Here is a 56,392-nt window from a genome sequence, read left to right on the forward strand (position 1 = left end):
CCTCGGCGAGAACGAACGCACCTATCTGGGACCTGACCTGGCGGATCACGGCCTTTAAGAAGGAGAAAAATCATGACAACAACAACCACGGGTTCGGTGCTGGTCGTCGGCGGCGGCATCGCCGGCATTCAGGCATCGCTGGATCTGGCCGACGCCGGCTACCGGGTCGTCCTGGCGGAACAGAATTCGGCCATCGGCGGCGTCATGTCCCAGCTGGACAAGACCTTTCCCACCAACGACTGTTCCATGTGCATCATCTCGCCCAAGCTGGTCGAGGCCGGCCGCCACCTGAACATCGACCTGTTCACCATGACCGACGTGCAGTCGATCGTCGGCCAAGCGGGCAATTTCACCGTCACCCTGCGCCAACGGCCCCGATTCATCGATATGGAAAAATGCACGGCCTGCGGGGAGTGCAGCAAGGTGTGCCCCGTTGAGATACCCAACGATTTCGACCAGGGTCTGGGCGCCCGCAAGGCGGCTTTCAAGCGCTACCCTCAGGCCATGCCCAGCGCCTATACCATCGAGAAAAAGGGCACGGCACCCTGCAAGGCCGCCTGCCCGGCCAATCCCAGTTTCCAAGGATGCGTGGCCCTGATGGCCCAGGGCAAATACAAAGAGGCCTTCGAACTGTTCCGCAGCGAGCATCCCTTTCCGGGCGTCTGCGGCCGGGTCTGTCATCACCCCTGCGAAACGGCCTGCACCCGGGCCAAGGTGGACGCACCCGTTTCCATCATGGCCCTGCACCGCTTTTTGGCCGACTGGGCCAGGGAGAATGGGATCACCTTCGTCCCCGCCAAAAAAGAGTCCCGCGAAACCAAAGTGGCCGTGGTGGGCAGCGGGCCGGCCGGTTTGGCCTGCGCCTATTTCCTGGCCATCGAGGGATTTGCGGTCACGGTCTTCGAAAAGCATACGCTGCTGGGCGGCATGCTGGCCCTGGGTATCCCGGCCTACCGTCTTCCCAGGGAGATAATCGACGAGGAGATTGCCGTCCTGCGACAGCTGGGGGTGGAATTCAAGGCCGGGGTTAACCTGGGAACGGACGTCACCGTGGGCCAGTTGCGCGATCAGGGCTTCAAGGCTTTTTTCATGGCCATCGGCTCCCAGGAGTGCAAACTGCTGGGCGTTGAAGGCGAAGATTACCAGGGCGTGTTCCCCGGGGTGGATTACCTGCTGCGGACCAATTTGGGTGCAAAGATCGACCTGGGAAACCGGGTGGCGGTCATCGGCGGCGGCAACGTGGCCATGGATTCGGTACGAACCGCCCTGCGCAACGGCGCCGGGGAACCTTTTATCATCTACCGCCGCAGCGAAGCGGAGATGCCGGCCAGCGTCGAAGAGATCGAGGAGTGCCGCCAAGAGGGCATCGAGATCATGACCCTGACCAACCCGGTGCAGATCATCGCCAAGGCGGGCCGGGTCACAGCAGTCGAATGTATCCGCATGCAGTTGGGGGCACCCGACGATTCCGGCCGGCGGCGCCCGGAACCCATTGTCGGATCCGAATTCACCATCGCAGTGGACGCGGTGGTCCCGGCCATCGGCCAGGAGTCGGATTGGGCCTGTCTCACCGATGAGTGCGCCTGTACGCTCAGTGACTGGGGTACCATGAATGTGGATCCGCTGACCCTGCAATCCGGTGATCCGGACATCTTTGCGGGCGGCGATGCCGTCAGCGGCCCCAAAACCGTGGTCGAGGCCATTGCCGCCGGCAAAACCGCCGCCGAGTCCATCCGGCGTTACCTGGGCAACGAAGATCTCAAGGCCGGCCGCAAAACGCCCCTGGTCCCGGTGGAAGATGTGGACCTCGGCGCGGCGGTTCCCCTGGCACGCCAGCAGATGCCCATGGCCGACCCGGATAAGAGAAAAACAACCTTCGACGAGGTCCAGCTGGGCCTTGACGAAGCGGCCGTACAAAAAGAGGTCCAGCGCTGCCTGGCCTGCGGTGTCTGCTCGGAGTGCTACCAGTGCGTATCGGCCTGCCTGGCCGGGGCGGTATGCCACGACATGGCCGACCAGCTCCATGAAATCAACGTGGGGGCCGTCATTCTGGCCCCGGGGTTCGCCCCCTTTGATCCTTCCGTTTACCAGGCCTACAGCTATGCCGCCCACCCCAACGTGGTCACCAGCCTGGAATTCGAGCGCATCCTCTCCGCCTCCGGCCCTTACGCCGGGCACCTGGTACGGCCCTCGGACGATCAGCCGCCCAAAAAGATCGCCTGGCTGCAGTGCGTGGGGTCGCGGGACCTGAATGCCTGCGACAACGGCTACTGCTCGTCAGTTTGCTGCATGTACGCCAACAAGCAAGCGGTGATCGCCAAAGAACACAGTGACGAGGAGCTGGATACAGCCATTTTCTTCATGGACATGCGCACCTTCGGCAAGGATTTCGACAAATATACCATCCGGGCCCGGGAAGAGCACGGGGTGCGCCATATCCGCTCACGCATCCACTCAGTCTTTCCGGCCAATGACGGCAATCTGCGAATCGTTTACGCCACCGAGTCGGGCAATTGTGTGGATGAGCATTTCGACATGGTAGTCCTATCCGTGGGCCTGGCACCCAACCCCAGCGCCATATCTTTGGCCCACCGGTTGGGCGTCGATCTTAACCATTACAATCACGCGCTGACCCGCTGCCTGGCACCGGTAAGCACCAACCGGGAGGGCATATTCGTTTGCGGCGCCTTCCAGGAGCCCAAGGACATACCCCATTCGGTCATGGAGGCTTCCGCCGCCGCCGCAACCGCCAGCGGTCTGCTGTCGGATTCCCGCTGGACATTGACCCGTAAACGTGAACTGCCCCCGGAGCTGGACGTATCCGACCAGGGTCCGCGCATCGGCGTTTTCGTCTGCAACTGCGGTATCAATATCGGCGGTATCGCCGATGTGCCGGCAATCCGCGATTATGCCGCCGGCCTGCCCCACGTGGCCCACGTGGAAGACAACCTGTTCACCTGCAGCCAGGATTCCCAGGATCACATGAAAGCGATCATTCGCGAAAAGGGCATCAACCGGGTCGTGGTGGCATCCTGCTCCCCCCGCACCCACGAACCCCTCTTCCAGGAGACCATCCGGGATGCTGGTCTGAACAAGTACCTGTTCGAAATGGCCAATATCCGTGACCAGAACACCTGGGTGCATATGAACGAACCGGCCAGGGCCACCGCCAAGGCCAAGGATCTGGTGCGCATGGCCGTAGCCAAGGCCGCTCACATCGAACCACTGCACCAGCTGAGTCTGGCCATCACCAAGACCGCCCTCGTGGTGGGAGGCGGCGTGGCGGGTATGGAAGCTGCCCTGGGTGTAGCCGACCAGGGCTCCGACGTGGTACTGGTTGAAAAGGGCGCGGAGTTAGGCGGGGTGGCCAACCTGCTCAACACCACCTGGCAGGGCGAACCCATCGCCGCCTACCTGTCCGACACCATCCAGCGCGTAAAAACCCACCCGCGCATCCAGCTGTTCACCCAGACGCGGGTAATACGCACCACCGGCAGCATCGGCAACTTTTACTCCACACTGGTCTCCCCTAACGCGACGGAAACGGTTATTTCCCACGGGGCGACCATCTTGGCCACAGGCGGCGGAGAATATAAACCCAATCTCTACCTATACGGCAACCACCCCGACGTGCTCACTCACCTGGATATGGACGCAGCGGTGGCCAACAAGGACAACCGGCTGCTCCGGTCCAAAAGTGTCGCCTTCATCCAGTGCGTCGGATCTCGCGACGAAAATCGTCCTTACTGCAGCAAGATCTGTTGCACCCACAGCCTGAAAAGCGCCCTGGCCATCAAGGAAACAAGCCCCAAAACAAGGGTCACGATCCTATACCGGGACATCCGTGCATACGGTTTCCGCGAAGATCTTTACAAAGCGGCAAGGGAAGCAGGCATCCTGTTCATCCGCTACGAGGCGGAAAACCCGCCCCAGGTGGCCGCCGACGCCGACAACCACCTGGTGCTCGACACAACCGATCCCATTTTGCGTCTGCCGGTGCGTCTAAGGCCCGACCTGCTAGTGCTGGCCACCGGTGTGGTGCCCAACGCCAACCGCGAACTGTTCGAGCTGTTCAAAGTGCCGGTCAACGCCGACGGTTTTTTGGTGGAGGCGCATGCCAAGCTGCGGCCGGTGGAATTCTCCTCAGAAGGGATCTACCTGGCCGGTCTGGCACACTATCCCAAGCCCCTGGAAGAGACCATCGCCCAGGCCAAGGCCGCCTCGGCCCGTGCCATGACCCTGCTCTCCCGGGATGCCATCATGGTCGGCGGTGTGGTTGCAACCATCGATTCGGGCAAATGCGCCGCCTGCCTCACCTGTGTGCGGGCCTGTCCCTACGACATCCCCCAGGTGGACGAACACAGCCACGCGGTCATCGATCCGGCCCAGTGCCACGGTTGCGGCACCTGCGTGGCCGAGTGTCCGGGCAAGGCCATTACCCTGGCCCATTTTACCGACGACCAGCTCATCGCCAAGATCGAGGCATTGTTCCTGGCGGCCTAGGACGGAGGGGAAAAGCGTGAGGACTGTGGTCGGAAAACCGATCGCAGAACCCGCATGGCCCACGCTGGGGCAGGCCTCGGTGCCTGCCCGGGTGAAACCACAAATAAGAAAATCAGGAGGGAGAAATGACCGCTACCAACGATCCCCAGATCCTGGCATTTTGCTGCAGATACTGCTCCTATGCGGCCGCCGACCTGGCCGGTTCCATGCGCCTGGCCTACCCGGCCAGCATCAAGGTGGTTCAGGTGCCCTGCACGGGCCGGGTGGATGTGATTCATCTGCTCAAGGGTTTTGAGGCCGGCGCCGACGGCATTTATGTGGCCGGGTGAATGGATGGAGAATGTCATTTCCTGGAAGGAAATCGGAGAACACGGAAAAAAGTTGCCGCGGTGAAAAAAACCCTGCAAGCGATCGGCATCGATGGCTCGCGGGTGCAGATGTTCAATCTCTCCTCGGCCATGGCCCCGGAATTTGCACGCATCGCCCGGGAGATGACGGCCACGGTGAAGGCGCTGGGACCGCTGGGCAGCGATGCGTCAACCACCAAGCCCGCACCTCGCGTGTGAAAATGAAGAGGCAACCATGGACGTAACCCAAGCCCACGGCCTGACCACTGTTCTGGATGCCATGGCCGACGGCATCTACATCGTCAACGACGATTATGTGGTCGAGTTCATGAACAAGGCCATGATCCGGGTATTCGGCGACGGCGTCGGCAAGAAATGCCATGAGGTGATCAACCACGCCAAGGCCCCCTGCCCCTGGTGCCGGGCCAGGGAGGTGTTTGACAACCGCCAGAGCACGCAGGAAGAGGTCTATGTGCCCATGGTGGAAAAGACATACGACTTGCTGGAGATACCCCTGCACAACACCGACGGCAGTATCTCCAAGCTGAGCATCTACCGCGACATCACTCAGCGCAAAGACCAGGAATACCGGCTCAAAGTCTCCCGGGAGAGCTTTCGCAGCCTATTCGAACACGTGGCCGCCGGCGTTTACATCAGCAGCAAGGAGGGCCGCTTCCTGGATGCCAACCCGGCCCTGCTGGATATGCTGGGCTATGCGGACAAAGACGAATTTCTTGGTCTCGACCTGGCCCGGGACATCTACCTCAAGGCCGAGGAGCGGGCCCGCTTCCAGCAGATGATCGAGAAGAACGGGCGGGTTATCGATTACGAAGTGGATTTCCGCAAAAAAGACGGCACGCCCATTACCGTTATGCTCACCGCCCATGTGCGCTACGACGCCCAGGGCGGCGTAAAGGGCTACGAGGGCATCTGTGTGGACCAGTCCCAGCGCAAAAAAATGGAACAGGAGTTGAAAAATGCCCACGATTTTCTCAACAACGTCATCCAGAGCTCCCCCAACGCAATCATCGGAACGGACATGCAGGGCGACATCATCATCTGGAACCAGGGTGCCGAAGAGACCCTCGGCTATGCGGCATCCGAGACGATCGACCGGATGAAGGTGCAAGAGATGTATCCTGGAGACATGGCCCGCAAAGTGATGCAGATGATGCGCAGCGCCGACTTTGGCGGCAAGGGCAAGCTGCGCTCTTATCCCATAACCTTTAGGGCCAAGGACGGACGTTCGGTGGAAGGCAGCCTCTCGGCCAACATCATTTACGACGAGACCGGCAAGGAGATGGCCTCGGTGGGGATTTTCGTCGACCTGGAAGAACGGCTGAGCATGGAGCGCAAGCTTCACAAAACCCAGGAGCAGCTCCTGCAATCGGAAAAATTGGCCGCCATGGGCCGGCTCACCTCCCAGATCGCCCACGAACTCAACAACCCGCTCTACGGAATTATGAACACCCTGGAATTGATGAAGACCGAAATTCCGACCGGCAACAAACGCCGCAAGCTGCTGGAGATGTCCCTGTCTGAAACCGTGCGGGTCACGGATATGCTGCGCAAGATGCTTTCCTTTTCCAAACCGGATCAGGAGCAACGGTCCCCCGTGGATATCAACACGATCCTGGACGAAATTCTGCTTTTATATGAAAAACAGCTCTGGGAGCACTCGATCAAGGTGGTGCACAGCTTCGCCGACAATCTCGGAAATGTGTTTGCCTCCAAAAACCAGCTTCGCCAGGTATTTTTAAACCTGATCTCCAACGCCCGCGATGCCATGCCCGAAGGCGGCCGCCTGACGGTGGTCACCGAAGGGGACAACTACTTCGTGCACATCACCATTACAGACAACGGTGTGGGCATTAAAAAAGAACACCTGGACCTGATATTCGAAACCTTCTTTACCACCAAGACCGACAGCGTCAAAGGCGTGGGTCTGGGTTTGTCGGTGTGCTACGGTTTCATCAAGGACCACGGCGGCGATATCAAGGTGGAAAGCCGCCTGGGAGAGGGCACCACATTCAGCATTTCGCTTCCGGTATACCGGAAGAACAATGGAAACGAATAGGTTCAACACCCGGCCCATCCACAATGGGGCCAGGAAGTTAAGGCGCAAAATTCACCGATCCTTGTTTGAATCAACCCCCATTCAAACCACCGCTTTTAATCCGTCGAGATCTATCCTGAGATCCAATGGACTTGTGGTGCCTGCCGTTTCCCACTGCCCGGCCATCAGGCCGCCTGTGCCAGCCCCCGGCCAATCTGCAACGCTGATGCAGGCTGGTCGCGTTCAGACCCCGAATTTGAAAAATTTCTCCAATCCGTTTATACTGTCGCTTCATCAACGGGACAATCAACCTGAGAAATAACCGGCGGGTATCAACGGAGGAATTAGATGGTCAGCAATGATTGGATCACTGCCCACGCCCCCAGGGCGTTGGCCCGGATTCTCTCTCGACTGAAACAAGACCTGGCGATTGAAGACGGTTCACATCCAAAGGAATGGGCTGTTTTCGAGGATCGTCTGAAACACCACTGGCAGCAACTGTTTACCTTGCTCCACCACTTGTATGGCTGGCAATACGATTTTTATTATCATCTGGAAAAAATAACCCATGCAGCTGCAAAATGTTGGCTTGAGCGGCCTGCATACCTGAAAGTGCTGGATGATGAACGCGAGCGTGATCCCGACTGGTTTCAGAACCAATCCATGGTCGGCGGGGTCTTGTACGTTGATTTGTTCAGCACCAGATTGTCCAAGCTGCACGAACACATGGCCTATTTTAAAAAGCTGGGCATAACCTATCTGCACCTCATGCCGCTGTTTGCCGTGCCCCATGGTGACAACGACGGCGGCTACGCCGTCAGCGATTATCGATCCATCAATCCGGATATCGGCACCATGGAAGAGCTTGCCCAGCTCGCCCGCATACTGCACCAGGAGGGGATCAGTCTGGTTCTCGATTTTGTATTCAACCACACGTCTGACGAGCATCGATGGGCCAGACGGGCTCAGGCAGGTGATCCTGATTTTCAGGCTTATTATCATCTTTTCGATGATCGCCGGCTGCCCGATCAGTATCAGCGCCACCTGCGTGACATCTTTCCCACGGTGAGGCGGGGCAGTTTTACCTGGCATGACCCGCTCAAAAAATGGGTTTGGACCACCTTTAACAGCTATCAGTGGGACCTGAATTACAGCAATCCGGATGTGTTTTGCGCCATGCTCAAGGAGATGCTGTTCTTATCCAACCAGGGTGTGACCATTTTTCGACTGGATGCCGTGGCCTTTATCTGGAAACGTTTGGGCACCGATTGCGAGAATCAACCCGAAGCACACATGGTCGTCCAAGCGTTTAACGCCCTGGCGCGCATCGCCGCACCGGCCCTGCTATTCAAATCCGAAGCCATCGTTCATCCCGATGAAGTGATCAAATATATTGGTCAAAACGAATGCCGACTTTCCTATAATCCGACATTGATGGCACTGCTGTGGGAGGCCCTGGCCACCCGAGAGGTCAAACTGCTGGCGCATGTCATGCGCCACCGCAGCCGCCTGCCCCAGGGCTGCGCGTGGGTCAATTACCTTCGCTGCCACGATGATATCGGCTGGACATTTGACGATAGCGATGCCCGCAGCGTCGGCATCGACCCGGTCGGTCATCGACAATTTCTAAACTCCTTTTATACCGGCCGGTATGAAAATTCATTTGCCCGAGGGATATCTTTTCAATTCAATCCGGATACCGGAGATTTGCGGATATCGGGGACATTGGCCTCTTTGGCCGGCCTGGAGCAGGCACTGGAACAGGCGGATCAACGGCTCATTGAATACGCCGTGCGACGGATCAATCTGTTGCGCAGCATCATGCTCAGCGCAGGAGGGATACCGCTGATCTATTTGGGCGACGAGTGGGGTGCGCTGAACGACTATACCTACCTGTCCGATCCGGCAAAGGCCGGTGACAGTCGCTGGGTGCACCGGTCCAAGCGCAGATGGGAGGCCCGCGATGATCTAACCGATGCGGACACCCTGGAATGGCGTTTCTACAATGAATTGGTAAAACTGATCGGAATTCGTAAAACGTTGGCTGCACTTTACAACGGCGGCATGCAGGTTGTTGACGCGGGCAATCCCCACCTGTTTGCCTATGCCCGCCAACATCACGCACGGCGGGTACTCATCGTGAACAATTTCTCAGACAACCCGCAGCTTATGCCCGTTGAGCTGTTAAAAGAAATCGGGTTCGGAAACGGGGCGGCCGATCTAGTTTCCGGACGTCGCCTGGCGCCGGGCGCCCCTCTGGACCTGGATGGTTATCGTTACGTCTGGCTGGATCCCCAAACCACCTTGTAACGCAGACATCCGGGTCGCGCGTATGGGTTCGGGTCAAACCGCACAAGACGGAATCATGTCAACCAAGCCCATGGAAATTCATGCGTCTTTTGTGGGTTCAAAGGTCCGCATGGCATTGAGAAAACCAGGCAGATGGGCCAACAGATACCCCAGGCTTCGGCGGTGCTGCCAGAGGCGCTTGACAAACGTCCTGCGCCATGCCTTGTCGGAATAGAACCGTTTGACATGGGTGTTATAAAGCTGATCCAGGGCCGCTTTCGATGCGATGCCCTTGGGGATAAAGACGAAGTTCAGGCAGTTCATCAATCGCCAATTCTCCTCAAGCGTACCTTCATCACATATGGTTTTCCATACCGGTGCGCCGTGAAAGGGCGTGAATTTCGACATGTTCATATCATCGAGGCCCAGCGACATCACAAAGTCGCTGGTTTTCTGAATGGAGGCCGGCGTCTCTCCCGGAAGCCCCATCATGAACAGCCCCTTGACTCTCAAACCGGCCGACTTGATCCGATGGACCGTATCCCGAACCCCATCCAGATAGACCCCCGGCTTGTGGACTTCCAGCAGATCCGGATCCCCCGATTCGATGCCCACAGAGACCATCAGGCACCCGGCCTGGTGGAGCATGCGCAGCAGGTCATCATCGGCGTGGCCCACCCGGACAGCACAATTAAACTGGATCCCCAGGGGTTTTCTCATCAAAAGCTCGCAGAGGCGGGCAATCCGCCTGCGGTTCAGGGTGAACAGGTCGTCATAGATGTTCAGATGGCGGATACCGAACCGCGATCTTAAATAGTGCATATGATCATAGATATATGCGGCCGAATTATACCGATACCCCTGGTTGAAGACCGAACGGTCGCAATAGGCGCACTGGAACGTGCAGCCCCGGCTGGTAACCATGGTGGCCCCGGGTGTCATGGTGTAACTGAACAGGGGCAGACGATACCCCTTTGGAAATCCCGCGAGCTTTTCATAGGCCGGAAAGGGAAGATCATCCAGGTTGCGGATATGATCCCGCCGCGGATTGGTGACCACCTGGTTGTCGTGCCGCCACACCAGACCGCTGATGTCCCTCAGGTTTTGGCCTGAGGCGAGCCGGCCCATGGTGATCTCGCCTTCACCCATGGCCAGATAATCGACATCCTCAAACTGCTCGAGCAACACGCCGCCCAGTGCTGAAATATGAACCCCCCCGAAAATGGTGCCGATTTGCGGCCGAACCGCCTTGATGCCGGCAGCCAGGTCATAGGCATCCAGGAAACCGGAGGTTGTAGCCGAAAAACCCACCAGGTCCGGGTCATGGCTCAGGATCTGGTTGACAGTGGCCTGGGTGCCGGACACGGCCTGGGGGCCCAGGCAGTCGATGACGGCCACATCGTGCCCTTCCTTTTCAAGGAAGGCGGCAATGGAAAGCAGGCCAAGGGGCGCCATTCGATTGGCCACGGCGGCAAAATCTTTTTTGCCGGGCAGCCAGTTGGATCCGGCGGGGTGCACCAGAACGATTCTCACACGCGACACCTTGTTCGACTCTTGAGGTTGGCGTTCTCTTCAATGGCTGGTTAAAGGCCTGCGGACGGCGCCATCACCTTGACCAGGCGTTTGCGCATGGCTGAACGACCCCGTCAAATCAGGTTGAATTTTTTGATGCCGCCATGTACACAAAGAGTTCCGCTGATGACCGGCCCGGCACTTTTTTCCATATATGTGCTTAGGAATGATAATGCAAGCGACCTGGAATGGCGTTGATAAAATATACTGCATTTCACTGATCAACAGGACCGATCGGCAAGCGCAAGCCCGGGCCCAGTTCGCCAGGGTGGGCCTGGCCGAACGGGTTGAGTTCCTCCTTGTGGACAAGCATCCCGCAAACTGTGAGCAGGGGATCTATGAATCCCACCTTCTGTGCTTGAAAAGGGGTCTGGCAGCGGGAGCCGAGCGGATTCTCATATTTGAAGACGACGTCGTCTTTGACCGCGTCACGCCTGAAATTCTGACCCGCTGTATGGACTTTATCCACACCCACGACCGCTGGCACATGCTGCTTCTGGGCTGCATGGTCCTATACAGCAGATGCACCGCCTATTCGTCGATCCTGCAGGTCGGCTTTCGGAGTTTGACCCACGCCTGTCTGATTCACCGACGCTTTGCTGAGTTCCTCGTTCGGCATCCCTGGCAGTCGGTGGCCTACGACGATTTCCTCAAGGATCTCAAGGACAGGCAAACCTATGCCCTTTACCCTTCCATAGCCTTCCAAAGCAGTTCACGATCGGACAACGACCGCTATCTGGCCCTCGATCGCTTGCGCCGGTTCTGCGGCGGCCTGCGCGCCATACAGAAAAGAAATGAATTTTATCACCGCAACAAAATTGTGGTCATCAGCGCCCATGTGCTTGCCGCGGCATTGCTCTTTCTGGGCGCAATCCGATGATACCACGCCGGCTGATCCCTGGGATGCACCGTCTGAGAAGCCTTTCTCCAGCCGCACGCATCGGCCTCAGCGCCATATGCCTGGCCCTTTTGACGGCCATCTTCAGCCCGCTTTTGGCTGCGCTGCCCCTGCTGATGTTTATCATGGTATGCGTTGCCGCACCATTGATGCCGGCGTGCAGTCTTTTCCTGCCGGTTGTCAGTCGCGGCTTGCCGGAGAAATGCGCAGTCGCGCTCACCTTTGACGATGGACCCAATCCGGCCTCAACACCCCAATTGCTTAAATTGCTTGCCAAATATGATGCCAGGGCCACCTTCTATGTAAACGGCTGCCGGGCCGAGCAATATCCCGACCTGATCCGCTCGATGCTATCCTTGGGCCATACCATCGGAAACCACTCCTACAGCCATGACAACTTCATCATGCTTAAGGGCGGCGCGGCGCTGAATGCAGAGATCGTCAAAACCCAACGCGTGCTAAATCGCCTCGGCGTCGTGCCCCGCACCTTCAGGCCGCCCGTGGGGGTGACCAATCCAAAACTTGGAGACATTCTCGATCGACTGGGCATGTACGCCGTCAATTTCAACCGGCGGGCGGGAGACAGAGGCAACCGGCAGGTGTCGAAGCTGTCCCAAAAAATACTCAAAAGTCTTCGATCAGGCGATATTATCATGCTGCATGACATCTGGCCTCGAGACGAAGAGAAGGCCCGACACTGGCTGGTGGAAGTCGAGCGGATTTTATCCGGCATTCAAGAGAAGCACCTCAAGATTCTGCCTCTGGCAACGCTCATCGACCGTCCGGTAATGGGATTTTCTGTACATCACCCGGTGGATCGCAACGTGATGCATGAATAAGTTGTAAAAGCAGTTGCACCATAGGTTTCCGGTATTGCCGGAAGAGGAAAACCAGATGCGTCACCATTCATTTCAAAATGAAAAAGCGCTGATTGTCGGATCGGGTGTCGGCGGCCTGAGCATGGGCATTATTCTTGCCGGACTCGGCTTTTCGGTAACGGTTGTCGAAAAAAACCGCCAGCCCGGCGGCATGCTTCGAAGCTACGTCCGCCGCGGCATTCATTGCAATATGGGATTGCATTACTTGGGTGCACTGGACCAGGGGCAGGTGCTTCGACGACTGTTTGATTATCTGGGCATTACCGAAAACCTACCCCTGCAGCGTATGGGGGCGAATTCGCCGGTGGATCGCTATCTTTTCACCGATGCCGCCTCCGGATCCCGGCAATTTGATGTACCCGTCGGCCTGGATGCCTACGAAGCCGGCCTGAAGGAGGCCTTTCCCAAAGAGCAGGATCCAATCGACAGGTTCATGGCATTGGTGCGTCAAAGTGCCCGTGAGCTGGACCGCCTTGAATTCATTTTTAATACCCCGTCTGCGGACAACCTGATCGATAGGCACGATCCGCTGTGGTGTCTGCTGGACCGCATGGGGTGTTCGCCGGGCCTTAAAAGTGTGTTGAGCGTTCCCTGTGTGTGGTTTGGCGTACCGCCGCGTCGGTGTCCCCAGTTCTACCACACCATGACCCTGGCCAGCTATCTGGTTTCTGCTTGGCGCCTGAAGTGCCACGGGACCCGCATGGCCGAAGTGCTGGTCCAACGACTCATCGACCTGGGCGGAACCGTCCTTTGCGGACAGGCCGTTCGCAGCATCAACGTTCGCGAGGGCCGGGCAACAGGCCTAACCCTGAAAAACGGGACCCGGTATGACGCCCCTGTGGTGGTTGCTGCCGTGCACCCCAGCGTGGTGGTCGACCTTCTAGGACCCAAGCATGTCAAACCGTCCTATGGGCGCAGAATTGCCGGACTGGTGAACACCGGCGGCATGTTTGCCGTCAATGCCATCGTGCCGGCCGACGCGCACGTGCCCCTGCCCTACAACGTCTTCTCCATGAAAACCGATACTGCCGGATCGATCGACGACGTGATCTTCACCCAGCTGCGTTCCAGCAGCCGCCCTGAATACCTGCTGCTGTCGCTCATCACCCGGGGGTACGACGAGCTCTGGAAGCCATGGGAAAACACCCGCACCGGGCACAGGGGAGACGACTACAACGCCGCGAAATCGGCCTTGGCAAACCGCCTCATCAAAGCAGTCGAACCCGTCACCGGCCCGTTGAATGGACTCGACGTAATCGACACCTATACCCCACTGACCATCCGGGATTGGGTCAACAGCCCCAACGGCTCGGCCTACGGGGTGATGCGCTCCGACGACCAGATGCTGTCGGCCGCCCTGCTGAATCGCGCCAACGTCAAAGGGCTCTACCTGGCCGGTCAAAACGTCATGGCCCCAGGCGTCCTCGGAACGATTCTTGGATCTCTGGTTACGACCAAGTTCATCGTGGGACCGCAGCGGTTCGGCCAAGAAATCCGGCTCTGATCGGGAACGGTTAACAGGACAAGGCGCCAGAGTTACATTCGGGTCTGCAGAAGCCGCAGCGCTGACGCCGAATCAAAAAATCCTACTTAACCCGATGGTTCGTCCCCATCGGAAGGGAGCCTGGGTCACGCGCAATACAGGGTATCCAACCCATTGAACAGCCCGGTCCGGGCATCGTTGAAAGCGGTCATGCGTTGGTTGGCCTTGTCGCGTTCGCCCTGGTTCACCAGGCCGACAATTTCACGAGCCAGGCGGTGAAGGTCCTCGTGGTGCCTGCCGGCTTCGGCAAATCCAGGCAGATCGGCCAATGCTTGTCCTGCCTCGCTGTGGTACCAGTGTCCTAAATTGCAGCTTTTACAATCGGGAACCTCCGCCGGAGAAATGTCTAATTCTCCTTTGATTGCCGCAGTGAGCCGATCATACCAGACCATATGGGCCTTTTTAACCTCGGCGATGTCGAATTTTGGCGGGTCGACCTGAAAATGGGCCACCACATCGTGGAGCTTTTCGGCGAGCTGGGAAAGCTCCTTAACATTAAATGCCACCGCCATGCTGGTCTGGGTCAATTCATCCGCCGACGATTTCACATCGGCAATGTCCGCTGAAATCTGTCCGGTGACCTGAGAGCACTGGGCCACGTTCGCATTGATTTCCCCGAATCCCAAAGAGGCCTCGCGCACATTGCCGGCCACCTCCCGGGTGGTTGCCAGTTGACTGTCCACGGATGTGGCGATGGTAGCGACGATGGCGTTCACCTGGTTGATCACCTCGGAAATCTGCTGTATTTCTCCAGCGGTTTCACCAGTTGAATGCTGGATGCCTTCAATCTTGGCTTTGATCTCATGGGTGGCCTGGGCCGTCTGGCGCGCCAACTCTTTGATTTCATTGGCCACGACCGCAAAGCCCTTACCCGCCTCGCCGGCGCGGGCTGCCTCGATGGTGGCGTTGAGTGCCAACAGGTTGGTCTGTTCGGAAATTGCCGTAATCACTTCAGTCACCCTGCCGATGGCATCGGCGGCACTTCCCAAGGCATTCATTTTCGCCGATGCCTGATCCGCCTGGACCACCGCACCGTCGGCGATCGTTCGGGCCTTTTCCGAATGGCGGGCGATCGCTTGGATGGTTTCCATGGTGCCAGCCACGGCTTCCGCCACCATGGAAACGTTGGTGGTGGCTTCTTCGCTGGCCGCGGATACACTGCTCATGCTGGCACTCATCTCTTCGGCAGCCGTTGCCACCGTATTGGATCTTCCTGCGGTCAGGTCTGCACCCCGAGCCATTTGATCGGATATGCGGGTCATTTCTCCCGCTGAAAAGCGCAGGGTGTCCACACTGTTGACCACCCGCCGCAGCATGCCTTCCATTCGAACGACCAGGCGGTTCAGGGAAGCCACCAACAACCCAATTTCATCGTTTTGATCAAGGGTTAAATTGTGGGTAAAATCACCTTCGGACATCTGTTGCGCCAGCCTGACCACCTGTTTGATGGGACGGGTAATATTGCGGGTGCTGACAAATCCCAGCAGTAAAGCCAGCATAACCCCCGCGGCGATGCCGATCAGCATGGATGTCTTGGCCCTGGTCATGGCCTGACGGGCCTCTGCATTCACGGATTCGATAGAACCTTGAACCCCCGTTTCCACGTCTTTGAGTCTGGCGATGATCGTTTCTCCGATCTGGCTGGCCTCGGCGCCCAACTGCTCCAACTGTGCATAATCGTAAGGCTCGGCCGAAATCTTACTGGTAATCAGATCCGCCAGGATTTTGAATTTGGCATGAAAAGAGGCCTCGTAAAAACGAAGGGCATCGGCCAGGACCTGCCGCAGGTGTTGATCCTTGGTCGCTTCGATGATGCCGGTTTTCGTCTCGCCGCCATTTAAAATGGCCTTCCCCAAAGTGGTGAAATCGCCTGCAATCTTCTCGTGCTCACGCCAGGTGGCCTCGACCTCGTCCGGCCATTGCGCCGCCTCCAGGCTTTTGAACAACTGCAGATCGTTGGCCACGGCCATTTTCATCTCCATGGCGGCATAGATCAGCGGCCCCGATTCGGTGGCTGCCTGCAGTTTGGTGCCCACGTTGCGCATGCCGAATAGTCCCACCAAACCGACCACCACCAGAATCATGGTGATGCATGAAAAATAGATCATCTGTTTCACGAGCAATGGCAGATTCTTGAACATGTTTGCAAACCCCATACCCTTGAGCGATATTGATGGATACTGATCCAAAAGGACACAGCCGGGCCAACTGGAAAGACACCGTCCTAGGCATGTATCGACCGTGGCTAAAAAGTCTTTAATGAAATATGCAGCAGGGTTATTACCGGTGGATGCAGCGACCGGTGGGGTTTAATTGCAGCAGCCATCTCTGGAGACGACGAAGCGGCCTGAACATGAAGAACCGGATCAGCCGGCTGAATCCGCTCATCACCCGGCCAATCTCCTTTTCTATGCAAGGCTCCACGCGGCAAAAGGAGATGATGCAGCGCTCCGGGCGCAGGGTGTCGGGAAAGAGGCAGGGTCCGGTGCCGTTTTCGAGAAAAATACAGTCTGCGGGAAAAAAGCCTTCCCTGGTGAGGCAGACCGCCATGGCATCTTCAATCTCCGGCGCCATGGCGAGGATGTAGAGCAGATCCCATTCGGTGACGATGTCGGCGGGAAGGATGTTGCGGCAGCACAAGCCCCGGCATTTACCCATGCAGCTCGCCAACAGGGGGGCCGCTTTTTGGGTCAGGGCATGCTGGGCATGCCGGATGTCACGGCAGATAGCCAGTAGGGTGGTGCGCTCATTTCCATCCAGCGCGTCGATTTTCCTTCGGGCAGCCCTGAAGCTGTGTTTAAGCCCCATATTAAATAAACCGCATCATCATTTGGTCTATTATGGCATCCACATTGTCCGGCGTAATGCCGTGCTGTGCGCAAAAGGCATCCGCCTTGGCGCGCCGCTTGGGGCTGTTCATGTCGGCCAGGCGGGTAAAAATGCCCAGCCGCCGACCCACCTGGAAACGGCACTGATCATGGGGTGACAGCGCCAGAAACCGGTCCAGAGCCGCGAGGATATCAGCTTTGGCATCAGGAAGCCGACCCTGGACCTCTTCAAACAGGTTAAGAATGTGATCGCTGACGATCATGCTGGTGATACCCGCCAGGCTTTCGATGAACAACCGGATTTCGCGGATCACCTCGACATCGTTCAGCTTGACGAATCGCCCCTTGCGGTGCTCCTCAGCCAGTGGAATCCCTGCGGGGATGGCCAATGTGCGCAAACGGATGAAATCCGGGTTGATCCGGTTCAATGCATCGGCGGTTTCCGTCGCGTGGTTTTCGGACAGGTCCCTGCCCCCCAGGCCCGGCATTACATACTCGGACAGTTCCATGCCGGCCTTTTTAACCTTTTCTCCGGCCTTGATCTGGGTTTGCTTGTCCACCCCTTTTCTAACCATCTTGAGCACTGCATCAGAACCGGACTCCAGCCCGATGTGGATGCGGTTCAACCCGGCCGCACGCATCTGCCTCAGGTTGTCATCACTGATGCGGGCGATGGTATGTGAACGGGCGTAGGAGGTGATGCGCGCAACCCAGGGGAAGCGGGACCGGAGATGATTGAGGATCCGGATCAGTGCGTCGGGTTTGACCACCAGGCTGTTGGCGTCCTGCAGAAAAATGGAAGTCATTCCGCCGGCGTACCAGTTGAGTGCGGCACCAAAGGACTGCTGGTCTTCGGGCCCAAGGTCCCGCATCTGTTCATTGATCGGCTGGCGGAGAATCTGCCCGGACGGGTCGGCAAGGCGTTTCAGCGTCTGCACATGCCGGTGGAGCGCATCGATATCAGTGATAACGTGGGTTTCGGGGCGAACGGAAAAGGGCGCCCCTTTATATACCGGACAGAAGGCGCAGCGGTTCCAGGGGCAGTTGCGGGTCACCCGGACCAGCAAGCTGCCGGCCTCGCTGGGCGGTCGGATGGGGCCTTGTTCAAACCCGTGGTAACGATCCATGTCATTCCGACGTACGGCCATGGCCGATGCCTCCTGTGAGTATCCGGTTCGCCTTTATCTATACCGTCCCTCACTGGAAAAATAAACCCCTTTGACAAGCGTCGATGGCATGTCTTATGGTGGGCTCTTATTAACACACTGGATTTTGAAAGCGTCTGGGAATGGTTAAAAAACTGGTTCTTTCCCTGTTTGCAATGCTTTTTGTGGGCATCTGCACCAGCGGTCTGCTGTACATGCATCTCATTGCCTGGGCGGATCGGTCCGCGGGGACGCCGGGGATGGAGAAGCTGTTCACCGTCTCCTCCGGCCAGGGGCTCAAGAGGACTGCCAACGCCCTTCAGGAGGAGGGTCTGGTTTCAGATGCCCTGCGATTCACCGTACTGGCCAAACTGGAGAAGAAAGAAAAACTGCTCAAGGCTGGCGAGTACTTTCTGGCCACCACCATGACGCCCCGAGAGATCTTAAAACAGATGGTTGAAGGCAGGGTCCACCTTTACCGGCTAACCATTCCAGAGGGGTATAACCTGGCTCAGATTGCCGCCGCCGTCTCTGCCGCCGGCTTGGAATCGGAGAAGGCCTTTCTCGATTCCGCCCGCAATACGGAGACAGCCAAAGGATTGGGCATCGAGGCCGATAGCCTGGAAGGGTATCTGTTTCCGGACACCTACTACTTCCCGCGCGGACTGGACAGCCCGACCATCATCGCCACGATGGTCAAACAGTTCAAAGCCGCATTCAAGCCCGCCTGGGAGCAACGGGCAAAGTCCCTGGGAATGACCGTTCACGACATTGTCACGCTGGCCTCCATCATCGAAAAAGAGACCGGCGCCCCCGAAGAGCGGCCGCTGATTGCATCGGTCTTTCACAACCGGCTGAAAAAAGGCATGCGCCTGGAGACCGACCCCACGGTCATCTACGGCATCCCTGTCTTTGACGGCAATATCAAACGGCAGCACCTGGAAGCCTACACCCCTTATAACACCTATAAGATCAAAGGGCTGCCCCCAGGCCCCATCGCCAGTCCGGGTGCCCTGGCCCTTGAAGCGGCCCTGTTCCCCGCCCAAACCGACTTTCTTTATTTCGTCTCCAAAAAAGACGGGACCCACCAGTTTTCCACCACCATCAAGGAACACAACGCAGCGGTAAGAAAGTACCAGCTGAGGAAAAAAAAACCTTGAAACGCAAGGCGGGAACCCTCAGATCCGGATTTACAACCGGTGCGGCAGCCGCCGCAGCGGCCAGGGCGGCCCTCCAGTTGCTGCTGAACAAGCGGGTTCCGGCGCAGGTGGAGATCACTTTCCTGACCGGTGAAACCAGAAGGATCGCCGTTCATCAGTGCCGGCTGGTGGCACCCGGCAAGGCGCGCTGCACGGTCATCAAGGATGCCGGGGATGACCCGGACGTCACCCATGGCGCCGAAATCGGTGCCATGGTAACCCTGGAACCGCGATCGGCCATGCACCGCATCCGCATTACCGGCGGCATCGGGGTCGGTGTGGTGACCAAGCCCGGCCTCGATATCCCGCCGGGCAGTGCGGCCATCACGTCAGGACCTGTCGACATGATCACCAACAGCATCAATGCGGTGCTTGACACCGACCCCACCGATGCCGGCATTCACGTCGAGGTATTCGTCCCTCAAGGGGAGCTGCTGGCCAAAAACACCCTCAACGCCCGCCTGGGTATCCTCGGCGGCCTGTCCATCCTGGGAACCACAGGCATCGTCCGTCCCATGTCCCACGACGCCTATGCGGCCACCATCGAAAAAGCCATGGACGTGGCCCGGGCCGCCAAACTGACCCGGTTGGTGCTTACCACCGGCAGACGCAGCGAACGCTTTGCCCAGAACCGCTGGCCGGCATACGCCGAAGAGGCGTTCATTCAGATTGGTGATTTCTTCCAGACAGCCTTGGCTGCCGCCGCCGCACGCGGGTTTTCTTCGGCAACCCTGGCCGTCTTTTTCGGCAAGGCGGTAAAAATGGCCCAAAACATCCCCCACACCCACGCAGCCAAATCCGAACTGACCCTGGCTGCCCTCGCCCGCTGGACCCTGGAGCATACTGGCAACGCAGATCTGGCCGCCCGGATTGCCGCCGCGAACACCGCCCGGCACGCCTTCAATCCGCTCAAGGAAGCCGCACCGGCAGTAATCGCACGCGTGGCCGATGAAACCCGCCGCTGCGCCGAGGGGTTTTCGGACAATCGGATCCGCGTGCGCTGCGTGATTTTTGATTACGACGGCACCACAGCGGTTGACACACAGCCGGATTGCGGCTAGGGTGGCGACGCAGACACCTGATGACAGAAGACGGAAGCTTGAATTTGGCATTGAAGGATAAATCAGTGGCACCTCCCGTAACCATCATCGGCATGGGGGTCTCGCCGGAGGACCTGACATCCCGGCAACGGTCGCTCATCGAGGCCGCCGATATTCTTGTGGGTGCCAAACGGCTGCTCGGCTATTTCGGTGATCTGGCCTGCCAGCGGCGGGTTGTCGACAGGGATCTTAACGGATTGGGCGATTTTCTTCAGGCAAAGATGCCCGATAACACCATCGTGGTGCTCACCTCCGGCGATCCTCTGTTTTTTGGCATCGGCGCTTATCTGGTGCGCCGCCTGGGGGTCGGCAATGTACGAATCTTGCCCAACGTGTCCGCCGTGGCCGCCGGCTTCGCCCACCTGGGCGAACCCTGGCAAGACGTTCGCGTCGTGAGCCTGCATGGCCGCAACCATACCGGCGAACTGCTGCACCACCTGGCCGTCGGTGATACGGTGGCGGTCTACACCGACCCGGCCCACGGTCCGGCATGGCTGGCGGCAGCGTTGATCGACAATTCCATGGCGGATGTGAGCATGTGGGTGCTTGAAAACCTGGGCACACCAGACGAAAAGGTGGCCCGGATCCCACCGGACCAGGCAAAGTCCATGACCTTTTCGGACCTCAACCTGGTGATCCTGAAACCCGACCCCGGACGCCAGGTCCGGCCAGCGCTGTTTCCCGGCATGCCCGACCATTGGTTCACCCATGAAAAAGGGTTGATCACCAAGGCCGAAGTGCGCGCCGTAAGCCTTTCCCGGTTGCGCTTGTTCGACCGCGCCGTCTTCTGGGATCTGGGCGCCGGCAGCGGGTCGATCTCCATCGAAGCGGGACAGTCGATCACCCGGGGAGCGATCTTTACGGTGGAACAGAAGGCGTCACGGATCAGACAGATCCATGCAAACCGGTCACGCTTCGGCATCGGCAACATGCAGATAATCCATGCCCGTCTGCCCGATGGACTGGCCGACCTTCCCGATCCGGACCGGGTGTTCATCGGCGGCGGGGGGCCGACCCTGACCGACATCATCGGCACGGCCGCCAGGCGCCTGAAACCCGGCGGTATCATCGTGATCAACACCGTCCTGATCGACAATCTGGCAGCGGCCAGCCAAACCCTGAAAGATCTGGGTTTTGATATGGACATGGTTCAGATCCAGGTGAGCCGGGCCAGAGCCATGCCCTTCAGCCATCGCCTGGAGGCAGCCAACCCAGTCTGGATAATCACCGGCAGCCTCACCGGACAAGCCACCAGCAAAAAAGAGAGCATCCATCGTGACGCACCCATCCCCTTCCCCTGATCCGGTATCACCCACCTCGAACCCCGTGGTCTTCTGCGGCGCCGGCCCCGGGGATCCGGACCTGATCACGGTCAAGGGTCAGCAGGCCTTGGCTACGGCCGAACTGGTGGTTTACGCCGGATCACTGGTGCCCGAGGCAGTGCTTAAATGGACGTCTCCAACCTGCCGACATCTGAACAGCGCCGGCCTGCACCTGGAAGAGATGGTCGCGGCCATGACCGACGCCTGGCATGCGGGCAAAAAGGTGGTTCGCCTGCATACCGGCGACCCTTCTCTCTACGGAGCCATATTCGAACAAATGGCCGAACTATCACACCGCAGCATTCCTTACACGGTGATCCCCGGTGTCACTGCCGCCTTTGCCGCCGCCGCGGCCCTGGGGATCGAGTACACCCTGCCCGAAGTTTCCCAGACGCTGATTCTGACCCGCATGGCCGGCCGGACGCCGGTGCCGGAATCCGAATCCCTGGAGTCGCTGGCCGCCCACCGGGCCACCATGGCCATCTACCTGAGCATCTCTCTGGTGGACGAAATGACGCAGACGCTCTCCCAGGCCTACGGCCCTGAAAGCGCCTGTGCGGTGGTTTACCGGGCCAGCCAGCCCGATCAGAGAATTCACTGGACCACGACCGGGGAGCTGGCTGCAACCGTCCGCAGAGAAAAAATCACCCATACCGCCCTGGTGGTCGTCGGACGCGTGCTGGATGTAAGCCTGGATAACCTCAAACACCAATCCAGGCTCTACGATCGGCACTTCACCCACGGATGCCGGGAGGCGGAGGACGAACAGTGAAGTCGGCCCCCCGTGCAGGTACCGCCATCTGGGCGCTGACCCCCAATGGCGCCCGACTGGCCCGGTCCATCGCCCGGCAAATGTCTGGCAGCACCCGCTTCCTGTCGGCAAAGCTGGATACGGCCATCGATGGCACCATCCGATTTTCCCGGCTGAAAGATGCGATCGACCGGCATTTCGGCGGTTTTTCCAGCCACATCTTCATCATGGCCACCGGCATAGTGGTCCGCTGCATCGCCATGCACCTGGCCCACAAGACCACCGACCCTGCCGTGGTGGTCTGCGACGAGGCCGGCCGGTTCGCCGTCAGCCTCGTTTCCGGTCATTTAGGCGGTGCCAACGCGCTGGCCATGGAGGTCGCCCGGATCACCGGCGGCCTGCCGGTGATCACCACTGCCACCGATGTCAACCGGGTACCGGCCATCGATGTCATCGCCTTGGAAAACGGACTGACTATCGAAAACTCGGCTGCCATCAAGGCAGTCAACATGGCCCTGCTCACCGGCGGTCCGATCGTTGTCCACGATCCCTATGAAAAGCTGGCCTACCACTTGCCGGCAAGCCAGACCCTTCAGGCTGCCACCAATGCCTTTGACGATAACGCTGCCGGGGTATTTGTGGATCACATCCGCCTTGACCTGCCCCCCCATGTGCTGGTATTGCGACCCGGATCATTGGTGGCGGGAATGGGATGCAACCGAGGCACCAGCGTTGATGAGATGCGCAGCCTGTTGTTGGAGACGGTCGCTGTCAACAAACTGGCCGCCTCCAGCCTGCGCGCCCTGGCCACGGTGGATTTAAAGGCCGATGAACCCGGACTGCTGAACTTGGCACAGTCCCTGAATCTGAAGGTGATGCTATTTTCCCGTGACCGGCTCAAGGCGGTGGTGCAGGTGCCTACCCCATCGACCCTGGTCGAGAAACACATAGGAGTCAAAAGCGTATGCGAAGCGGCAGCCTTGCTGGCGACAAACCGGGGTCGCCTGATCGTTCCCAAACAGAAGACGGCCAACGTCACCGTGGCGGTAGCCGCAGACGGTTATATATCGTTGGCATCGGACCCGGTGCACCGCAGCACCTGAGCCAGCACGCCATCCGGGTGCTGGCGACCGTCGATGCCGTGGCCGGCTATACCACATACATCGACCTGATCCGGCCGCTGATTTCGGGAAAGCAGATCGTCAGTACCAGCATGCAAAAAGAGGTCGACCGCGTATCGGCGGCGCTGGATCTGGCTCTGGCGGGAACCGCCTGCGCCGTGGTTTCCAGCGGGGATCCGGGAGTCTACGCCATGGCCGGGCTGGTGCTTGAGATGTGCCGCCGGCGATCCATCGCCATCGGCGGTTCCGACCGGCCCGAAGACGAGGACCGTCTTTTTATCGAGGTGGTACCCGGCATTCCCGCCCTGTGCTCCGGCGCGTCGCTTCTGGGGGCTCCCTTGACCCATGACTTCGCCGCCATCTCCCTGAGCGATCTGCTCACGCCCTGGGAGACGATCGAGAAACGGGTGGAGGCGGCGGCCAGGGCCGATTTTGTGATTGTGATTTACAATCCCAAGAGCCGGCGCCGGACCGACCACCTGACCCACGCCCAGGAGATCATCCTCAGGCACCGTGATCCGGCGACACCGGTGGGTGTCGTCACCGGCGCCATGCGGGACAACCAGCGGGTGACGCTGACCACACTGGAAGCGCTGGACCGTGCGCATGTGGATATGCAGACCACCGTGTTCGTTGGCAATTCCACCACCTTCAATTACGACGGATTCATGATTACCCCGCGGGGATACGCAAAAAAGTACGACATCGCCGGGCAGCAATGTTGATTTTCGGCTGTTTATTCCAAAAAGCCATTCCGGGGTCATTTATTCCCATCGGCACGGGAAGCAATTGATGGCATTCAAAAAGGGATTTACCCAGGTTTATACCGGAGACGGCAAAGGTAAGACCACGGCCGCGCTGGGGCTGGCTTTGCGGGCCGCCGGCGCCGGGCTCAATGTCTACATCGCCCAGTTTATCAAATCCGGAGACTACAGCGAGATCAAGGCCCTGGCGTGCTTGGCTGATCGCATCACCGTGGAACAGTTCGGACTGGGCCGATTCATCAAAGCCAAACCCTCGACGGCGGATGTGGCCGCCGCCCAAAAGGGACTCCAGGCGATTCGCGCGGCGCTGACCTCCGGCAAATACCAGGTGGTAATCATGGAGGAAGGCAACGTGGCGGCCATGTGCGGTCTTTTCCCGATCGACGAAATCCTGGCCGTCATGTCGCTTAAACCCGACCATGTGGAACTGGTGATCACCGGTCGGGGCGCAGACGCGCGCGTCATCGACAGGGCCGACCTGGTAACCGAGATGCAGGCCGTCAAGCACTACTACCAGGCCGGTGTCACGGCCAGAACCGGAATCGAGAAATAGCGTCCAAGGATTCCAGGATCCAATTGCAAACACCCAGGCCTATCAACTGACATGAACGACAAACCCGACCATCCCCCCAAAGCCGCCTGCCTTGCCGTGCTGGGCACCGGCTCCGATGTAGGCAAGAGCGTCATTGCCGCAGCCCTGTGCCGGATTTTCGCGGATCAGGGTCTACGGGTGGCGCCTTACAAGGCTCAGAATATGTCCAACAACTCCGGCGTCACCCCGGAGGGGCTGGAGATGGGCCGGGCCCAGATTGTTCAGGCCGAGGCCGCCGGGATCGCCCCCCATGTGGACATGAACCCTATCCTGCTCAAGCCGACCAGCGACGTGGGCTCGCAGGTGGTGCTTTTGGGTCAAGCCATCGGCAACCAGACGGCCATGGACTACCATCGAAAAAAGGCGCACCTGATTCAGACCGCCGAGGCCGCCCTTGACCGCCTGCGTTCCAGACACGATCTGGTGGTGTTGGAGGGCGCCGGTTCCTGTGCCGAAGTGAACCTCATGGCCCATGACATCGTCAACTTCCCCATGGCGCACTATGCCGACGCGCCGGTGATCCTGGTGGGGGACATTCACCGCGGCGGAATCTTCGCCCAGCTGGTGGGTACCCTGGAGTGCCTTCCACGGCGCTTCAAGGACCGGGTGGCCGGGTTTATCATCAACCGGTTCCGCGGCGACCGGCGCCTGTTCACGGATGGCGTGCAGTGGATCGAAGATAAAACCGGACTGCCGGTTTTCGGTGTGCTGCCATGGTATGACCACATCCGTATCGACCCCGAAGATTCAGTGGTCATCGAAGGACCCAGGAGCGTTACACCTGCCGTCAACGGCAAACCGGCAGTGGCGGTGATCCGCATCCCGCACATTTCCAATTTCACCGATTTTGACCCATTGATGGCGCTGACGGGGCTGACCGTCCACTTTGTCGAAACGCCCCAGGACTTGTCCGCATTTTCGTCCGTGTTCCTGCCCGGTTCCAAAAACACCCGCTACGACCTGCAGTGGCTTAAATCGACAGGCTGGGCAACCCGGCTTGCGGATTTCAGAGCTGGCGGCGGACACATCACCGGCATCTGCGGCGGCTATCAGATGATGGGCAAACAGGTCCACGATCCCGAGGGCCTGGAGGGTCAACCGGGAACCACGGACGGGTTGGGCCTGCTCCCCGTTGAAACGATACTCAAAGCCCCTAAAACAACCACCCTCAGCCATTTTTCATGGGACGGCATCCCGGGCACCGGGTACGAGATACACATGGGCCAAACCCATTTGACAGGGGGACGGTTCCTATTGACCGTTCAAAGCAGAAACGGCAATCGGGTCGACGATCAGGAGGGGTGCACGATCGAAAACGGCCGCATCATGGGCACCTATATACACGGCCTTTTTGAGACGCCGGCGTTGGTCATCCGCTGGCTCACCGCCGTGGGGCTGCCCGGTATTGATGTTCCGATAACCGGCGGCCTGGGGTTTAAAATCAAGCAGTATGCCCTGCTGGCCGACCATTTCCAACGCCATGTGGACATGCAGCGAATCAGCGCCCTGGTGGGCCCGTTGAGAAGGTAAATTTAGGCCCGTTATGGCTCGATTTTGAATCCGCTTACAGGAGATACGGCTTCCCGACTGGTAATAATCATGAAAAACGCCGATAAAATACTGGTTCTCGGCGGCTGCCGCAGCGGTAAAAGCAGCCATGCCCTTGAGCTTGCCGAAGGCATGGGTGGTCGGCAGCGGGTGTTCGTGGCCACGTGCATACCCCACGACGACGAAATGCAGGCCCGGGTGGACCGGCACCGACATGAACGCAGCCCCACCTGGCACACCCTCGAAGTCCCCGTCGATCTGGCCGACGCCATTGCGACCCACAGCCCGTCGGCGGATGTGATCCTGATCGACTGCCTGACCCTGTGGCTGAGCAACCTGCTTATGCAAACCCAGGACGTTAACCGGATTCGGCGTTACATCGGTGGTCTGGCAGAAGCTGTAAAATCGGCCCCCCACGCGATAATACTGGTCTCAAATGAGGTGGGGGCCGGCATCGTTCCGGACAACCGGCTGGCCAGACATTACCGGGATCTGGCCGGCTGGGCCAACCAGTCCATGGCCGCCGCCTGCAACCGGGTCGTCTGGACCGTGGCCGGCATTCCCGTGACCATCAAACCCCCTTTCCAGAGCACGGCCCCATGAACGGTTTTATCGCCTCGCTCCAATTCATCACCGCCATCCCGCTGGGGAAACAGAGACCCTTCGACCCCAGAGCAATCATTATCAATTTTCCACTGGCCGGCTTGGCCATCGGCCTGGCGCTATCCCTGTTCGACCTGATCGCGTCGACCCTGTGGCCGCCTGGCCTGGCATCACTGCTGGATGTGATCTTTCTGGCTGCCGTAACCGGCGCCCTGCACCTGGACGGCCTGGCCGATGCGGCGGACGGCCTCTACGGCCAGCGCGGCCGTGAAAAAACCCTGGCCATCATGAAAGACAGCCGGGTGGGGGCCATGGCACTGGTGGCCGTGGTCTGCGTACTGCTTGTCAAAATGGCCGCTGTCGGCGCAATCAACCACAGCCGGTTTTTGGCGCTCATGATCGTTCCTGCTTACGCCCGCTCGGCAATGATTTTCGGCATGCGTTCTCTGCCCTATGCACGTGGTGATGAAGGCACCGGCAGCCGCTTTTTCGATACCCCTTTGACCCCGATGGACTTTAAATTCCTTGCCGTACCGGTCATCCTGTCTCTTTTCCTGGGATGGCGCGGACTCTTGCTGAACCTGTCTTTCGCCGCTGCGACCACCGCCCTCATCTTTCTTTACCGCAGAAAACTGGGCGGCATTACCGGCGACCTGCTCGGTGCCATGACCGAAATCACCGAAGCGGTCCTTTTTCTGGCGCTGTGTGTGGGAGGCGGCCGATGATCAACGGTCACGGGGGCAATATCTACCAGCTGGCCCACCGGCTTGGCTGCCGGCCGTCGGACATCAGCGACATGAGCGCCAATGTCAATCCCCTCGGCCCGATGCCCGAGCTGGTTGACCATCTCAAATCCAACCTGGCGGCGGTCGCGACCCTGCCAGAAGTGGACGCCGGAACGACGGTTGCGGCCTTTTCCCGATTTTACGGCATCGATCCCGGGCAGGTGGTGGCGGGCAACGGCACCACCGAACTGATCTACCGGATTCCCCGGGCCCTGGAAGCAAAAAACGCACTGGTAGTGGGTCCCACCTATTCGGACTACCGGGATGCCTGCGCGATGAATAGGGTGCACTGCGACCATCTGATCTGCCGGGAGGCAGATGATTTTGTACCGGATATCCAGGCAATCGGCCAAGCGGCGGCGAGGGCTGACCTGGTCTTTATCTGCAATCCCAACAATCCCACCGGCGCCATTGCCCGACGTGTCGACATCCATGACCTGTGCCGGTCCCTGCCCGGCACGGTCTTCGTCATTGACGAATCCTACCTGCCCTTTGCGCCGCTGCCGGCACAGGCCACCATGATCGGTACGGATCTGCCCAACGTCATGGTGCTCAACTCCATGTCCAAAGTCTTCCGGATTCCCGGATTGCGCATCGGCTTTGTCAAGGCCCCGGCCGCGCTGATGCCGCAACTGGCTGCCCTGGCCCTGCCGTGGTCGGTCAACAGCCTGGCTCAGGTGGCCGTGCAGTGGCTCATGGATCGATCCGAATTGGTAGAACGGCTTATTGCTTCCACCCGGAACATGTTAGATATAGAGAAAAGACGAATAGAAGAAGTATTCCACCAGAAGAATGGAACCCGGTGCTTCCCCTCGGCCACCTCCTTCATTCTCATGCGGCTGCCCGAAGGGTTGAACGCGCCCACGGTATGGCGGTACATGGCCGACCACCGCATCCTGATCCGGGACTGCACCAATTTTACCGGTTTGTCGGACGCCTTTATCCGCATCTCCCTAAAGAGCGAAATGGAAAACCGACGGGCAGCGGGCCTGCTGGAACAATTGATCCGCAATCACCGCAGACGGGGGAACGTCGATGCCAATTGACGGCCTGGCACTTGCCCTGACCCTGGCCGTTGCCCTGGACATGCTGCTGGGGGATCCGCTGTGGCTACCCCATCCCGTGCGCTGGATGGGCAAGGCCATCGAACGCCTGGAGCCGCGGTTCCGGCTGCTGCCCATGCGTCCGCTGGCTTCCGGCGCATTCATGGCCGCGCTGCTGGTTGCAACTGTGTGGATGGTCTGCCTGCTGCTGGTCAGGTTGGCCGCATCCGTCCATCCCTTTGCCGCGATCATTCTGCAAACGCTCATGCTCTACACCTGCATCTCAGCCCGGTCCCTTGCCGAAGCCGCCATGAACGTGGGCAGCACGCTGGCCGAATCGGGTCTTTCAGCAGGCAGGCGTGCCGTGTCGATGATCGTAGGCCGGGAGGTCGATCGGCTGGATCAAGCGGGGATAGCCCGGGCCACCGTGGAAACCGTGGCCGAAAACCTGGTGGACGGGGTTGTCTCGCCACTGTTTTTTGCCGTACTCGGAGGCGCTCCTCTGGCCATGGCCTACAAGATGGTCAACACCCTGGACTCCATGGTCGGCTACAAAAACGACCGCTATCTGCTGTTCGGCCGTTTCGCCGCCCGCATGGACGATGCGGCCAATTTCATCCCCGCACGCCTCAGCGTGCCGGTCATCGCTCTGGCCGCTCACCTGATCAATGGCCGGGGTCGGGCCGTACTGAAAATTGCCCGCCGAGACGGACGCGCCCACCCCAGTCCCAATGCCGGATTCCCTGAAGCTGCCTTTGCCGGTGCCCTGGGGCTCTGGATGGGCGGTCCCAACCGATACCACGGCCGGCTGGTAAGAAAACCCGTTATCGGCCGCGGGCTATCTGAAGCGCGACCGGTGCATATCCGGCAGGCCTGCCGATTGATGCTCGCCACGTCAACGATCATCTACGTGGTCGCAGCGGCAGCCATCCTTATCCAGCAGACAGGATTGTAGACCCGCGATGACCCACCCGAAAAAATCAAGGATACCCTTTGCGCCGCTGGAGCACCCATGCAGGCACCTTTTTCCCTTTGTCCTGGCCTGCCCCTCATTTGTTTATCCAGCCGGCTACGCGGACAACGTGCGGCTGTTGGCAGGTTTTGTGGACGAAATCCAACTGCTCTTTTTTGAAAGCCGGCCGACAAAGCGCCTCCCGTCAACCCGGCTGATTCGGGAACTGGCAAACCTGGCTGACACCGCGGACATCACCTACAACGTTCACCTTCCAGCCGATATTTTCCTGGGACATCCGGACCCATTGGAGCGTCGGCGCTCCACCGATGCGCTACAGCAGATCCTTGACCGCTGTGGACCGCTGGCGCCATCCACCTTCACGCTGCACCTGAACCGCAATCCGGACGACATCAAGCGTGTGCCGGTATCCACTTGGCAAGAATTGATGACCGATAGCCTCGCAAAGATTTTGAGACGCTTCCCTGAAAGCCGCCGGATCTCCGTTGAAACACTGGACTATCCATTCGCGCAGGTGGCACCCGTCGTCACGGGGCTGGATCTGTCCGTGTGCATGGATATGGGCCACCTCATGGTGCATGGCGTCGATCTTTTCGACTTTTTCGCAGTGTGGGAACCACGCATAACCATTATTCACCTGCACGGTGTGGACCAGGCCAGGGACCATTTGCCCCTGAACCGTCTTTCGCAGCTGCACATGGACAAGGTCCTCGCAATTTTACGAACCTTTTCGGGTGTAGTTTCCTTGGAAGTGTATTCTCAGCCGGCCCTTGACGCATCCTTGGCGCACCTGCGTGATCAGTGGCGGCAGACAGCAGGCCCGTAAATGAAAGCCAACGCAGACACAGTTGAACTGCTGGCGCCAGCCGGCACACCCGAAAAACTTGAAATTGCCGTCCATTACGGCGCCGATGCCGTCTACCTGGCCGGCAGGGATTTCAGTCTGAGAAACTTTTCCGGAAATTTTTCACTGCCGGAAATGCAGGCCGCCCGCCATTTTACCCGCCAAAACGGCGTGCGGATGTACGTGGCCGTCAACATATTCTCAAGGAACGGCGAAGCACAGGCCATTGCCGACTACCTGACCGCCCTGCAGTCTGTGGAACCGGACGCCCTGATCGTCGCCGATCCGGCCATCTTCATGCAGGCGCGCAGGCTGTTGCCCCATGTTCCCCTTCACGTGAGCACCCAGGCCAACACCACCAACACCGGCACCGCCCGCTTCTGGCGTGACCTGGGCGCCGCCCGCGTCAACGCCGCTCGGGAACTGACCTTGGAAGAGATCCGCCAGATGGCGGCGGAAAGCGGAATCGCAGTTGAGACATTTGCACACGGCGCCATGTGTATTGCTTACTCGGGCCGCTGCCTGCTGTCCGGCTATATGAAAAAAAGGGGGAGCAATCGCGGCATGTGCTGCCAGCCCTGCAGATTCCATTACACGGTTATGGAGCAGACCCGCCCCGGCCGGTACTTCCCCATCGCCGAGGATCCCCGGGGCGCCTATCTCTTCAATTCCCGGGACCTTTGCATGATCGAGCATCTGCCCCGCATGATCGAAGCGGGAGTCTGCTCGCTGAAAATAGAAGGGCGCATGAAAAGCATCCACTACCTGGCCGGTGTCGTCAAGGTTTACCGGGAAGCTTTGGATGCCTGGCTACACGACCCCAGCGACTACCGGGTCCAGGATCGTTGGATCACGGAACTGTCAGCCATCAGCCACCGGGGATACTGTACTGGATTCTACTTCGGCGACCCGGACCAGACATCCGCCAACCTGGATGACCGCATCGCCCCCGGCTATCGCTTTGTGGGCAAAGCCATCCGCCGCCATCCGGACGGCGGCACCCTTGTGCAGGTCAAAAATAAATTTTTTGCGGGAGAGGCGGTGGATGTTTTGTCTCCCCATGGTCCCACGCGGCGGGATCGGGTTGAAAGGATCGTTGACGGATACGGGAAGCCGCAGTCCCTGGCCCAGCCTGGTTCGACAGTGATCGTTGACCTTGCCACTCCCCTGGAGCGGCTTGACCTGATCCGCTGCCCGGCGGGCCTTCCGGCAGGACGGACACCGTGATCATCGTGGCCGATAACCTTTGCATTACGATGCCGACATCATCGCCTACCTGCTGCGCCCTCGAGACAACCGGCGTAATGGCAGGCAACCCAATGGCCGGACGCAGGTCGACCGAATTGTTCCAGCAGCGGCGATTCGGTCCGGCAGCGCGCCTGAACGTAAGGGCAGCGGGGATGGAAATGACACCCCGGGGGCGGATTGATCGGAGACGGGACATCGCCGGAAAGCAGCGGCGGCACATTTTTCTTTTGGGGATCAGGATCGGGGATGGCGGCAATCAGTGCCTGGGTATAGGGGTGCAGGGGCATCTCATACAACGCCCCGGCGGACGCATATTCCACGATGCGTCCCAGGTACATGACCGCGATGTGATCGGAGACGTGTTTAACAACGGCAAGATCGTGGGCAATGAACAGGTAGCTGAGACCCAGGTCTTTTTGAAGGGCCAGCAGCAGGTTGAGAATCTGGGACTGGATGGAGACATCCAGGGCCGATACCGGTTCGTCACAAACGACCAGTTTGGGATTGAGGGCGATGGCACGGGCAATGCCGATGCGTTGGCGCTGACCGCCTGAAAATTCGTGGGGGAAACGGCTGGCGGCATCGGCTGCCAGTCCGACCCGTTCAAGCAGGCCGGCCACTGCGCCGGCTCGATCCGCAGGTTTGCCGATCCGGTGAATGATGAACGGTTCGGCAAGGATATCTCCCACGGTGTGCCGGGAGTTGAGGGATTCGAATGGATCCTGGAAAATCATCTGCAGCTGACGGCGGGCACGACGAAGGGTTTTTGGACCCACCGTCAGCAGATCCTCTCCTTCAAAGACCACCCGGCCATGGGTGGGTTGATAAAGTCTGAGGATGCAGCGGCCCACAGTGGTCTTGCCGCAACCGGATTCACCCACCAGCCCTAATGTCTCTCCGGTTCCCACGGTCAGGGAGAGGCCGTCCACGGCGTATACATACCCGACGCGTTTACGCAGGACGCCGCCGTGAACGGGAAAATACATCTTCAGGTTGTCGACATAAAGCAGCGCTTCACCATTATTTGCGGCCACGGGCAGACTCCGATATCACCATCATAGCAAGAAACAGCGTGCCCAGTGTTCACCATCCACTGCCACCGGACCGGGGGTTTCCTTTTTGCACCGTTCCATCACATAGGGACAACGATTCTGAAAGCGACACCCGGGAGGCAGCTGATACAAACTGGGAACCGTGCCACGAATGATCGGCAAGGTGCTTTTGCTTTCCGATGACAACCTGGGCATGGAAGCCAATAACCCCTGGGTATAGGGATGCAGGGGGCGCTTGAAAAGCGCCATGACCGGTGCGGATTCAACAATCCATCCGGCGTACATCACCGCCACTTCCCGGCAGATCTGGGCGATCACACCCAGCGCGTGGGTGATAAACAGTACGGCCATACCGGTCTCCCTTTGCAGATCAAGAATCAATTCCAGAATCTGTGCCTGAATGGTGACATCCAGGGCTGTGGTCGGTTCATCGGCAATCAGCACATCCGGACGGCCGGCCAAAGCCATGGCAATCATGACCCGCTGGCGCATACCGCCGGAAATCTGATGGGGATACTCGTCCATGCGGGCCCGGGCCTCGGGAATGCCCACGCGGGACAAAAGGGCCACTGCCTCCGCAAAGCGCCGCCCTGCATCGATGTCCGGGCGATGCAGACTGAAGACCTCCAGCAGTTGCCGGCCGAGTCGCTGGACCGGGTTCAGGGCTGTCATGGGCTCCTGGAAGATCATAGCAATCCGGCGGCCGCGGATGCGCTGCATCCCATCCGGAGTCAACTGCAGCAAATCTTCACCCTTAAACCGGATGGAGCCGCTTTCGATGACCCCGGCAGGCCGCGGCAGCAGGCGCATGATTGAAAGCGCGGTTACGCTCTTGCCGCAGCCGGATTCTCCCACCAGCCCCAAAATGGTCCCGGCGTTCAACGCGAAACTCACCCCATCGACCGCCCGCACCCGCCCGGACTCGGTTTCAAATGAGGCCACCAGGCGTTCGACAGTTAAAATGGATGGTCCATCCTGCATGTGCATCTTCACCTGCGGTCAGGGTTTAAAGGTCTGGTCCACCAGGATGACCGGTTCGAAGGTTGTCCCATCGGCCATGGCCTGCCGGGTCTCTGCGTGGAGCGCCGGATCGAACCAGAAAAGACCGCCGCTGCCGCTGCTGAAGGCGTCGAAAAGGCTTCCCGATGTGCGCGTAGCCGGTGGATCGGGAAAGCGCCACCATCGCCAGTAGACCTCCCGGAAATAGGGCACCATGAAAGTGGGCACAAAGGCGCCGATCTCGTGAACCCGGGTCTGAATCCGGTGGGCCATGTCGATTCGCTCCGCTTCGTCCAGTGAGTTGCGGTAGACATCGATCAGGCGATCCATTTCAGGGTCGTCGGTATTGGTGACATTGTTGGTCTGCCCTTTGTGGGCGTTGGCCGAATGCCAGAATTCCCAGAAATGGGGCCGCAGCCCGGTGCTCCACCCCAACCAGGCCACATCGTGCCGTTTTTCCAGGATTTTTTTAAAGGCCGTGGAGGGGTCCAGCTTGAGCAGTTGGAGTTCGATGCCTGCTTTTTTGGCCTCCTCCTTGAGTACAACCAGACGCTGGGTGTGGTCGTCGCGGTAGTAGACCACCTCCACACTGAAGCGCCGGTCGGCTTTCGTCCAGATGCCGTCCGGCCCGCGCTGCCAGCCGGATCGGGTCATATACGCCGCCACCTTGTCGATATCGTAGCGCCGGGCCTTGATGTTGGAATTGGTGTAGGGGCCATAACCCACATAGGCGCTCTCCAGACGGACGTAATCGTTGCGCAGCACCTCGGCAATGACCTTCTCCACGTTCATGGCGTGGGCAAAGGCATAACGCAGGTTGATCGCCTGGAAAATGTCGCGGTCCAGGTTCATCCAAAGCCCCATGGCCGATTGGGGGGTGTCGTTGAAAAACCACATTTTATGCACATATCCCTTTTCCACCACCGGTGTTCGGGTCTTGATGTGCCAGTACTGGGGAATCGTGGCCGGATAGACGTCCAGCCTGCCCTTCTTGAAATACTCCCATTGAAGATTGGGGTCCCGGATCACCTTGAACAGAACCGTATCCACGTTAAAGCGGTTTTCGAAATAACGAAGTGCGTCACCCCACCATCTATTTTTGCGCGCAAAGCGCACGTAGCGCCCTTTTTTAAAGCGGTCGATCTGGTAGGGGCCGGTGTTGGGGACTACCGACCAGTTGGTCTTGCGGATGAAATTCTCCCCCAGGGGATCGAAAAAATGCCGCGGTGTGGGACCGATGCTGATTTTCAAGTGCAGATCCGGCTGCGCCTTGGTGCCGACCACAGCCAGGGTATGGTCATCGTAAACAATCACGCGGTCGATCTCGCTGGAATAGTAGTCGTTGTACCAGGGCGCGACAATAAATTGCGACCGCATGAAATCCAGCGTATAGGCGAAATCGTCGGCGGTGACCGGCACACCGTCGGACCAGCGTGCATTCGGGTTGAGCTTGAAATACATGCTTTTCTTGTCGCCGCCGTAAGCCCAGTGGGTGGCCAGTTCCGGAATGATGTTCAGCGTATTCGGGTGGATGCCGGTGAGCCCCAGCTGGTTGCCCAGGATGGCGCTCCTGAAGCTGGTGTTGGAATCGGGCCCCACCACCCGGAAGGTCAATGGGAATGACTCCAGGGCCATGTGCAGCGTTCCGCCCCGAGCCGCCTCGGGAGATGCGAACACGGGATCGCTGGCGTTGGTCAGCCACACGATGCCTTCAGGCAGCGGTTCGCGCGGCGGTTTCGGTGCCAGTTGAACGCTCGCTTTTGCCGCCTTCCCGTCCCCGGGCCCCTCTGGAGCCCCCTTTTCCGGGGAGCACCCCCAAAGCGAAAAAAGTGTGCCGAGCACCAGACCAATGATGAAAACCCGGTCCCGGTTGCAAGGCGTGCGGCTACAGATCCGAGAATTGGATAAAAAATATAAGCATTCCGCAGCGGATGATTTCAAACGGAATTTGCCCATTACTCATATACCGTATGCATTTTGGGATCAAAGGCCTCGCGGATCGCTTCTCCCACGAAGGTAACCGCCACCAGGGTGACCACCATGGCAGAAATCACCGCAAAACCCAGCCACCAGGCACTGAAGTTGGCCCAGGCCTGCTGGAGAAGCTCTCCCCAGCTGGGTGTGGGAGGCGGCAGTCCGAACCCCAGATAATCCAGTGAGGTGAGCGCCACGATACCACCTGAAATGGAAAAAGGGATGTAGGTGACGATAATCGACACGGTATTGGGCAGGATATGTCGGAAGATGATTCGCAGGTCCGAGGCCCCCATTGCCTTGGCAGCCAGCACATAGTCGCGTGCTTTTTCCTTGTAGGTGACCGTCCGAATGGTCCAGGTCATACCCATCCACCCGAAAATGACCATGATGGCGATAAGCCACCAGAAAGTCGGCACGACGATGGAAGAGATGATGATCACCACATATAAAAACGGCACCGTCGACCAGATCTCGATGATGCGCTGCAAGAGGATATCGAACCAACCGCCGAAATAGCCCATGGTGCATCCGACGCTGATGCCCACCGCATACGTTGCCACCAGCAGGCCCATTGAAAACAAAATGGCGATGCGGAAGCCGTATACCAGACGGGCCAGCACATCCCGACCGGAGGTATCGGTTCCCAGAAAATGCCGGCGTTGAATTGACGGCGGTTCGGGCGGCAGACTGTCGGGACGCAGGTCGTTTTCGAAAGGGCTGTAGGGCACCGGCGGCAGCAATACCCAGTTTGCAGAATCATGCGCCTGAAAGTGGTCGGCCAGCTCCCGATAGTTCGTTTCGTAATCGTAGGCCAATCCGAAAGTTCTGCCCGGGATGATCTCGCCATAGGTTGGGAAATACCAGTTGCCCTGATAACGAACGACCAGGGCACGATTGCTGACCAGCAGCTCGGCGCCGAAGGAGCCCAGAACCATGACCGCGAGCATAACAAACGCGTAGTAACCGCGCTTGATGGCGACAAACCGTTTGAGTTTTCTGATCGTCAGGGGGCTGATGGTCATCTTCGCATCGCTATTCGAATTTTACCCGCGGATCCACGGCGGCCACGCACATGTCGGACAGAATATTGCCCACAAGAAACAATATGCTGGAGATGGCCAGCACACCCATCACCACTGGATAGTCGCGCTCGACCACCGACTCGTAGCCCAGCAGGCCCATGCCGTCGATGTTGAATACTTTTTCCACCAAAAAAGAGCCGGACAGGATCACACTGATATTATTGCCGAAGGTGGTGGCAATGGGAATCAGGCTGTTTCTCAGTGCATGGCCGAATACGGCCCGCCGGAAGGTGAGTCCCTTGGCCATGGCCGTCCTCACATAGTCCGCCGCAAGATTGTCCATAAGGGTGTTTTTCATGAGAAACGTCATGAAGCTGAAAGCGCCGATCAGGTAGGCCAGCAGCGGCAGCAGTGAATGCCAGGCCAGATCCAGCACCTGCTCACCCAGAGACATCGTGTCGAAGTTCTCACTCACCAGCTCGCCCAAAGGAAAAAAGTCCCAGTGGGAGGCAAATACCAGGATCATCAGGATGCCCGCCACCCAGCCGGGAATGGCGTAGCCCACGAAAACAAGCACCGACGACGCATCGTCAAAGGTGCTCTTGTGGCCAATGGCCTTGGCGATACCCAGGGGAATACAGACCCCGTAGGTGGCAATCAGGGTCAACAGGCCGAAATACAGGGAAATGGGAATACGTTCCCGGATCATTGCCCATACCGGGTCGTAGTAGCGCGTGGAAATTCCCAAATCGCCCCTGATCAGCTTGCCCAGCCATGTCAGATAGCTGATCAAAACAGGTTTGTCGAACCCGTAGTATTTTTTCAACAGGTCGATCTGATCGTCTGACAGCGGCTGGCGCTGCACGGTCTCGGAAACGGCCGCTGAACCACCTTCGAGGGCTTGTTGCTGGGCCTGGGCGATAATCCGCTCAATGGGACCGCCGGGAACAAACCGGGTGATCACAAAAATCAGAACCGTGATCCCTAAAAATGTGGGCACGATCAACAGAAACCGACGAATAAAGTATGCGGTCATGGCAATATCAGTTGGTTTTGGCCGGCGATGCACCGCCCTCATCCACAGCGCCAGGAAGTGGGACAGGGTTCAGCGTTGCCGAATGAGCTGCAGCATACATGAACCCCTCTTCTTTTTCAAGCAGACAGGCACCCACCAGCGAATCCCGGAGAACCTGATTTCGTTGCGCATCGCTTGACTTTGAGCCGGGTTGCGCCTTATTTTGAGGCTTGATTTTCCGACAGCCATAGATAGCACGCCAGATCAATTTCAAGAAAGGATCCTACCCGCAATGACCGATCCAGGCTTTTCCACACCCAGAGCTGAAATCAACGCTCGCATCGACAAACTCCAGCGGCGGCTTGAACACGATGGCATCGACGGCGCCCTGATCCTGCAGAACACGGATCTGTTTTATTTCTCGGGAACCATTCAACAGTCACACCTTTACATACCTGCTCAAGGCCGCCCGCTGCTCATGGTCCGCAAAAGTCTGGAACGGGCCAGACAAGAGTCGCCCCTCTCGTCGATCCTCCCGCTTGACAGCCCCAAACAGCTGATGCGGCTGATCCAGGAAAATGGCCTGAAACCGCCGGCGGTTATGGGCATGGAACTGGATGTACTGCCGACCAATAACTATTTTTACTACCGCGAGCTTTTTCCCGAAGTGGATATTCGGGACTTTTCCATACCAATCCGAATGGTTCGGTCGGTCAAGTCCGCTTATGAACTCACTCTGATCCGCCAGGCGGCAGCCTTCTCGGACCAGGTGGCGGAATCACTGCCCAATCTGCTGAAGCCGGGAATTACCGAAATCGAACTGGCCGGGATGGTCGAGGCCCAGGCCCGCCGACTGGGCCACCAGGGTATTGTGCGCATGCGCCTGTGGGGTGCTGAGATGTTCTATGGACACCTCATGGCCGGCCCCGCCGCCGCCGTTCCCAGTTATCTGGCTTCGCCGACCGGCGGCGCATCCGTCAGCGCTGCCGTGGCGCAGGGTCCCAGCTTCCGCAAAATACGACCCAACGAACCGATTCTGTTAGATTATGTTTTTTCATGGAAGGGTTATATCAGCGACCATACGCGGATCTACGCCATCGGCCGCCTGCCGCAGGCCCTGGTGGATGCCCATGCCCATATGCTTGACCTGCAGGAACACATCAAGGCCTTGGCCAAGCCGGGCACATCTGCCGGCGAGCTGTATACGGCGGCCCTGGAGATGGCGGTCCGCAAAGGGGTGGGGGACAATTTCATGGGGGCCGGTGCCGATCGGGTCCGCTTCATCGGACACGGCGTGGGACTGGAGTTGGATGAATTCCCCTTTTTGGCCTATGGTCAGAAAACTGAATTGAAAGCGGGGATGGTAATCGCACTGGAACCAAAGCTGATTTTTCCGGGCAAAGGGGTTGTCGGAATCGAAAACACCCATGTCGTCACCCCGGTGGGTCTCGAACAGTTGACGCATGCCCAAGAACATATTATAACGATTTAGCGGGTCTGGTTGGCAGCGGTTCCAACGCCAAAAGGGAGCCGAATGCGATCTGCTCCCTTTGGTTTGAAGGATGGGTCGGAAAGGATTAGCGTTTGGAAAACTGAAACCGGGCCCGGGCGCCCTTCTGCCCGTATTTTTTTCTCTCTTTTTCTCTCGGATCCCTTTTGACGAATCCGGCCCGCTTGAGCGAAGGCCGTAATTCCGCATCAAAGAGAATCAGGGCTTTGGTGATGCCATGTCGCACCGCACCCGCCTGGCCGGAAATGCCTCCACCGTGGACTTTGATGCTTACGTCGAAGGCATCCAGATTATTGGTCAGCGACAGCGGCTGCCTCAGGATGGTCCTGGCTGTACCCACGGTAAAATATTCATCGGCCGGCCGCTCATTGACGGTAATGACACCGGTGCCGGGTTTGATCCACGTTCTGGCGATGGCGTTCTTGCGTTTGCCGGTAGCGTAATATGTTTTCTGTGTTGCCATGAAATTCCCCAGTAATCGACTTTATGCCAAGGTTCTCTTGAAATTATTGGATGCGCATCGTTTCCGGCTGCTGCGCCTCATGGGGGTGCTGATCCCCGACGTAAACCTTGAGTTTTTTGAACAGCTTGCGGCCCAAACTGTTTTTGGGCAGCATCCCCTTGACCGCAAAACGAATCACATCCTCGGGTCTTTTTTCAATCAGTTTTCTGGCGGTAATGGTCTTCAACCCGCCAATGTATCCGCTGTGCCGGTAGTAGTTTTTCTGATCCATTTTTCTACCGGTCAGCACGATTTTTTCGGCGTTGATCACCACCACCGAATCACCCAGATCCGCATGGGGGGTATAAAGTGGATTGTTTTTACCACGCAGGGTCGCGGCTATTTTCGAGGCCATTCTGCCAAGGACCGCTCCTTGGGCATCAACCACCCACCACTTGTCCTGATTGTCTGAGTTCTTTGCGCTGTAAGTATACTTTTTCACCGTTTTAACTCCTGTTCGTTGCTTAGAATCCGGAAGTATTAATAGATAATCCCTGGGGTGTCAAGGAAAAATTATGCCCCGAAAAGGGTTGCCGGGTCGGCAATTTCTTTGGCCAGTGCGGCGATTGTTTTGACAACGGCGCTGGTTTCTGCAATTGACAAGGGCCATGGAACAATTTGAAATCGAATTGAAATTTTACATTTCCGATCTTGGCGCCCAGCAGAAAAAGCTCCTCGATCGCGGCGCCGTCTGCATCGGCCCGCGCACGTTCGAACACAATGTGCGCTACGAAACCGAAGACGGCCGATTGCTGCGGAACAACTGTCTGCTGCGTCTAAGAAAAGACCAGGACATCACCTTGACCTTCAAGTCCCCGCCCCCGCAGACCGACGGCCGCTTCAAAATTTACCGTGAACTGGAAGTGCACGTGGACGATTTCGACACCACGGATGCCCTTTTGAACGCCCTGGGGTTCATTCGCAGTCAGATCTATGAAAAATGGCGTGAAACCTGGCAGTTCAAAGGTGCCACGATTTGCCTGGACACCCTTCCCTTTGGCAGTTTTATGGAGATCGAAGGTTCACCGGAAGCCATCACGCAGATCGTGGATGACTTGGGGCTGGCCTGGAAACAGCGCATTCTTGCCGGCTATCTGCGCATATTCGCGCTTCTGCGCGAAAAGGAGGCCCTGGCCTTTATGGATGCCACCTTCGCCAACTTTAAAGGCACCAACCTCGTCTTCGACCGATACCGCCATCTGTTCGAAGCAGACGATGCCATGCGCTGATTTTTATGCGGCGACAAAACTATTTTTTCCCCTGAGCCGGCCCCTTGCAGGTCACACGGGCGTCCAGACGGCCTCCAGCCTCCACCACCAGGTCCCCGCAAATGATCTCACCGGAGCATCTTCCCGTGGCGAGGATGATCAACTGACCCGACGTTTCCATCCGGCCCTCGAAACTGCCGCCGACCGTCATGGTCTGGGCTTTGGTATCTGCCGTAATGACCCCCTCCTCGCTGATAACCACGCTTTCCCCGGTCAGGGTGCCCTTTACCGATCCCTTGACCACCAGATTGCCCTTGCCCACCACAGACCCGTCTACAGTCATCCCTTTGTCGATGATGGAAAACTTATTGCCGTTGTCCTTCACATCTGCTCTCCTGATACCTGAATCCTGCACATGGGATTTACCCGTCCCGGTAATTGTTTTACCCGGATCTAAAAGCGGGCACGGGGGTCTTCTTTCTTTTCCGGCGCTTGAGGTCCGGTCAACGGTGGTTCGCCTGCCGGCGTTTTTTCGGACGCCGCCGGCGGTGCAGTCCCGCCGACGGCATCCGAAAAGTTGCCCTGCGGCAGGGTTTTGATGGCATTTCCCGAATCTGGCGAAGGGGCGGGTTGATTCAGCGCCGGGTTGCCTGACGGCGATTTGTCCGGCAGCGGCAATACACCGCTTGTCGACGGTTCACGGCCAGGCCGGACCAGCTGCGGTGCAGGCCGAGGAGCAGGCAGGTCAACAGGGAAGTCTTTTTCCAAAATTTTGGCACCGGAGCTGTCGAACACATAAACGGTAGCCGTTTTAAAGGCCGAGGGATCAACCTGTCCCATGGCCTTGATTTGCATGTCCTTGAATCTGGAAATCCTGAATACCTGTCCCCGCTCTCCTTCCGGCTTGCCGTCAACCAGGTTGACATCCGGCATGGCCAGCCACGCAGCCGGTTCCAACTGCTCGCTTTTGAGCACCACCACACATCGTCCTTCGACCGGTGACGACCCTGGGCCAGTGTTTTTTACCCGAAATTGCGCCCAAAGGGTCTGCGTACCGGAGTCGTGCTTCACCTCCAAATCGCCCAATTCAACCACCGGTTGCACCGGATCCGGGGTGGATGCGGCGGGGGCTTCATCCGGAGTGGGCCGCAGCACAACTTTGGCCGCCGGTTTCGGTGCCGCCTGGGTGGCGGCTGGCTCGGCGACAGCCGAATCCATCGATGCGGCGGGTGGTGCACTGGTTTCAACGGCATTTTCCGAACCGCCGGAAACCGTTTGACCATCTGCGGCTTCCGATGACCCGTGCTGCGGGGCCTGTTTCCGGGGTTGGGGAGTCGACAATCCCGCTTTTTCCATACGCGCTTCGGCCAGCACCAGTTCAGCGGCGATCAATTCGTGTTCGCCCTTGTAATGAACCACCAACTGGTCGGCCTCGGCAAGCTGAGCCCGGGTTCGGTGATGCCTGACTTTTTCCGCGGTGAGTTGCCATGCCAGACCGGCGCATACCAGCCCCAGGAGTGCCAGCAGGATCAACAGCATCACTGCGATTCCCTTGATTCGCTTCAAAGGAATGATCCGCCCGTCGTCCGCCACCAGCAAAAGCTGCCACCGCTTTTCGGGTTTTGCCATGGGTCAGGTTTTCCTAAGGTATCCGTTGCGAATCATGTGCACCACCGCCCATTAAAAAAGCTTCTGCTGAACAGGTATGCCCAAATGGCGATAGGCCGCATCCGACACCCGCCGCCCCGACGAGGTGCGAATGACCATACCGATTTTCAACAGGTAGGGTTCGACCACATCCACCAGGGTATCGGTTTCTTCCTGAAGGGTTGCCGCGATCGCCTCGATGCCCACCGGCCCGCCGCCGTAATAATCAACGATGGTTTTAAGGTAACGGTAATCCAGGCGGGTGAGCCCCTGGCCATCCACCCCCTCCAGCACCAGGGCCGACTCCACGGTGGATTTGGAGATGGCGCCGTCGCCTCGCACTTGCGCATAATCCCGCACCCGTTTGAGCAGCCGGTTGACGATCCGGGGCGTCCCCCTTGAGCGCTTGGCCAGTTCCAGGGCGCCGGGCTTGTCGATGGCCACATCCAGCAGGGCTGCCGATCGCGTAGTGATGTGCACCAGTTCCTCGAGGCCGTAGAAATCGAGGCTGCGGAAAATACCAAATCGGTCGCGCAACGGCGCGGACAGCAAGCCCACCCTGGTGGTCGCCCCCACCAGGGTGAAGCATTTCAGCCGGTAACGGTGGCTGCGGGCATGGATCCCCTTATCGAAAACAAAATCGACGGCAAAGTCCTCCATGGCCGGGTAGAGAAACTCCTCCACCGTTTTGGGTGTTCGATGGATTTCGTCAACGAAAAGCACATCCCCTTCACCCAGGTGCGTAAGGATGCCAATCAGGTCGCCCCCCTTTTCCAGTGCCGGCCCCGAGGTCACCGTCAGCGTCCCACCCATTTCATTGGCAATGATGTGGGCCAAGGTGGTCTTGCCCAACCCCGGCGGGCCGTGGAAAAGAACATGTTCCAACGGTTCCGACCTCAGCGTAGCCGCCTCGATGGCGATTTTCAGGGTTTCCACCACCTCGGACTGTCCCACGTATTCGTGCAGGCGTCCAGGGCGCAGGGAAAGGATGTCCGGATCCCGGTCATCGGGCTGAACGGCGCCGTCGACAATGACCGTAGCGTCTGAACGGTGAGCCAGAATTTTATCCGGCACTCGTGGGTCCATTGATTCGGGGTTAACCATTTGCAAACAACCGATCCTTCTCCGCGGCTGTGATTATTGCCGCTGCCCCCGGTATATTTCGTCAAACAACTGTTCCGCCGTGGTGATGGCCAGATTTTTTTTCATGGCGTCCGCGATCATCTGCCGCGCATCGGTGGTTTTGTAACCCAGCTGTGACACCAGAACATCCATCACCATCTGGATGAAATCATCATCAACCTGTGTCGGGCCGCCTTCTTTATCATGCCGGATGAGGGCGAACTTGTTCATCTTGCCTTGAAGAGATGCAACGATTTTATGGGCGGTGCGATCACCGATGCCGCTCAACTGCTTCAGGGTCTTGACGTCACCACTCTCGATGGCGTGAGCGATATCTCCCACCGAGATGTTCAATGCCTTGACGGCCTTGAGCGGCCCAATGGCCTCAACGGAAATGAAATACTGAAAGAATTCCTTTTCAGCCTCAAGGTTGAATCCGATAAGCACTGGTTTGGGTTGTCTATCCGTCTGGTAGTAATAAATATACAGGGAAACCTCGTCACCGGTCGCTTTTTGGGACAGGGTTTCCATCACCACCACCGGAACAAGAATTTCGTATCCCACCTGGTTCACCAACAGCAGGATGCGGTCGTGCTCTTTTTTCATCAAACGACCCTCAAGGTATCCGATCATTGCTCCCCGACCTGGCTTGCTGCGGCATTGCCCGCAAGGGGTGTCCGTGTGTGCTATGGATGCCGAAACATCCCGATTAAAGCCAATCCCAGTGCATCCGACGCATGAAACGGCCGGATGGGCGCCGGCGCGCAAAGGGTCCGGCGCACGGCCCGTTCCAATTGATCCTTGGAGGCCTTGCCGTTGCCGGTGAGAATCTGCTTGGCCTGACGTACCGGCATTTCCGTCATAGCCACCCCGCACTGGGCGGCCGCCAGCATCAGCACCCCGCAGACTTTGCCTAAAACTATGCCCGACTTGGGAAATTTTTCAAGGGAAAAGACATCCTCAAGAACGATGAGGTCAGGTTTTTCGTCTGCCAATACCTGGCTGATCCGGGTGTAAATCAGCTCCAGTCGGCAGGCAGGAGGCTCATTTTTGGATGTGGAGATGGAACCGTACGCATAACCGTGTACATTCAGGCCGTTGCCACGAACAATGCCGATACCGGTATCCGCCAGGCCGGGATCAATGCCGATCACTTTGATCATGGTCGATTAATGCATCCTGGGTTGACCAGCATTTATGTCCACCGGCGGCGTACGGATCAGAGGGATTCCAATTTTTGCTTGGCGATGCTGGCTTCATTGGTGCCAGGATGCTTGGCGACCAATTCTTTGAACACCAGACGGGCGTTATTGGTTTCTGCGATATTTAAAAAGGACAAGCCCTGTTTCAGCAGCGCCCCTGGGACTTTGTTACCGGAGGGATAATTCTCAATGACTTTCTGGTATTCAAGAATGGTCTTTTCATACCACTTTTCGCGGTAATAGGTTTCACCGATCCAAAACTGGGCGTTATCGGCATGCTGAGACTGAGGGTAGGCGGCAATGAGTTCTCCAAAACGCTGCCGGGATGCATCGAAATTCCCGTCATCAAAAGCCTTTTTGGCCTCATTGTAAAGCGCGTCGTCCGATGCCGGCTTGGCCGCGGCCGCAGTGGAAGCAGGCGCGTCGGTCACAGGCTGTTTCTGGGCGCCTTCCAGATTCAGATACTGGTCGATGATATCGATGCGTTTCTGGACAGCGGCCACATCGGTGGCCAGGCGATCCATCCGCTCCAGATTCTTCAACTGGTTTTCCTCAAATCCCTTGAGCTTCTGCTTGAGCAGATATTCCATCTCCTCGAGACGGCCCGAGAGCTGCTGGGTTTCTCCACGCAGGCCCTGAAGCTGGGCGGCCAGGCCGGCGTACTGTTCCCGCAGGGCCATCTCGTCATCCATGCGGGTCTGGGCCAACCCCTCTACCTGACTGGAAATCGTCTCTTTGACCTGGGACATGTCCTGGTTGATTTTTCCCAGCTCACGACTCTGCTTTTCAAGTTCCAGGTTTCTCCTTTCCAGAGCGGAAAGACGGTAATCCAGCGTATAGACATCCTCCTGAAGCGCACAACTGCTAAGCAAAACTGCTGCCGCGAGGCCAATCCATAGGGTTTTGTTTTGCATAGTTACCTTCCCGTGATGCTGCGCCCCTGCATGACTCGCAAGCAGCGGCGCCGGATGCCGTTCCATATAGAATATGCAGCAACGACCGAGCACCGGGCCGATTGCTGCATATTCGGTGTGTTACCTATGCGCTGGTTGGGTTGCCGGCCCGTCATCCGGCGCGGCAGAACCGTCCTGATGCGCTCACCCAGCGGTTGCGCGCATCGAAAAGAGCGGACGGTCAACTACAATCAAAATCGGGCTTACTCGATGACGAAGACGGCGCGCCTGTTTTTGGCCCACGCTTCCTCGTTGCTGCCCATGGCAACCGGCTTTTCCTCACCGTAGCTGATCGTGTTCAGTCGCGCATCGGAAACCCCCAGGTTGATGAGAAACATTTTGGCACTTTCAGCACGGCGTTCACCCAGCGCCAGGTTGTAGGCGTTGGTGCCTCTCTCATCGCAATGCCCCTCGATGACGATGTTGGCATCGGGGTTGTCCCGCAGCCACATGGCCTTTTGTTTCAGCACTTCCTGGGCCTGGCCATCCAGGGTGGCATCGTCAAAACCGAAATAAATATTCTCGTTGAGGAAGCGATTTTTAGCCATCATCATGTCACGCTGCATGGCTTCAGTCTTGAGTTGGGCCGCACGCTCTGCAGCCAGACGCTCCTCCTCCAGCTGTTTCTGACGTTCCAACGCTTTTTGTTTTTCCATTTCCGCCTGACGGGCAGCTTCATCGGCAGCCGACGTGTCGGTCGTGGACGGCTCCGTCATAACGGCCTTTTTGGCGCATGAAACGGTAAACAGCATGGCGGGCACAACAAGCAGTATAGCTAAAATGATCCACCTTTTTTTCATCATTTTCTCCTCCTTTTTCAGATACGAACATAATTTATGGGTTTAAGAGCTTCAGAGACCACTTTGGGTTGGTTTGTTCGCCAGGCAAGTTGAGCAGGCGTCCTCCTTCTTTTCAGGTGCAGACATGGTTCATGGGTTCAAGATGTCCGGAGACCACTTTGGGTTGGTTTGCTCACCGGACAAGGTCAACAGGCGTCTCTGGTCGGTCCCGTAGGCGGTCATCACGTAAATCCGGCTTTGCCCCTCACGCGTCGAACTGAAGGCAATAAGGCTGCCGTCGGGTGCCCACGTCGGCGCCTCATTGTTGCCCTGATTCTCTGTGAGCTGAATCGGCTCGCCGCCTTCGGGGTTGATCGTAAAGATATCGATGACGCCATTATTCATGGCGGAGTAAGCGATTCTGTCTCCTTTGGGAGACCAATTGGGCTGGGTGTTGTAGCGGCCCTCAAAAGTCAACCGTTGAACCCGGTCAGACACGGTGTCGTAAATGTAAATCTGGGGATTTCCCGATCGCTTGGACACGAACGCCATGCGTCTGCCGTCCGGAGACCACGTTGGCTCCACATCAATCCCCACACTGTTTGTCAATCTTTTAACCACTTTCCCATTTCCGGTCAACAAATAAATTTCCTGATCACCTGAAAATGACAGGCTGGCCGCCATTTCGAACCTGCCGGGAACCCATGCCGGCGCCACCTGCAGACCCGGTTTGTCGACTCCGGCGGCCCGTTTTTCCCACACATGCTGAATCCGGATCCGGGGCCACCTTTCCGCATAGGTGGTGTATGCAATCCACCGACCGTCCGATGACCAGTCGGGAAAAAGTGAGATACTGGCGTGATGGGTGAACCGAATGACGTTGCTGCCGTCAAAGTCACACAGGTAAATTTCCTTATGACCGGATCCATTGGAGACAAAGGCGATCTTGGAATCAAAAAAACCACGGCTGCCGGTAATGGCGAAAACCACCTCGCTGCAAAACCGCCGAGCCACCTGCCGGTGATCGTCAATGGCCCCCCGATAGCGTTTGCCTACCAGCATCTTCTCCTTGACCGTGTCGAACAGTCGCAGCTCGAATTCGGCAGCGCCATCCCGGATCACCATGCCGCCGGTTATGAGCAGTTCTGCACCGATGGCCGTCCAGTTGCGATAACGAATCCCCGATCCGGTGATATCCATTTTCTGCGGGTCTTCAAGGAAAGCCCCCGGATCACTGAGGGTGAAATAACCGGTAAAATTTAAGTAATCGGCCAGCTGTTCCATTGTGGCCTTGGCAGCCGCCATGGCTGCCGGGTCGTTAAGGCCTGTTTTGAAATCCGGCACGGCGATGGGCGTTTTTCGCAGAAACGGATTGGAAATATCGATATAGTTGTACTGAGCAGCGGCGGCCGGCCAGGGCAGCGACAAAAACAGCAGCACGGGCAGGGCTAACATCAATCGGCATCGAATCATTTAAGATGGTTTCCTTGGTTTTTTGTTTTCGGTCGCCTTCACCCGACTCGGCAATGACCGGTTATCGGCCATCGATCAACGGATGCCCTCGGGGGTGAACCGGATGGCCATGACCACATAGGGTTGCACCAGCCCATTGGGGTGGCTGTCAACCGGATTGGATTTCACGATCGCTTTGTAGGCCGATTCGTCCAGATAGGTATTTCCGGAACGGTCCGTGAAAAAAATATCCCGGATTTCGCCGTCGGGCATCACTTTGAACACAATGGCCGCCACCAGGGAATGGTCACCACCGGCCAGCTGTTCGTTGAAGGCCCAGTTTTTCTGGATCTGGAAAGCAATTTCGAGGCGGTACAGGTCGATCATTTCGGCCGTTTTCTTTCCGTCTGCGTTAAACGCGCCAGGTTTGCCGTCCGTTTTTCCGCTTGAAGGGGCGTTGTTTTTGCCGGATCCCGCCGACTTGGAGGCCTCGGTCTTGTCCACCGCCTGCCGCAGCCGTTCCAATGCGGATTGCAGTGGTTCCGGCTGAGCTTCCGGCTGAGCTTCCGGCTGAGCTTCCGGCTGCACTTCCACCTTCTCTTCCAGTTGTTCAATGGCACGCTTAACGGCCTGAGTGGACTTGAAGGTCTGTTTTTTTAACGACGTCTTGGGCTTGGGTGCCGGTTTCTCCGCCACCTTGGCGGCTGGTTTAACCGGCGGTGTCACGGTCGGTTTTTTTACGACCGCCGGCTTTTCAATTTGGGGGGCTTTTTTTTCAAGGGCAGATTTTCCGGCTGCCTCCGTATCTGCCTTTTTAAAGGATACCATGCTGACATTGATCACCGATTGGGCTGGAGGCTTTTCAAACCGCAGGCTCGGTGTAAACACAAAGAACAGCAGAAAAACCAGGTGACAGACGAGGGATATGGCCGCGGAATAAAAAAACGGCGTCTGCCTGTCGCCCCGCAGGTCCTGGCTGAAGGACACCGGAACGCGGATGTTCTTTTTCATCAGCCCTTGTTACCGGCGGGTTGGGTTTTAGCGGGTTCCTCGAAGGGGTCGGTCACCATGCCCAGTTTTTCGACCCCGGCAGCCTTAATTTCCGCCATCACGCCGACGACGATGCCATAGGGGACATCCTTGTCCGCCCGGAAAAAAACCTCCCGGTCGGTCTTCCCCGCGAGGATCTTTTCCAGCTTTTCCTTGAGAAAATCCATCCGCACCTGAAAATCGTTGATGAAGATATTGGCCTCCCGGTCGATGGTCACCGTAAGGTTTTCCTTATCGGTCTCCATGGGTTTTGCACTCACCTCGGGCAGAGCCACGTCGACCCCTTGAACCATCATGGGGGCCGTCACCATGAAAATAATAAGCAGCACCAGCATGACGTCCACGAATGGGGTCACGTTGATGTCCGACATGAGCCGATCACTGCCGCTGCCGATAGCCATGCTGCCTCCCTGTTAACGCAGGATATCCCGGTCGAGAATGTTGAGAAAGTCAGCTGAAAAACTGTGCAATTCCATCTCGATCACGCGGATCTTCTGCATGAAGTGGTTGAAAGCGATTACGGCGGGAATGGCCACTGCCAGACCCGCGGCCGTGGCCACCAGGGCTTCCGAAATACCCGGCGCCACAACCGCCAGGCTGGCCGAGCCCCGTTGCCCGATGCCATGAAAGGAGTTCATGATTCCCCACACCGTGCCAAACAGTCCGATAAAAGGGGTGGTGTTGCCGGTTGTGGCCAGAAACGGAACCATCTGGGAGATGCGGGTCATCTCCGTATTGATGGCCCGCCGAAGTGACCGTTTAACGTTGTCGGTACCTGAAAAGCCCTGATGCAGGGACGGGCTGTTCTCATCGGTGACAAGCTCGTCGCCGGGTTTGCCGCTGGTATTGAGTTTGCGCAGTTCGGCATATCCGATCCTGAAGATGCGGGCCACCGGGCTGCCGGTAAGCTGTTTGGCTTTGGTAAATGCACTGGCCAGGTCCCGGCTTTTCCAGAAGTAGTCGATGAAGATATCCGACTCCTTAAATGCCCTGCGAATATACCGGAGCTTGATGATAATGATCGACCAAGACATCACGGAGAAGAAAAGCAGCAGCAGCAGAACGAATTTCACCATCAGGCTGGCGTTGCTGATAATGTGAATATAATCCATCTGGATAGGCACCATGACCATCTCTCCAACATATTTTGTGGGTCAAACCCGTTTAGGGATTGGGCTGCCGGAAAATCGGCAACCCGCCGGTTTGGCCGGTTCAATGGTTCGCAACCCCTTGAAAATTTTTTTGTATAACTATACAAGCCGACTGGCAGTGTCAAGCAGTTTGACTTTTGAAGGACCGCGGTTCAAGGCTCTGCGCGAAGCAGGCCCGGCCGTTTCCAGCGGATTGCGCCACGTGAACCGCCGGGGGTGGATCGGCCGCCTCCCGGTCCCAAGAATCAACCCATACAGGGGAAAACGGATGGACCGCATCGCAGAATTTCTGTTTGAAAGCATGCTGTTGAAACGGGTGCACCGTACCGGCTATCAGTTCCTCGGCACGGGAAAAGAGTCCGTCGCTGAGCACACCTTCGGGGTCATGTGCATCGCCTGGACCCTGGCTCGCCTGACACCCGAAGCGGATGAGGGGCGCCTGCTGGCCATGTGTCTGATCCACGACCTGCCCGAAGCCAGAATGGGCGACCTGAACCGTGTCCAGAAACAGTATGTAACGGCTGACGAAAAAATGGCGGTGGCTCACCTGACCCGGGGACTCTCTTTCGGACCGGACATTCAGGCCCTGCTCGATGAATTCAACTCCAGTGAAACCATAGAAGCCCAATTGGCACGCGATGCGGATCAACTGGCCTTTCTGCTGGATCTGAAGTCCCTGGCGGACATGGGGTATACCGCTCCCGGCAAATGGGCCGGTCACATAAGCACACGTCTGAGGACGGCTGCAGGCATCAAACTATCTGAAAGCATAGCCAAAACTGAATGGGATTCCTGGTGGCTTAAAATATTTATTGACAGCCCTTCGGAAGAAAAATAACTTGGACTGCTTATTCAAAATTTTGGCAACCACTTCAAACGGGAGGCGAAGATGAACTGGATAACCGGCACACTGGGGTCATCCATCGGGAAAAAACTGCTGATGGCCGTCACGGGGTTTAGTTTCTGCGGATTCCTGGCGGCCCACCTGGCAGGCAACCTGACCATTTACGGTGGAGAGGATGCCTTCAACAGCTATGCTGCCCATCTTCACGCCCTGGGCCCGCTGTTGACGGTGGCGGAACTGGTCCTGCTGACTTTCTTTATCGTTCACGTAATTACCGGCCTGGTCCTCTTCTTAGGCAATCTGAAAGCCCGCCCCGTGCGCTATGCAGTCAATAAATCCGCCGGTGGGCGAACATTCGGATCCGCCACCATGCCCTACACCGGCGCCATGTTGTTGGCATTTATCATTTTTCATCTGATGAACTTCCACTTCGTGGACAAAACCAACACCACTGTTTTCACCATCGTCTCCAACGCCTTTGCCAACACCGGCTATGTGGTGGTCTACATCCTAGCCATGGTGACCGCCGCCATCCACGTCAGCCACGGTTTCTGGAGCGCCTTTCAAACGGTGGGTGCCAATCACCCCAAATACATTCCCCTGATCCGCATGACCGGCCTCGCCTTTGCGGTGGTGGTGGGCATCGGATTCGGTTTTCTGCCCATATACATTTTCCTGCTGGCCTGATGGGCCGATCCGTACGACGCCAAGGCTTCGGCCACCTTTAAACACCCAACGGGGTTGTCCACCCCAACCCGTCCAGAAAGGAAATACCATGGCACTCGATGCGAAAATACCCGGTGGACCGATCGCCGAAAAATGGGACCGGCACCGTTTTGAACTCAAACTGGTCAATCCGGCCAACAAGCGAAAATTTGACGTCATCGTCGTCGGAACCGGCCTCGCAGGCGGTTCGGCCTCGGCCACGCTGGCCGAACTGGGTTACAACGTAAAAACCTTCTGTATCCAGGACAGTCCCCGTCGGGCCCACAGCATCGCAGCCCAGGGCGGGATCAATGCCGCCAAAAACTACCCCAACGACGGCGACAGCATCTGGAGGCTGTTCTACGACACGGTCAAAGGCGGCGATTTCCGGGCCAGGGAGGCCAACGTATACCGTCTAGCGCAGGTCAGCAATGACATCATCGACCAATGTGTGGCCCAGGGCATTCCCTTCGCCCGCGATTACGGCGGCCTGCTGGACAACCGCTCATTTGGCGGCGCCCAGGTCTCCCGGACTTTCTATGCACGGGGCCAAACCGGCCAGCAGCTGCTGCTGGGGGCCTACAGCGCCCTGATGCGCCAGGTGGGTGCCGGCAAAGTCCAGATGTTTCCCCGGCGCGAAATGCTGGATGTGGTCCTGGTGGACGGCCACGCCAAGGGCATCGTCGTCCGGAACATGATCAACGGGCAGGTGGAGCGCCATGCAGCCGACGCCGTAGTGCTATGCACCGGCGGCTACGGGAATGTATTTTTCCTGTCCACGAACGCCATGGCCTCCAACGTGACCGCGGCATACCGGGCCTATAAAAAAGGGGCCTTTTTCGCCAACCCCTGCTTCACCCAGATCCACCCCACCTGCATCCCGGTGCACGGCACCTACCAGAGCAAGTTGACCTTGATGAGTGAAAGTCTGCGCAACGACGGCCGGGTTTGGGTGCCGAAACAGCCGGGCGACAACCGTAGGCCAGACCAGATTCCCGAGTCGGAGCGGGATTATTATCTGGAAAACAAATATCCCAGTTTCGGCAACCTGGTCCCCCGAGATGTGGCCTCCCGCAACGCCAAGGAACAGTGTGACCTGGGCAAGGGTGTCGGGGAGACCGGTCAGGCCGTATACCTCGATTTCGCCGACGCCATCAGGCGTGACGGCGAGGCGGTCATCGCAAAGAAATACGGCAACTTGTTCCAGATGTACGCAAAAATAACGGCGGATGACCCCTACAAGACCCCCATGATGATCTACCCGGCCATCCACTACACCATGGGCGGCCTGTGGGTGGACTACAATCTGATGAGCACCGTCCCCGGGCTCTTCGTTCTCGGCGAAGCCAATTTTTCCGACCACGGCGCCAACCGGCTGGGAGCCAGTGCCCTGATGCAGGGATTGGCGGACGGCTACTTCGTGCTGCCCTACACCATCGGCGGTTACCTGGCTGGCACCGCCAAGGCCGACGTCACCACCAACCACAAGGCCTTCGATGATTCGGAAAAGCAGGTCACCGGCCGCATCGATCGGCTGCTGTCCATCAACGGCAAGCGGACGGTGGACGATTTTCACAAAACCCTGGGCCGCATCATGTGGGAGTACTGCGGTATGGCCAGAAACAACGAAGGGCTTTCCATGGCCCGCGGGATGATTCAGGAACTGAGGGCTGAATTCTGGGAAAATGTCCGCGTGCCGGGAACTGCGGCCGACTTCAACCAGAGCCTGGAGCGCGCCGGACGCGTGGCTGATTTCCTCGAATTCGGTGAGCTGATGATCATTGACGCGCTGGCCCGCCAGGAGTCGTGCGGCGGACACTTCAATGAAAAATTCGAGACCGAGGAGCATGAAGCCCTCAGGGATGATGACCATTTCTGCCATGCGGCAGCATGGGAGCATAAAGGTGACGACCAGGAACCGAAACTGCATAAAGAGCCCCTGGTATTTGAGAACGTCAAACTCACGCAAAGGAGCTACAAGTGACAAAGACGATTGACTTGACACTGAAAGTGTGGCGCCAGAATGGAACCAACGATAAGGGGCGGTTCGAAACCTATCATGCCAAGCACATATCCACCGACATGTCCTTTCTGGAAATGCTGGATGTGGTCAACGACCAGCTGACCATCGACGACAAGGAGCCCATCGCTTTCGACCATGACTGCCGGGAAGGCATCTGCGGCATGTGCGGCTGCGTGGTGGACGGACGGGCCCATGGCGCCGAAAAGGGAACCACCTTGTGCCAGCTGCACATGCGCCACTTCGACAACGGCGATACCATTGCCATTGAGCCCTTCCGGGCCATGGCCTTCAAAGTGATCAAGGACCTCGCTGTGGACCGCAGCGCATTGGACAGGATCATCCAGGCCGGCGGTTATGTTTCGGTGAATACGGGCGGTGCCCAGGATGCCAATGCCATCCTGGTGCCCCAGGAGGTAGCCGACCTTGCCATGGACGCCGCCCAGTGCATCGGCTGCGGTGCTTGCGTTGCAGCGTGCCCCAACGCCTCAGCCATGCTTTTTGCCAGCGCCAAGATCTCCCAGCTGGCCCTTTTGCCGCAGGGACGTCCCGAAGCGGCAAAACGGGCCCTCAACATGGTCAGGACCATGGATCAACTGGGTTTTGGCAACTGCACCAATGAAACCGAATGCGAAGCCGAATGCCCCAAGGAGATCTCCATTACCAACATTGCCCGGTTGAACCGGGAATACTTCAAGGCCGGGTTCTTCTCCAGATCCATTTAGCAACCCCATGCTGATATTCCCAACCCATTCGATCCCTAACGCTCTGCCGGCCGGGTTGGCCGCACGCCCAGCCCGGCCGGCAGACCGTTGTCACCATTAAAAACCACCGGCGGCGATTGATGCCGATGCCGGAACTTCGCCGCACAGGCAGCCCAAAAATTCAGCCCCCCCGCCGTTGCTCCTGACTCCCCTGGATTATGAGTATTTAAATACAGCTAAAGTTTTTCATGGGTCTGCGGATATAGGTTCATAGAAAAAGCCCGACGCCTTTTATGAAACTTCGCCTATATGGCCCGGTTTCGTTCTCGATTCAACACCACCACCGATTGACGGGGTTGCATCATCTTCCTTAAAAGGAGCAGACCATGACCATTCAAGACGACGAAACGCTGCAGATGTACCTGGAGGAATCTATCGAGCATCTGGCGGATATCGAAACGGACTTGCTGGCCATCGAGGAAGCCGGAGCCGACATCAATGAAGATCTCGTCAACAAGGTATATCGGGCCGCACACTCCATTAAAGGCGGGGCAGGGTTCATGGGGTTGACCACCATTAAGGACCTGACCCATGAGATGGAAAATATCCTGGGCAAAATCAGAAGCCGGGACATGACCCCCACGCCCGAAATCGTCAATGTGCTCCTGATGGCATCCGACACGCTTAAATCGCTCATGAACGATGTGTTTACCAGCAATGAAGTGGATATCGCCCAGCATATCGTTGCCCTTCAGGCCATTGCCCAGGGCAAAGCGCTGCCGGCGGCAGTTGCGCCCGAGTTGAGCCCGCCTGCTTGTCCGGATCCCGAAGTGGATGCGCAAGCAGATCCGCCTGGCCATGCGGAAACGCAAAACGATCCGGAAATGGTTTTAATTGCCGCCGCCGATAACCGCACGCACATCCGGGCGGACCGCTGTGTGGTGGAAGGGCTGATTGATGAAGGCAAATATGTCTACCTGGCCCGGATCGACCTGGTGGCCGACGTAATCGAGAAAGGCAAACATTCCAATGCCTTAATTGAAGAGATGGAACAAACCGGCACCCTTATCGCCTGCAGCACACCGCCGGACAAGGTCCGCTCCATTGAACTGAAAAAGGGGCAGAGCGCACCTCCGTTCATTGTTCTGTTCGCCACGATTCTGAAACCCGAAGATATCAATGTTCTGTTCGAAATCCCCGGTCATCAGATCCATCAGGTCATGCCGGATATGACGACGCGGTGCCTCGGTACGGAATCGTCGCAACCCGCTGCGGAAGACGATGCGCCGGAGCCTGTGATTGCCGCCCGTCCGGAACCGGTGCCTGCGGTTGAAGCGAAACCGGCGGCAGCCCTTGCCCCTGGCGAAATACCCCCACCCATGCAGCAGGCAGCCACAGGCAAAAAAACAGAAACCGAAACCAGTTTGCGCGTCCATGTGAGCCTCCTGGATCAGTTGATGACGCTTGCCGGCGAGTTGGTGCTCAGCCGCAACCAATTGCTTCAATCCATGAGTTCAGAAGATCAC

Annotated in this window: 51 protein-coding genes; 28 read left to right on the forward strand and 23 right to left on the reverse strand. The window is 58.0% G+C overall.

Annotated features, from left to right (window positions below; genetic code table 11):
- The first annotated feature begins 72 nt into the window (after positions 1 to 72).
- The 4 genes from R6V78_RS03185 to R6V78_RS03200 all read left to right on the forward strand — a co-directional run bounded on the left by R6V78_RS03185 (position 73) and on the right by R6V78_RS03200 (position 9,216).
- Positions 73 to 4,503, forward strand: a complete 4,431-nt coding sequence (locus tag R6V78_RS03185; protein ID WP_410287879.1) for an FAD-dependent oxidoreductase — start codon at positions 73 to 75, stop codon at positions 4,501 to 4,503.
- Between the two features lie 125 nt (positions 4,504 to 4,628).
- Positions 4,629 to 5,069 (forward strand): hydrogenase iron-sulfur subunit, encoded by a 441-nt coding sequence (locus R6V78_RS03190; RefSeq protein ID WP_410287880.1) that lies wholly within the window; start codon positions 4,629 to 4,631, stop codon positions 5,067 to 5,069.
- Positions 5,070 to 5,085: 16 nt separating this feature from the next.
- Entirely contained in the window at positions 5,086 to 6,927 is a 1,842-nt protein-coding gene (locus R6V78_RS03195) for a PAS domain S-box protein (protein WP_410287881.1), read from the forward strand.
- A gap of 327 nt (positions 6,928 to 7,254) precedes the next feature.
- The gene (locus R6V78_RS03200) at positions 7,255 to 9,216 is read left to right on the forward strand and encodes an alpha-amylase family glycosyl hydrolase (protein WP_410287882.1); all 1,962 of its coding nucleotides are present in this window, start codon (positions 7,255 to 7,257) and stop codon (positions 9,214 to 9,216) included.
- A gap of 78 nt (positions 9,217 to 9,294) precedes the next feature.
- Here R6V78_RS03200 and R6V78_RS03205 read toward each other — a convergent pair whose 3' ends face one another.
- Positions 9,295 to 10,728: a B12-binding domain-containing radical SAM protein gene (locus R6V78_RS03205; RefSeq protein WP_410287883.1), complete on the reverse strand. Its 1,434-nt coding sequence runs from the start codon at positions 10,726 to 10,728 to the stop codon at positions 9,295 to 9,297.
- A gap of 211 nt (positions 10,729 to 10,939) precedes the next feature.
- Between R6V78_RS03205 and R6V78_RS03210 the strand changes: the two genes are divergently transcribed.
- Genes R6V78_RS03210 through R6V78_RS03220 form a run of 3 tightly spaced genes read left to right on the forward strand, consistent with a single transcriptional unit; the run spans position 10,940 to position 14,047 of the window.
- Positions 10,940 to 11,647 carry a glycosyltransferase gene (locus R6V78_RS03210; RefSeq protein WP_410287884.1) on the forward strand — a complete coding sequence of 236 codons (708 nt, stop codon included), beginning with the start codon at positions 10,940 to 10,942 and terminating at the stop codon, positions 11,645 to 11,647.
- A 23-nt stretch (positions 11,648 to 11,670) separates the two neighbouring features.
- Positions 11,671 to 12,504, forward strand: a complete 834-nt coding sequence (locus tag R6V78_RS03215; RefSeq protein ID WP_410287885.1) for a polysaccharide deacetylase family protein — start codon at positions 11,671 to 11,673, stop codon at positions 12,502 to 12,504.
- 55 nt (positions 12,505 to 12,559) lie between these two features.
- Positions 12,560 to 14,047, forward strand: coding sequence for a phytoene desaturase family protein (locus R6V78_RS03220; protein ID WP_410287886.1), 1,488 nt, complete (start codon positions 12,560 to 12,562; stop codon positions 14,045 to 14,047).
- A 125-nt stretch (positions 14,048 to 14,172) separates the two neighbouring features.
- Here the strand turns inward: R6V78_RS03220 and R6V78_RS03225 are convergent, their stop codons facing one another.
- From R6V78_RS03225 to R6V78_RS03235, 3 genes are all read right to left on the reverse strand, one after another.
- Positions 14,173 to 16,227, reverse strand: coding sequence for a methyl-accepting chemotaxis protein (locus R6V78_RS03225; RefSeq protein ID WP_410287887.1), 2,055 nt, complete (start codon positions 16,225 to 16,227; stop codon positions 14,173 to 14,175).
- A gap of 139 nt (positions 16,228 to 16,366) precedes the next feature.
- Positions 16,367 to 16,894: a hypothetical protein gene (locus tag R6V78_RS03230; protein WP_410287888.1), complete on the reverse strand. Its 528-nt coding sequence runs from the start codon at positions 16,892 to 16,894 to the stop codon at positions 16,367 to 16,369.
- Between the two features lies 1 nt (position 16,895).
- Positions 16,896 to 18,062 (reverse strand): radical SAM protein, encoded by a 1,167-nt coding sequence (locus tag R6V78_RS03235; protein ID WP_410287889.1) that lies wholly within the window; start codon positions 18,060 to 18,062, stop codon positions 16,896 to 16,898.
- 140 nt (positions 18,063 to 18,202) lie between these two features.
- Between R6V78_RS03235 and mltG the strand changes: the two genes are divergently transcribed.
- The 14 genes from mltG (at position 18,203) to R6V78_RS03305 (ending at position 31,931) form a co-directional block, all read left to right on the forward strand.
- A complete protein-coding gene (gene mltG, locus R6V78_RS03240; RefSeq protein ID WP_410287890.1) occupies positions 18,203 to 19,219 on the forward strand; it encodes an endolytic transglycosylase MltG in 1,017 nt (338 codons plus the stop codon).
- Positions 19,216 to 20,319, forward strand: a complete 1,104-nt coding sequence (gene cbiD / locus R6V78_RS03245) for a cobalt-precorrin-5B (C(1))-methyltransferase CbiD (RefSeq protein ID WP_410287891.1) — start codon at positions 19,216 to 19,218, stop codon at positions 20,317 to 20,319. The genes mltG and cbiD overlap by 4 nt, the downstream gene beginning before the upstream one ends.
- Before the next feature lie 65 nt (positions 20,320 to 20,384).
- Positions 20,385 to 21,659 (forward strand): precorrin-6y C5,15-methyltransferase (decarboxylating) subunit CbiE, encoded by a 1,275-nt coding sequence (gene cbiE, locus R6V78_RS03250; RefSeq protein ID WP_410287892.1) that lies wholly within the window; start codon positions 20,385 to 20,387, stop codon positions 21,657 to 21,659.
- Positions 21,634 to 22,452, forward strand: coding sequence for a precorrin-4 C(11)-methyltransferase (cobM, locus tag R6V78_RS03255; RefSeq protein ID WP_410287893.1), 819 nt, complete (start codon positions 21,634 to 21,636; stop codon positions 22,450 to 22,452). The genes cbiE and cobM overlap by 26 nt, the downstream gene beginning before the upstream one ends.
- Positions 22,449 to 23,534, forward strand: a complete 1,086-nt coding sequence (locus R6V78_RS03260) for a cobalt-precorrin 5A hydrolase (protein WP_410287894.1) — start codon at positions 22,449 to 22,451, stop codon at positions 23,532 to 23,534. The genes cobM and R6V78_RS03260 overlap by 4 nt, the downstream gene beginning before the upstream one ends.
- A complete protein-coding gene (gene cobJ, locus R6V78_RS03265; protein ID WP_410287927.1) occupies positions 23,531 to 24,277 on the forward strand; it encodes a precorrin-3B C(17)-methyltransferase in 747 nt (248 codons plus the stop codon). Before R6V78_RS03260 ends, cobJ begins: the two co-directional genes overlap by 4 nt.
- 67 nt (positions 24,278 to 24,344) lie before the next feature.
- Positions 24,345 to 24,869 (forward strand): cob(I)yrinic acid a,c-diamide adenosyltransferase, encoded by a 525-nt coding sequence (locus R6V78_RS03270; protein WP_410287895.1) that lies wholly within the window; start codon positions 24,345 to 24,347, stop codon positions 24,867 to 24,869.
- 51 nt (positions 24,870 to 24,920) lie between these two features.
- A complete protein-coding gene (locus tag R6V78_RS03275) occupies positions 24,921 to 26,438 on the forward strand; it encodes a cobyric acid synthase (RefSeq protein ID WP_410287896.1) in 1,518 nt (505 codons plus the stop codon).
- A gap of 69 nt (positions 26,439 to 26,507) precedes the next feature.
- Positions 26,508 to 27,059 carry a bifunctional adenosylcobinamide kinase/adenosylcobinamide-phosphate guanylyltransferase gene (gene cobU, locus R6V78_RS03280; RefSeq protein ID WP_410287897.1) on the forward strand — a complete coding sequence of 184 codons (552 nt, stop codon included), beginning with the start codon at positions 26,508 to 26,510 and terminating at the stop codon, positions 27,057 to 27,059.
- Positions 27,056 to 27,784: an adenosylcobinamide-GDP ribazoletransferase gene (cobS, locus tag R6V78_RS03285; RefSeq protein ID WP_410287898.1), complete on the forward strand. Its 729-nt coding sequence runs from the start codon at positions 27,056 to 27,058 to the stop codon at positions 27,782 to 27,784. The genes cobU and cobS overlap by 4 nt, the downstream gene beginning before the upstream one ends.
- The gene (locus tag R6V78_RS03290) at positions 27,781 to 28,890 is read left to right on the forward strand and encodes a pyridoxal phosphate-dependent aminotransferase (protein ID WP_410287899.1); all 1,110 of its coding nucleotides are present in this window, start codon (positions 27,781 to 27,783) and stop codon (positions 28,888 to 28,890) included. The genes cobS and R6V78_RS03290 overlap by 4 nt, the downstream gene beginning before the upstream one ends.
- Positions 28,880 to 29,842, forward strand: a complete 963-nt coding sequence (cbiB, locus tag R6V78_RS03295; RefSeq protein WP_410287900.1) for an adenosylcobinamide-phosphate synthase CbiB — start codon at positions 28,880 to 28,882, stop codon at positions 29,840 to 29,842. Before R6V78_RS03290 ends, cbiB begins: the two co-directional genes overlap by 11 nt.
- 7 nt (positions 29,843 to 29,849) lie before the next feature.
- Positions 29,850 to 30,686, forward strand: a complete 837-nt coding sequence (gene cbiR / locus R6V78_RS03300) for a cobamide remodeling phosphodiesterase CbiR (RefSeq protein WP_410287901.1) — start codon at positions 29,850 to 29,852, stop codon at positions 30,684 to 30,686.
- A complete protein-coding gene (locus tag R6V78_RS03305) occupies positions 30,687 to 31,931 on the forward strand; it encodes a peptidase U32 family protein (protein ID WP_410287902.1) in 1,245 nt (414 codons plus the stop codon).
- Between the two features lie 38 nt (positions 31,932 to 31,969).
- Here the strand turns inward: R6V78_RS03305 and R6V78_RS03310 are convergent, their stop codons facing one another.
- The 6 genes from R6V78_RS03310 to R6V78_RS03335 all read right to left on the reverse strand — a co-directional run bounded on the left by R6V78_RS03310 (position 31,970) and on the right by R6V78_RS03335 (position 38,291).
- A complete protein-coding gene (locus tag R6V78_RS03310) occupies positions 31,970 to 32,938 on the reverse strand; it encodes an ABC transporter ATP-binding protein (protein WP_410287928.1) in 969 nt (322 codons plus the stop codon).
- Positions 32,939 to 33,007: 69 nt separating this feature from the next.
- A complete protein-coding gene (locus tag R6V78_RS03315) occupies positions 33,008 to 33,991 on the reverse strand; it encodes an ABC transporter ATP-binding protein (RefSeq protein ID WP_410287903.1) in 984 nt (327 codons plus the stop codon).
- A 12-nt stretch (positions 33,992 to 34,003) separates the two neighbouring features.
- On the reverse strand, positions 34,004 to 35,707 hold the full coding sequence (locus tag R6V78_RS03320; protein WP_410287904.1) for an extracellular solute-binding protein: 1,704 nt from the start codon (positions 35,705 to 35,707) through the stop codon (positions 34,004 to 34,006).
- A gap of 251 nt (positions 35,708 to 35,958) precedes the next feature.
- A complete protein-coding gene (locus tag R6V78_RS03325; protein WP_410287905.1) occupies positions 35,959 to 37,002 on the reverse strand; it encodes an ABC transporter permease in 1,044 nt (347 codons plus the stop codon).
- Positions 37,003 to 37,012: 10 nt separating this feature from the next.
- Positions 37,013 to 38,038 (reverse strand): ABC transporter permease subunit, encoded by a 1,026-nt coding sequence (locus tag R6V78_RS03330; protein WP_410287906.1) that lies wholly within the window; start codon positions 38,036 to 38,038, stop codon positions 37,013 to 37,015.
- 7 nt (positions 38,039 to 38,045) lie between these two features.
- A complete protein-coding gene (locus R6V78_RS03335; RefSeq protein ID WP_410287907.1) occupies positions 38,046 to 38,291 on the reverse strand; it encodes a hypothetical protein in 246 nt (81 codons plus the stop codon).
- A gap of 18 nt (positions 38,292 to 38,309) precedes the next feature.
- On the opposite strand from R6V78_RS03335, the gene R6V78_RS03340 reads away from it, so the two are divergent.
- Positions 38,310 to 39,509, forward strand: a complete 1,200-nt coding sequence (locus tag R6V78_RS03340) for a M24 family metallopeptidase (protein ID WP_410287908.1) — start codon at positions 38,310 to 38,312, stop codon at positions 39,507 to 39,509.
- An 85-nt stretch (positions 39,510 to 39,594) separates the two neighbouring features.
- Here R6V78_RS03340 and rpsI read toward each other — a convergent pair whose 3' ends face one another.
- Entirely contained in the window at positions 39,595 to 39,990 is a 396-nt protein-coding gene (rpsI, locus tag R6V78_RS03345; protein ID WP_410287909.1) for a 30S ribosomal protein S9, read from the reverse strand.
- A gap of 43 nt (positions 39,991 to 40,033) precedes the next feature.
- On the reverse strand, positions 40,034 to 40,471 hold the full coding sequence (gene rplM / locus R6V78_RS03350) for a 50S ribosomal protein L13 (RefSeq protein WP_410287910.1): 438 nt from the start codon (positions 40,469 to 40,471) through the stop codon (positions 40,034 to 40,036).
- A 166-nt stretch (positions 40,472 to 40,637) separates the two neighbouring features.
- Between rplM and R6V78_RS03355 the strand changes: the two genes are divergently transcribed.
- Positions 40,638 to 41,258: a class IV adenylate cyclase gene (locus tag R6V78_RS03355; protein ID WP_410287911.1), complete on the forward strand. Its 621-nt coding sequence runs from the start codon at positions 40,638 to 40,640 to the stop codon at positions 41,256 to 41,258.
- Between the two features lie 19 nt (positions 41,259 to 41,277).
- Here R6V78_RS03355 and R6V78_RS03360 read toward each other — a convergent pair whose 3' ends face one another.
- The 11 genes from R6V78_RS03360 to tolQ form a co-directional block, all read right to left on the reverse strand.
- Positions 41,278 to 41,622 (reverse strand): polymer-forming cytoskeletal protein, encoded by a 345-nt coding sequence (locus R6V78_RS03360; protein ID WP_410287912.1) that lies wholly within the window; start codon positions 41,620 to 41,622, stop codon positions 41,278 to 41,280.
- Between the two features lie 68 nt (positions 41,623 to 41,690).
- Positions 41,691 to 42,866, reverse strand: coding sequence for a hypothetical protein (locus R6V78_RS03365; protein ID WP_410287913.1), 1,176 nt, complete (start codon positions 42,864 to 42,866; stop codon positions 41,691 to 41,693).
- Between the two features lie 51 nt (positions 42,867 to 42,917).
- The gene (ruvB, locus tag R6V78_RS03370; protein ID WP_410287914.1) at positions 42,918 to 43,958 is read right to left on the reverse strand and encodes a Holliday junction branch migration DNA helicase RuvB; all 1,041 of its coding nucleotides are present in this window, start codon (positions 43,956 to 43,958) and stop codon (positions 42,918 to 42,920) included.
- A gap of 63 nt (positions 43,959 to 44,021) precedes the next feature.
- Positions 44,022 to 44,639 (reverse strand): Holliday junction branch migration protein RuvA, encoded by a 618-nt coding sequence (gene ruvA / locus R6V78_RS03375; RefSeq protein ID WP_410287915.1) that lies wholly within the window; start codon positions 44,637 to 44,639, stop codon positions 44,022 to 44,024.
- Positions 44,640 to 44,692: 53 nt separating this feature from the next.
- Positions 44,693 to 45,169 (reverse strand): crossover junction endodeoxyribonuclease RuvC, encoded by a 477-nt coding sequence (locus R6V78_RS03380; RefSeq protein WP_410287916.1) that lies wholly within the window; start codon positions 45,167 to 45,169, stop codon positions 44,693 to 44,695.
- 56 nt (positions 45,170 to 45,225) lie between these two features.
- Entirely contained in the window at positions 45,226 to 46,122 is an 897-nt protein-coding gene (ybgF, locus tag R6V78_RS03385) for a tol-pal system protein YbgF (RefSeq protein WP_410287917.1), read from the reverse strand.
- Between the two features lie 242 nt (positions 46,123 to 46,364).
- Positions 46,365 to 46,964 (reverse strand): peptidoglycan-associated lipoprotein Pal, encoded by a 600-nt coding sequence (gene pal, locus R6V78_RS03390; RefSeq protein WP_410287918.1) that lies wholly within the window; start codon positions 46,962 to 46,964, stop codon positions 46,365 to 46,367.
- Between the two features lie 126 nt (positions 46,965 to 47,090).
- Positions 47,091 to 48,413 carry a Tol-Pal system beta propeller repeat protein TolB gene (tolB, locus tag R6V78_RS03395; protein WP_410287919.1) on the reverse strand — a complete coding sequence of 441 codons (1,323 nt, stop codon included), beginning with the start codon at positions 48,411 to 48,413 and terminating at the stop codon, positions 47,091 to 47,093.
- A 75-nt stretch (positions 48,414 to 48,488) separates the two neighbouring features.
- On the reverse strand, positions 48,489 to 49,403 hold the full coding sequence (locus R6V78_RS03400; protein ID WP_410287920.1) for a TonB C-terminal domain-containing protein: 915 nt from the start codon (positions 49,401 to 49,403) through the stop codon (positions 48,489 to 48,491).
- Positions 49,403 to 49,843, reverse strand: a complete 441-nt coding sequence (gene tolR, locus R6V78_RS03405; RefSeq protein WP_410287921.1) for a protein TolR — start codon at positions 49,841 to 49,843, stop codon at positions 49,403 to 49,405. The genes R6V78_RS03400 and tolR overlap by 1 nt, the downstream gene beginning before the upstream one ends.
- Positions 49,844 to 49,855: 12 nt before the next feature.
- Positions 49,856 to 50,569: a protein TolQ gene (gene tolQ / locus R6V78_RS03410; protein ID WP_410287922.1), complete on the reverse strand. Its 714-nt coding sequence runs from the start codon at positions 50,567 to 50,569 to the stop codon at positions 49,856 to 49,858.
- Between the two features lie 292 nt (positions 50,570 to 50,861).
- Here tolQ and R6V78_RS03415 point away from each other — a divergent pair, with 292 nt between their 5' ends.
- The 5 genes from R6V78_RS03415 to R6V78_RS03435 all read left to right on the forward strand — a co-directional run.
- Positions 50,862 to 51,431 carry an HD domain-containing protein gene (locus R6V78_RS03415; protein WP_410287923.1) on the forward strand — a complete coding sequence of 190 codons (570 nt, stop codon included), beginning with the start codon at positions 50,862 to 50,864 and terminating at the stop codon, positions 51,429 to 51,431.
- 51 nt (positions 51,432 to 51,482) lie between these two features.
- Positions 51,483 to 52,124 (forward strand): succinate dehydrogenase cytochrome b subunit, encoded by a 642-nt coding sequence (locus R6V78_RS03420; protein ID WP_410287924.1) that lies wholly within the window; start codon positions 51,483 to 51,485, stop codon positions 52,122 to 52,124.
- A gap of 88 nt (positions 52,125 to 52,212) precedes the next feature.
- The gene (locus R6V78_RS03425) at positions 52,213 to 54,126 is read left to right on the forward strand and encodes a fumarate reductase/succinate dehydrogenase flavoprotein subunit (RefSeq protein ID WP_410287925.1); all 1,914 of its coding nucleotides are present in this window, start codon (positions 52,213 to 52,215) and stop codon (positions 54,124 to 54,126) included.
- 8 nt (positions 54,127 to 54,134) lie between these two features.
- Positions 54,135 to 54,887 (forward strand): succinate dehydrogenase/fumarate reductase iron-sulfur subunit, encoded by a 753-nt coding sequence (locus R6V78_RS03430; protein ID WP_410287929.1) that lies wholly within the window; start codon positions 54,135 to 54,137, stop codon positions 54,885 to 54,887.
- Between the two features lie 365 nt (positions 54,888 to 55,252).
- Positions 55,253 to 56,392 (forward strand): Hpt domain-containing protein (locus tag R6V78_RS03435; RefSeq protein WP_410287926.1); only part of this gene is annotated, 1,140 nt, incomplete at its 3' end.

Origin of the sequence: Desulfosarcina sp., from assembly GCF_046496365.1 — a bacterium.
In the GTDB taxonomy this organism is placed as follows: Bacteria; Desulfobacterota; Desulfobacteria; order Desulfobacterales; family Desulfosarcinaceae; genus Desulfosarcina.

Bases quoted from the DNA above. Each gene is read 5' to 3' on its own strand.
- R6V78_RS03185 (WP_410287879.1), top strand. From the start codon at position 73: ATGACAACAACAACCACGGGTTCGGTGCTGGTCGTCGGCGGCGGCATC.
- R6V78_RS03195 (WP_410287881.1), top strand. From the start codon at position 5,086: ATGGACGTAACCCAAGCCCACGGCCTGACCACTGTTCTGGATGCCATG.
- R6V78_RS03200 (WP_410287882.1), top strand. From the start codon at position 7,255: ATGGTCAGCAATGATTGGATCACTGCCCACGCCCCCAGGGCGTTGGCC.
- R6V78_RS03210 (WP_410287884.1), top strand. From the start codon at position 10,940: ATGCAAGCGACCTGGAATGGCGTTGATAAAATATACTGCATTTCACTG.
- R6V78_RS03215 (WP_410287885.1), top strand. From the start codon at position 11,671: ATGCACCGTCTGAGAAGCCTTTCTCCAGCCGCACGCATCGGCCTCAGC.
- R6V78_RS03220 (WP_410287886.1), top strand. From the start codon at position 12,560: ATGCGTCACCATTCATTTCAAAATGAAAAAGCGCTGATTGTCGGATCG.
- R6V78_RS03225 (WP_410287887.1), bottom strand. From the start codon at position 16,227: ATGTTCAAGAATCTGCCATTGCTCGTGAAACAGATGATCTATTTTTCA.
- R6V78_RS03230 (WP_410287888.1), bottom strand. From the start codon at position 16,894: ATGGGGCTTAAACACAGCTTCAGGGCTGCCCGAAGGAAAATCGACGCG.
- R6V78_RS03235 (WP_410287889.1), bottom strand. From the start codon at position 18,062: ATGGCCGTACGTCGGAATGACATGGATCGTTACCACGGGTTTGAACAA.
- mltG (WP_410287890.1), top strand. From the start codon at position 18,203: ATGGTTAAAAAACTGGTTCTTTCCCTGTTTGCAATGCTTTTTGTGGGC.
- R6V78_RS03270 (WP_410287895.1), top strand. From the start codon at position 24,345: ATGGCATTCAAAAAGGGATTTACCCAGGTTTATACCGGAGACGGCAAA.
- R6V78_RS03275 (WP_410287896.1), top strand. From the start codon at position 24,921: ATGAACGACAAACCCGACCATCCCCCCAAAGCCGCCTGCCTTGCCGTG.
- cobU (WP_410287897.1), top strand. From the start codon at position 26,508: ATGAAAAACGCCGATAAAATACTGGTTCTCGGCGGCTGCCGCAGCGGT.
- cobS (WP_410287898.1), top strand. From the start codon at position 27,056: ATGAACGGTTTTATCGCCTCGCTCCAATTCATCACCGCCATCCCGCTG.
- R6V78_RS03290 (WP_410287899.1), top strand. From the start codon at position 27,781: ATGATCAACGGTCACGGGGGCAATATCTACCAGCTGGCCCACCGGCTT.
- cbiB (WP_410287900.1), top strand. From the start codon at position 28,880: ATGCCAATTGACGGCCTGGCACTTGCCCTGACCCTGGCCGTTGCCCTG.
- cbiR (WP_410287901.1), top strand. From the start codon at position 29,850: ATGACCCACCCGAAAAAATCAAGGATACCCTTTGCGCCGCTGGAGCAC.
- R6V78_RS03305 (WP_410287902.1), top strand. From the start codon at position 30,687: ATGAAAGCCAACGCAGACACAGTTGAACTGCTGGCGCCAGCCGGCACA.
- R6V78_RS03310 (WP_410287928.1), bottom strand. From the start codon at position 32,938: ATGTATTTTCCCGTTCACGGCGGCGTCCTGCGTAAACGCGTCGGGTAT.
- R6V78_RS03315 (WP_410287903.1), bottom strand. From the start codon at position 33,991: ATGCACATGCAGGATGGACCATCCATTTTAACTGTCGAACGCCTGGTG.
- R6V78_RS03325 (WP_410287905.1), bottom strand. From the start codon at position 37,002: ATGACCATCAGCCCCCTGACGATCAGAAAACTCAAACGGTTTGTCGCC.
- R6V78_RS03330 (WP_410287906.1), bottom strand. From the start codon at position 38,038: ATGACCGCATACTTTATTCGTCGGTTTCTGTTGATCGTGCCCACATTT.
- R6V78_RS03340 (WP_410287908.1), top strand. From the start codon at position 38,310: ATGACCGATCCAGGCTTTTCCACACCCAGAGCTGAAATCAACGCTCGC.
- rpsI (WP_410287909.1), bottom strand. From the start codon at position 39,990: ATGGCAACACAGAAAACATATTACGCTACCGGCAAACGCAAGAACGCC.
- R6V78_RS03355 (WP_410287911.1), top strand. From the start codon at position 40,638: ATGGAACAATTTGAAATCGAATTGAAATTTTACATTTCCGATCTTGGC.
- R6V78_RS03365 (WP_410287913.1), bottom strand. From the start codon at position 42,866: ATGGCAAAACCCGAAAAGCGGTGGCAGCTTTTGCTGGTGGCGGACGAC.
- ruvA (WP_410287915.1), bottom strand. From the start codon at position 44,639: ATGATCGGATACCTTGAGGGTCGTTTGATGAAAAAAGAGCACGACCGC.
- R6V78_RS03380 (WP_410287916.1), bottom strand. From the start codon at position 45,169: ATGATCAAAGTGATCGGCATTGATCCCGGCCTGGCGGATACCGGTATC.
- ybgF (WP_410287917.1), bottom strand. From the start codon at position 46,122: ATGCAAAACAAAACCCTATGGATTGGCCTCGCGGCAGCAGTTTTGCTT.
- pal (WP_410287918.1), bottom strand. From the start codon at position 46,964: ATGATGAAAAAAAGGTGGATCATTTTAGCTATACTGCTTGTTGTGCCC.
- tolB (WP_410287919.1), bottom strand. From the start codon at position 48,413: ATGATTCGATGCCGATTGATGTTAGCCCTGCCCGTGCTGCTGTTTTTG.
- R6V78_RS03400 (WP_410287920.1), bottom strand. From the start codon at position 49,403: ATGAAAAAGAACATCCGCGTTCCGGTGTCCTTCAGCCAGGACCTGCGG.
- tolR (WP_410287921.1), bottom strand. From the start codon at position 49,843: ATGGCTATCGGCAGCGGCAGTGATCGGCTCATGTCGGACATCAACGTG.
- tolQ (WP_410287922.1), bottom strand. From the start codon at position 50,569: ATGGTGCCTATCCAGATGGATTATATTCACATTATCAGCAACGCCAGC.
- R6V78_RS03415 (WP_410287923.1), top strand. From the start codon at position 50,862: ATGGACCGCATCGCAGAATTTCTGTTTGAAAGCATGCTGTTGAAACGG.
- R6V78_RS03420 (WP_410287924.1), top strand. From the start codon at position 51,483: ATGAACTGGATAACCGGCACACTGGGGTCATCCATCGGGAAAAAACTG.
- R6V78_RS03425 (WP_410287925.1), top strand. From the start codon at position 52,213: ATGGCACTCGATGCGAAAATACCCGGTGGACCGATCGCCGAAAAATGG.